Here is a 57,671-nt window from a genome sequence, read left to right as displayed (position 1 = left end):
GAGGTTGAACGGGGTTTCGGTGGCGCGGCGGAAAGAGCCGAATCCGGCTTCGGCGGCGATCTCCGCGAGCCGCCGCTCCCCGGCCTGCGCGCCGAGCCCGAGTGCGCCCGGCTGATCGAGCGACGACGGGGTGCACAGCACCGTCGATGCGGCGTAGTACATCCGGCCGACCGGGTTGAGGTTCTCGGGCAGGCTGTCGCGGGCGAACGGTTCGACGAGCATCACCGTGCCGTGGTCGGCGAGTGCGCCGCGGGCGTACCGCAGTGCGCCGACGGGATCGCCCATGTCGTGCAGACAGTCGAAATAACAGATCAGGTCGTAGTCCCGCCCGGGAAAGTCCGTCGCCGAGGCGACCTCGAAGGTGACATTGTCGACGCCCTGTTCGGCGGCCAGTTCCGTCGCCCGGGCGACGGACGCGTCGTGATAGTCGAATCCGCGGATGGTGGACTGTGGGAACGCCTGCGCGAGCAGGGTCGTGGAGACACCGTGGCCGCAGCCGATGTCGGCGACGGTGGCGCCGCTGCGCAGGGTGTCGACGACCCCGTCGAGGGCGGGTAGCCACACGTCGACGAGGTTGGCGCGGTAACCGGGCCGGAAGAACTGCTCGGTGCCGATGAACAGGTCCGGATCGTGCTCGTGCCACCCGAATCCCTCGCCGGCGCGGATCCGTTCGGCGATGCGCCGACAGTCCTTGTACACGGAGCCGATCAGGTGGAAGCCGCCGGCCATGTAGACGGGGCTGTCCTCGCGGGCGAGGGCCATGGCGTGTTCCGGTGCCAGGGTGAACGTTCCGGCGTCGGGGTCGTAGGTGAGATAGCCGCTGGCGGTTTCGGCGGAGAGCCATTCGCGTAGATAGCGTTCGCGGATGCCGGTGCGGGCGGCGAGTTGTTCGCTGGTGACCGGGCCGGCGGCGTCGAGCGCGCCCCACAGTCCGAGTTCGGTGCCGATCAGCACCAGTGCGCCGTTCATGGCCGCGCCCATGTCGACGACGAGTTGTCCGAGGGTCTGTTCGAGGCGTCCTTGATCGAGATCGTGTGTGTCGGTGGTCATCACACACCTCCGTGCGGTGGGGTACGGACATTACGGTAGGTCGCGCAGGGGTTCGTCCGGCGACGCGGCGGGTTCGATCGGGTGTCGATCCGGGTGGCGATGCGGCGGACGAGGTCACGAACCGGTGGTGCTGCACGGACGGACTGCACAGTCGAGGTTGCACCTCGCTACACTGGTAGCAATCTGCTACAACGGGAGGTCGTCATGACGTCGTCCACCGACAAGGTCACCCGCTTCGACGCCGAACTCGTCGACAGCGCCATCGCCGAGGGCGGCCGCCAGAACCGCACCGGACGCCAGCAACTCGAATACTGGGCCCGCATCGGCCGCGCGATGACCGCCCACGAGACCGCCTCCCTGCACCGGGTGCACGAGGCGCTGGCCGGGACGCGGGAACCGGAGGATCTCACCGCCGCCGAGGGACGCCTGTTCGACGCGGAGATCGACGCGCGCCTGGCGGACGGTCTGGCCCGCACCGACTACGCCGAGGTGCTCGCCGCGCGCGGGGTCACCACGGTGGTGCTCGACGACGCGGGCCGGTTGGTCGAGCAGGGTCCCGACGGTAGTCGCCGGGTGCTCGGCGACGCATGAGGCGTCTGGATCTGATCGTCGGTCCCAACGGGTCCGGTAAGTCGACGTTCGTCGAGTTGTCCCTCGCTCCCCTGCTGCCGCGCAGTGTGTTCGTCAACGCGGATGTGATCGCGCGGCAGCGCTGGCCGGAGCGGGCCGAGGAGATGTCGTACGAGGCGGCGCAACTCGCCGCCGCCGCGCGGGACCGGCTGATGCGCCAGGGCCGGTCGTTCATCGCGGAGACGGTGTTCTCGCATCCGTCGAAGCTGGAGTTGGTCGACCGGGCGCACGAGGCGGGATATGTGGTGGTGCTGCACGTGATGCTGGTGCCCGAGACGATGTCGGTGCTGCGGGTGCAGCATCGGGTGGCCGCCGGGGGCCATGCGGTGCCCGAGGACAAGATCCGGGCGCGTTATCGGCGGTTGTGGCCGCTGGTGGTGGAGGCGATCGGTCGCGCCGATCAGGCGTCGGTGTACGACACGGCGTCCGGGACCCCGGTGGTGGTGGCGCGCTTCGCCGGCGGGGTGCCGGTGGGTGCGGTGAGCTGGCCGGTGTGGGCGCCGGCGGTGCTCACCGGCCTCGGTTGAGATCCCGGCCCGGTGGGCGGATGTGCCACGGTCAGTTCCGGCGGTTCCCGTTGCGGGCGGCGACCGGCACCTCGGCGCGTGCCCAGCGGCGCAGCGTGACGTCGCTCTCGGTCAGCCGCGCCGACAGCACCGCGATGATCGTCTCGACCGCCCGGGCGCTCACCATCTCGTGGTGAGCGCAGTCGAGGCGGTATTGGTGGATCTCCCCCGCGATCACGTTGTGCCAGGCCGCCACCGCCGGGATCGGGGCGTCCGAGCGGGCCGCGGTGAAGAACAATGCGTCCCCGTCGAAGGTGTCCGGTTCGTGCCGGCGCGCGGCACGCGCGGTGTCGGTGGACCCGGCGTGCAGGCGTTCGAGGTGTGCGGCGGTCAGGCCGGTGCCGCCACCGAACGCCTCGTCGAGGACTGCGGCGGCGTGCTCGAAGCTCGGCTCGTCGTCGTCGACGGGAAGCCCGAGATCGCGCAGCATGTCGCGGGTGCCGACGGCCGGGGACGCCCCGACGACCAGGTGGCTGTCGAGCAGCGCGAGGGTGTCGACGATCTCCCCGGCGCGGCGCAGTTCGACGGCCACGGCGTGCGCGACCACCCCGCCGAGGGACCAGCCGAGCAGATGGTACGGCCCGTGCGGCTGCACCCGCCGGATCTCCCGCACGTAGTGGCGGGCGAGCGCGGTGATGGTGTCGTGCCGTGGGCCGCCGGACAGGGCCGGCAATTGCAGTCCGTAGACGGGCCGGTCGTCGAGGCGGTGCGCGAGGGTGCTGTACGGCCAGGCCAGCCCCGCGGCGGGATGGATGCAGAACAGTGCCGTGCCGGTGCCGGGGCGCAGCGGGACGAGCACCCGGAACGCCTCGTCGATTCCGTTGCTCGTCTCGGGGTCGCCGCTGCTCAGGTGCGCGGCGAGCTCCGCCGGGGTGGGGTGGGTGAAGATCGAGGCGATCGGCACCCGGCGGCCGAGTCGTTCCCCGAGAGCGGGCAGCAACCGGGTCGCCAGTAGCGAGGTGCCGCCGCGCTCGAAGAAGTCGTCGTCGACCCCGGCCCGGTCGAGACCGAGATGTTCGGCGAACAGGTCGGTGAGGAGCTTTTCGAGGTCGGTGCGCGGGGCCCGGTAGTCCCCGGCCGGGGCGGTGAACTCCGGGGCGGGCAGCACGGCCCGGTCGAGTTTGCCGGCCGGGGTGAGCGGGATGTCGTCGAGCACGGTGATCACCGCCGGCACCATGTGCGGCGGAAGATGCTGCGCGACGAACGTTCTCACTTCGGCGGCGGTGACCTCGGCATTCGGGGTGAGGCGGATGTAGGACACCGGCAGGGTCTGCCCGGACGGGGCGGTGTGGCCGAGAGTGTGGGCGAAGACCACCTGGGGGTGCGCGGTCAGCGCCGTGTCGATCTCGCCGAGTTCGACACGGAACCCGCGGATCTTGACCTGGAAGTCGGTGCGGCCGACGTAGTCGAGGCGATGATCGGTGGTCCACCGCACCAGATCGCCGGTGCGGTACATCCGCTCCCCCGCGGCGGTGGGGTCGGGCACGAACCGGGCCGCGGTCAGCGCGGGCCGCGCGTGGTAGCCGCGGGCCAGACCCGGCCCGGCGACATACAGTTCCCCGGCCACCCCGACGGGCACGGGCTGGAGCCGTCCGTCGAGCACCAGGGCGCGGAAGCCGCGGCTGGGGGTGCCGATGGTGACCGGTTCCCCGGCCGTCAGGGGGTCGCCGAGGGAGGTCATGATGGTCGCCTCGGTGGGGCCGTAGGCGTCGATCATGCGACGCGAGTGGGCCCAGCGCGCCACCAGCTCCGGGGGCAGTGCCTCGCCGGCGACGAGCAGGGTGTGCAGCTCGGGGACGGTGTCCGGATCCAGCGAGGCCAACGCGGTGGGGGTGATGAAGGCGTGGCTGACCCGCTGCGCACGCAGCACCGCGGCGAGCTCGTCGCCGCCGTAGACGTGCGGCGGCACGACCACCAGCGTCGCCGCCGCGCACAGCGCCATCATCTGCTCGAAGATCGACGCGTCGAAGCTCGGCGACGCCAGATGCGACACCCGGGCCGCGGCGGTGACCTGCAGCCGCTCCCGTTCCTCCCGGGCCAGGGAGGCCAGGCCGCGGTGGGTGACCGCCACGCCCTTGGGGCGGCCGGTGGAGCCGGAGGTGTAGATCAGGTAGGCCGGATGATCCGGGCGCAGCACCGTCGGCCGGTCCGCGGCGTCGATCGGTGCGACCGGCCCGTCGGTGAGGTCGATCTCGTCGAGGACGAGCCAGTCCACCTCGTCGGGCAGTGCGTCGCGGTGCGCGGCGACGGTGATGCCGATGCGGGCGGCGCTGTCGTCGAGCATGAAGGCGATGCGGTCGGCCGGATAGGTGGGGTCGACCGGCACGAACGCCGCGCCGCTGCGCACCGTCGCCCACACCGCGGTGACCGACTCGAGCGAGCGCGGGATCGCCAGGGCGACGACCTGTTCGGGTCCGGCGCCGCGGTCGAGCAGGTGCCGCGCGAGCCGGTGCGCGCGGGCGTCGAGCTCGCGGTAGGTGACCTTTCGGTCGCCGTCGACGACCGCGACGGCATCCGGGGCGGCGGCAACGGCGGTGTCGAGCAGGTGCGGCCACAGCACCGCCGGTTCGGCCTGCGGTCCGATCGCGGGCACCAGCGCGGTGTGTTCGGCGGCGGTGAGCAGGTCGAGATCGCCGACGGGGCGGTGCGGGGCGGCGGCGATCGCGTGCAGCAGCCGGCCGAACCGGTCGGCGAAGCCGCGCACCGTCTCGGCGTCGAACAGGTCGGTGGCGTAGACGAAGGCGGCGTCGAGGCCACCCTCGGTGTTCTCCCCGACGAGCAGTTCGAGGTCGAAGTTGCACACCGTCGGGTCGAGGGCGACGCCCTGCACGCTCAGGTGCGGCAGCTCCACCGCGGGCAGCTCGGCGGTGTGGAATTCGATCGAGACCTGGAACAGCGGCGAATGCGCGGTCGAGCGGGTCGGGGCGAGGGCGTCGACGACACGGTCGAAGGGCAGATCGGCGTGCGCGAAGGCGTCGAGGTCGCTGTCGGTGACGGCGGTGAGCAGGTCGGTGAAGGACCGTTCGGCGGGTACCGGGGTGCGCAGCACCACGGTGTTGACGAACATGCCCACCACCTCGTCGAGGGCGCGGTGGCCCCGGCCGGCGACCGGGGAGCCGACGGCGATGTCGTCGCTGCCGGACAGGCGGGCCAGTAGCACCGCGAAGGCGGCGTGCACGGTCATGAACAGGGTGCTGTGCCGGTCGGCGGCGAGCTGTTGCAGCCGGGCGAGCAGGTCGGCGTCGACGGTGAAACGGGTGATGTCGCCGCGGAAGGACTGCTGCGGGGGTCGGGGCCGGTCGGTGGGCAGCGCCAGCACCTCGGGCAGCCCCGCGAGGCGGTCCTGCCAGTAGGCGGTCTGGTCGGCGGCGAGACTGCCGGGGGCGGCGGGGTCGCCGAGCCGGTCGAGCTGCCACAGGGTGTAGTCGGCGTACTGCACCGGCAGCGGCCCGAAGGTCGGGGTCTCGCCGCGGCTGCGGGCGGCGTAGGCGATCATCAGGTCGCGGGCGAGCGGGCCGGTGGAGCCGCCGTCGGCGGCGATGTGGTGCACGACGAGCACGGCGAGATGGTCGTCGCGGTCGAAGGCGAACACCCGTGCCCGCACCGGGATGTCGACGGTGACGTCGAAACCGGCGCCGAGGAAGTCGGCGACGGCGGTGGGCGCGGTGTCCTCGGTGGCCGGCACCACGTCCAGCGGCAGCGGTGCGTCGGCGGCGGCGAGGATGCGCTGGTGTGGTCCGGTGGCCGAGGCCGGGTAGACGGTGCGCAGGCTCTCGTGCCGGGTCAGCAGGTCGTGCAGGGCGGCGCCGAGCGCGGCCGGGGACAGATGTCCGGACAGCCGGATGGCCAGGGGGATGTTGTAGGCCGCGGAGGTCGGGTCGAACTGGTTGATGAACCACAGTCGTTGCTGTGCCGGGGACAACGGAATGTGGTGGGGGCGCGGCCCGGCGACCGGGCCCAGTGTGGTTCCGGCGGCGGGTTCGGCGGTGTCGGTGGTGGCGGGCCGCTCGTCGAGGTGCGCGGCGAGCGCGGTGACGGTCGGTGCTTCGAACAACGCCCGCACCGGTACGGGCCGGCCGAGCCGGTCGCCGAGGCGGGCGACGGCGCGGGTGGCGAGCAGCGAGTTGCCGCCGAGGTCGAAGAAGTTGTCGTCGGCGGCGAGCCGGTCGAGGCCGAGCACCTCGGCGAGTTCGTCGGCGACGAGCGACTCGAGTGGGTCGGTGGGCGCCGGGCGGTCGTCGGTGGCGGCGCGCAGTTCCGGGGCCGGCAGCGCGGCGCGGTCGAGTTTGCCGACCGGGGTCAGCGGGATCTCGTCGAGCACGCTGATGACGGTGGGCACCATGTGCGCCGGAAGATGCTCGGCGACATGGGATTTCACCGCGGTGGGGTCGATGTCGGCGCCGGGCGCGGGATGCAGGTGGGCGACGAGGACCGTCTCCCCGCTGGGGGCGCGGTGGGCGACGGTGGCGGCGAAGCCGACACTCGGGTGCGCGGCGAGCACGGCGTCGATCTCGCCGAGTTCGACGCGGAAACCGCGGATCTTGATCTGGAAGTCGCTGCGCCCGATGTAGTCGAGGCGCAGATCCTGCGCGTCGAGGTCGCCGACCCAGCGCACCAGGTCCCCGGTGCGGTACATGCGTTCGCCGGGGGCACCGTAGGGGTCGGCGACGAACCGGGCGGCGGTCAGCGCGGGCCGGGCGTGATAGCCGCGGGCCAGGCCCCAGCCGGCCAGATACAGTTCGCCGACGGCACCGAACGGCACCGGCCGCAGCGCGGGGTCGAGGACGACGGCGTGCACCCCGCGCAGCGGACCGCCGAGGGTCAGTGGCTCGTCGACGCCCAGGGGGTCGCTGATCGCGGCCATGATGGTCGTCTCGGTGGGCCCGTAGGCGTCGACGAGGCGCCGGCCGGGCGCCCAGGTGACCTGCAGGTCCGCCGGCCACGCCTCCCCACCGACCGCGAGATCGGTGAGGTCGGTCAGATCCGCCGGATCGAGGGAGGCGAGCGCGGCGGGGGTGATGAACCCGTGGGTGACCCGCCGCTCGCGCAGCAGCGCGCCGAGTTCGGCGCCGCCGACGATGCGCGGGGGCACGATCACCAGTTCGGCGCCGGACCCGAACGCCAGGAGGTATTCGAAGATCGACGCGTCGAAGCTCGGTGAGGAGACGTGCATGACCCGCGCGCCGGGTCCGGCACCGAAGCGACTGCGCTGGTCGCGGGCGAAGTTCTCCAGGCTGCGGTGGGTGGTGAGCACCCCCTTGGGGCGGCCGGTCGAGCCGGAGGTGTAGATCAGGTAGGCGGGATGATCCAGCCGCAGCGCGACGGGGCGGTCGGTGTCGTCGAGCGTCGTGGGGTCCTCCCCCGCCGCGTCGCGGTCGAGGTCGTCGAGCAGCAGCCACGGCACCGTGTCGGGGAGTTGCGCGCGGTGCGCGGCGGTGGTGAGGCCGACGGTGGCGCCGCAGTCGTCGAGCATGAACGCGACCCGCTCGGCCGGGTAGCGCGGGTCGACGGGCACGAACGCCGCCCCGGTCTTGGTGATCGCCCACATCGCGGTCACCGACTCGATCGAGCGGGCGATGCCGAGGGCGACGAAGATCTCCGGGCCGGTGCCGTGGCGCAGCAGCACCCGGGCCAGCCGGGTGGAGCGTTCGTCGAGCTCGCGGTAGGTGAGGACCCGCTGCCCGTCGCGCAGCGCCGGTGCGTCCGGGTGGGCGGCGGCGGTGGCGGCCAGCAGCTGCGGCAGGGTCGCGTCGCTGCCGCCGGCCGGGCCGTGTACGGGCAGCAACGCGGCCTGTTCGGCGGCGGTGAGCGCGGGCAGCGCCGTGATCGGGGTGGCCGGGTCGGCGGTGAGCGCGTCGAGGACGGCGGTGATGCGCGCGGCGATCGCGGCGACGGCGGCGCGGTCGAAGACCTCCGGCAGGTATTTCATGCGCAGGTGCACGGCGGTGTCGGTGTGCACGACCACCGACAGCGGGTAGTGCGCCGCGTCGCGGCCGACGATGTCGGCGACCCGCATGCCGGCGAGGTCGGTGTCGCGGTCGAGACCGGCGCGTTCGACCGGATACGACTCGAAGACGGTGAGGGTGTCGAAGCGCACGGCGGCGCCGAGGTGCCGGTCGAGGGTGCCCAGGTCGAGGTGGTGGTGGTCGAGCAGGGCGACCTGTTCGGCCTGGATGCGGTCGACGAGGGCGCCGACGGTGTCGCCGGGCCGCACGGTGATGCGCACCGGGACGGTGTTGATGAACAACCCGACCATCGCCTCGATGCTGGGGATCTGCGGTGGCCGGCCGGAGACGGTCGCGCCGAACACCACGTCGGTGCGGCCGGTGAGCGCGCCGAGCACCAGCCCCCAGGCGGTCTGCACGAGGGTGTTGACGGTGATGCCGCGGGCGGTGGCGGTGTCGTGCAGCCGCACCGACAGGGCGGTGTCCAGGTCGACGTCGAGGTCCTCGGAGATCCCGGCGGTGGTGCCGGGCCGGTGCTGGGGGGCGAGCAGGGTCGGCTCGTCCACCCCGGCCAGGGCGCGGCGGTAGGCGTCGAGGGAGGCGTGCGGATCGCGGTCGGCGAGCCAGCTCAGGTAGCTGCCGTAGTGCGGTGCCGGCGGCAGGGCCCGCAGGTCGCCGTCGGTGGTGTAGAGCACGAGCAGTTCCCGGATCAGCACCGGGGTGGACCAGCCGTCGAGCAGCAGATGGTGGTTCGTCACTGCGAGCAGGTGCCGGCCCGGGCCGGTGTGCACCACGGTCGCGCGCAGCAGCGGCGCGGTCTCGGTGTCGAAGCGGGTGCGCCGATCGAGCGCGAGCAGTTGGGCGGCGGCGTCGTCGGGGTCGGGGTCGTCGCTGGTGTCGGCGACGGTGAACGGCACCTCCACGTGGGTGGGGACGACCTGCACGTGCCCGTCCCCGGCGGCGGGGAACGCCGCGCGCAGCGCCGGATGCCGGTCGAGCAGCAGTTGCAGGGCGCGCCGCAGCCGGTTCGCGTCGACCTCGCCGCGCAGGTCGAGCACCAGTTGCACGATGTACGCATCGGGGCGGTCCCCGGCGAGCAGGGCGTGGAAGAGCAACCCGGTCTGCAGCGGGGCGGTCGGCCACACCGTGTCGAGGCGCCCGTAACGCTGCTCGAGGCGTTCGATGACGTCCTGGTGCAGACGCACCAGCGGCAGATCCGAGGGGGTCAGTCCCCCGGCGTGCGGGCTGCGGGTGTGCCGGGTCAGGGCGGTCGCGGCGGTGGCGAACCGGTCGGCGAGGGCGGTGACGTCGGCGGCGTCGAGCAACCCGGCCGGATACGACCAGTGCACCTCGAGCACCGGCCCGTTCGGGGTGTCGGTGGTGACGGCGTTGATGTCGAGCACCGCCGCGGCGGGCATGTCCGGGCTCTGCGCCCCACCGTGGGGGAAGCCGTCGATGGGCAGCCACGCGGTGTCGGTGTCGGTGATCCCGGCGGTGGGGCGACCGAGATAGTTGAAGCTGACCTGCGGTACCGGGGCGTCGGCGAGCCGCGCGGCGGTGTCGGCGTCGAGATGGCGCAGCAGCCCGAAGCCGGTGCCGTGGTCGGGGACGGCGGCGAGGTGTTCCTTGACGGTCTTGACGGCGCGCCCGGCGGCCGGGCCGGCGGCGAACGCGTCGTCGAGGTCGATGCCGGTCAGGTCCAGGCGCAGCGGGTGGATGGTGGTGAACCAGCCGACGGTGCCGGACAGGTCGGCGCCGGCGGCGGCGGTGCTGTCGCGGCCGTGGCCTTCGAGGTTGAGCAGCAGCGAGGCGGGGTCGTGGCCGCGGTCGCGGCGCCAGGCCGCCACCGCCAGGGCGAGCGCGGTGAGCAGCCCGTGGTCGACGGCGCCGTGGAAGGCGGTGGGCACGGCGGTGAGCAGCGCCTCGGTGACGGCGGTGGGCAGTGCGGTGGTGAGGGTGGTGACGGTGGCGTTGGTGTCGCGCACCGGATCGAAGGCCCGGTGTCCCAGCGGCGGGTTCGGTCCGTCGAGCACCCGGCGCCAGAAATCGAGTTCGGTGCGGCGGGTGGGGGCGGCGTCGCGCAGGGCGTGCGCCCAGCGGCGCACGCTGGTGCCGGTGGGTGGGGGCAGCAGCGCACCGGCACCGGTCGCGGTGGCCGCCCACGCGGCGGCCAGGTCGGGCACCAGGATGCGCCAGGACACCCCGTCGACGGCGAGATGGTGGATGACGACGAGCAACCGGCCGGCGCCGCTGGCGGTGTCGAACCACACCAGCTGCACCACCCGCCCGCGATACGGGTCCAGCCGGTCGGCGGCGGCGTCGAGTTCGGTGGCGGCCAGGGCGAAGAACTCGTCGCTGTCGGCGGCGCTGGTGACCGGCACCCGGTGGATGACCGTACCGGCGTCGACGCTGCCCGGCGCGGGGACGTGCAGCAGGTGCCCGCCGGGGGTGTCCGGCGCCGGCCGCAGCTGCACCCGCAGCATGTCGTGCCGGTCGAGGACGGCGGTGACGATCGCGCGCAGCGTCGCCGCGTCCAGGCCGGTGGGCAGACGCAGCAGCAATGCCTGCGAATAGCGGCCGATGCTGCCGCCGCGGTCGAGCATCCAGTGCGCGATCGGCGGCAGCGGCAGGTCGCCGACCCCGCCGCCGGGTAGCTCCGCAAGGGTCTCGGTGGGGGCGGCGGTGCCGACGACGGCGGCGAGCGCGGCGGGGGTCTTGTGTTCGAACACCGCGCGGGGGGTCAGGTCCAGGCCGGCGGCCTTGGCGCGGGACACCAGTTGGATGGACATGATCGAGTCGCCGCCGAGAGCGAAGAACGAATCGTCCACCCCCACCGTGGGCAGACCCAGGACCTGCGCGAACAGTTCGACGAGGACGGTTTCGGGGCCGCGCGCCGGGGCGCGGGAGACGGTGGTGCGGGCGGCGAAGTCGGGGGCGGGCAGCGCGCGCCGGTCGAGTTTGCCGGTGGCGGTGACCGGCAGGGTGTCCAGCACCACCAGGGTGGACGGCAGCATGTACGCGGCGAGCTGCCCGGCGGCGTGGTTCAGCACCACGTCGACGTCGAGATCGTGGCCGGTCTCGGGCACCACGTACCCGACCAGACGTTCGGTGGTGGTGCCCGGGGCGGTGTGTACGACGACCACGGCGCGGGCGACGCCGGGGGCGCGCAGCAGTGCCGCTTCGATCTCGCCGAGTTCGATGCGGAAGCCGCGCAGCTGCACCTGGAAGTCGGCGCGGCCGAGATATTCGATCTCGCCGTCGCGGGTACGCCGCGCCAGGTCACCGGTGCGGTAGAGCCGCTGCCCGGAGGTGCCGTGCGGGTCGGCGACGAACCGGGTGGCGGTCAGATCGGGACGGCGCAGATAGCCGCGCGAGAGCTGGGCGCCGGAGACGTACAGTTCGCCGATCACCCCGGTGGGCACCGGATGCAGCCGGCTGTCGAGGATGTGCAGGCGCAGCGACGGCAGCGGCGCTCCGATCAGGCTGGCCGCGGCGGTGGCGGCGAGGTCGCGGGTGATGGTGCGGGCGGTGACGTGCACGGTGGTCTCGGTGATGCCGTACATGTTCACCAGCGTCGGGGCGGTGTCGTCGTGGCGCCGGTACCAGCGGTCGAGCTGCGCGAAGTCGAGGGCTTCCCCACCGAAGACGACCCGGCGCAGCGCCGGCAGGTCGGCGGCGGCGGCGCGGTCGGCGTCGATGAGCTGGTAGAAGGCCGTCGGGGTCTGGTTGAGCACGGTGACCCGTTCGCGGCGCAGCAGTGCCAGGAACTCCTGCGGGTTGCGGGCGGTGTGGTAGTCGACGACGACGAGCCGGGCGCCGTGGGCGAGCGCCCCCCACAGTTCCCACACCGAGAAGTCGAAGGCGTAGGAGTGGAACAGCGTCCACACATCGGCGGCGTCGAAGCCGAACATCTCGGTGGTGTCGGTGAGCAGGGTGACGACGGTGCGGTGTGGCACCACCACGCCCTTGGGGCGGCCGGTGGAGCCGGAGGTGTAGATGACGTACGCCGCGGCATCCGGATGCACCTGCGGCAGTCCGTCTGCGCCGGTGGGCATCTCGGTGAGGCGGGTGCGCACGGCCGGGTCGTGCAGGTCCACGATCGGCGGGGTGTGCGGCGGGAGACCGGCGGCGTGCTCGGCGGTGGTGAGCAGGCACACCGGGGCCGCGTCGTCGAACATGTACGCCAGCCGATCCGGGGGGAACGCCACGTCGACGGGCAGATAGGCGGCGCCGCTGTGCAGCACGGCGAGCAACGCGACGATCAGGTCGGTGCCGCGCGGCAATGCGACCGCGACGAGCCGGTCCGGGCCGGCGCCGTGCTCGGTGAGCAGCTGGGCCAGGCGCTGCACCCGGTCGGTGAGTTCGGCGTAACGCAGCGCTCCGTCGGGGGCGGTGACCGCGGTGGCGGCCGGATCGCGTCCGGCGCCGCGGGCGTAGACGTCGAGCAAACTGTCCGGGACCCGGTGGGGCGGGACGGGTGCGGCGGGGCGTTCGTCGGCGGTGAGCAGATCGACGTCGCCGATCGGGCGGTGCGGGTCGGCGGTGACCGCGTCGAGCAGCCGCACCAGCCGCTGCGCGAAGGAGGCGACGGTGGTGGGATCGAACAGGTCGGTGGCGTAGGTGAACGCCGCCGGTATCCCGCCCGTCTCCCCCGCAGCGCCGGGGTCGGTGTTCTGCAGGGTCAGTTGCAGGTCGAACTTGGCGACCGGCAGCTCCGGGTCGAGGGCGTCGACTTCCAGCTCGGGCAACACCAGCCGGGCGGGTTCGGTGTTGCCGTATTCGAGGACCACCTGGAACAGCGGGGACCGGTCGGTCTCGCGGGCCGGGGCGAGCACGTCGACGAGGGTCTCGAAGGGCAGCTCGGTGTGGCCGAAGGCCGCCAGGTCGATCTCGCGGGTGCGGTGCAGATGATCGGTGAACGACAGGGCGCCGTCGACGGGGGTGCGCAGCACCACGGTGTTGACGAACATGCCGACCAGGTCGTCGAGGGCGCGGTGCCCGCGGCCGGCGACCGGGGAGCCGATGACGATGTCGGATGTGCCGGTCAGGCGGGCCAGCAGCGCCGCGAACCCGGCGTGTACGGCCATGAACACGGTGGTGTCGTGCTCGGCGGCCAGCGCCTCGAGGCGTCGCTGCACGGCGGTGGGCACGGTGAAGTGGTGCAGGGCGCCGCGGAAGCTGCGCTGGGTGGGGCGGGGCCGGTCGGTGGGCAGCGGCAGCAGTTCGGGGGCGTCGGCGAGGGTGTCGCGCCAGAATTGCAGCTGGGTGGCGGCGAGGGAGGCCGGGTCGTCCGGGTCGCCGAGCAGGCGGCGTTGCCACAGCGCGTAGTCGGCGTACTGCACCGGCAGCGGCGCCCGGTCCGGGGCGGTGCCGGTGGTGCGGGCGGTGTAGGCGAGCATCAGGTCGCGGGCCAGCGGCGCCATCGACGAGCCGTCGGCGGCGATGTGGTGCACCACCACCGCGAGCACATGGGTGTGCTCGTCGAGGCGCCACAGCCGCAGCCGCACCGGCACCGCCGCGGCCACGTCGAAACCGGCGCCGACGAACTCGCCGAGTGCGGGGGGCAACTCCTCGGCGGTGACCGGCCGGGCGGTCAGGACCGGCAGGACCCGGTCGGTGTCCACGATCACCTGCCGCGGGCCGTGTTCGTCGCCGGGATACCAGGTGCGCAGGCTCTCGTGCCGGTCGAGCACGTCGCGCACCGCCGCGGTGAGCGCCGCGACGTCGAGGCGGCCGGACAGGCGGATGGCCAGGGGGATGTTGTAGGCGGCGGAGGTGGTGTCGAACTGGTTGACGAACCACATGCGTTGCTGCGCCGGGGACAGCGGCAGCCGCTCCGGGCGTTCGGCGGCGACCAGCGGCACCCGGCCGTGCCCGCCGTGGTCGTCGAGGAACCGCGCGGCCAGCGCCCGCACCGTGGGGGCCTCGAACACCGCGCGCACCCCGGCGTCGGTTCCGAGCGCGGCGTTGAGGCGGGCGACGACGCGGGTGGCGATCAGCGAGTTGCCGCCGAGATCGAAGAAGTTGTCGTCGACGGAGACCTGGGGGTGGCCGAGGATCTCGGCGACGATCTCGGCGACGGTGGCTTCGAGGTCGGTGCTCGGGGCGCGGTAGTCGCCGCCGAGACGGGTCAGATCCGGCACGGGCAGGGCGCGGCGGTCGAGTTTGCCGACCGGGGTCAGTGGCAGCTCGTCGAGCAGCACCACGGCGGCGGGCACCATGTGGCCGGGTAGCCGGGCCGCGGCCCAGGCGCGCAGCGCCCGCGGATCGATCTGCCCGGCAGTGGTGTCGGTGAGATCGGGCAGCACATAGGACACGAGCACGGTGTCGCCGCTGGGGGCGGTGTGCCCGATGGTGTGGGCGAAGGCGATCGCGTCGTGGGCGGTGAGGGCGGCGTCGATCTCACCGAGTTCGATGCGGAAGCCGCGGACCTTGACCTGGAAGTCGGAGCGGCCGAGATACTCGACGGTGCCGTCGTGCCGCCACCGCACCACATCACCGGTGCGGTACATGCGTTCGCCGGGGTCGCCGTAGGGGTCGGCGACGAACCGGGTGGCGGTCAGGTCGGGGCGGCGGTGGTAGCCGCGGGCCACACCCGCTCCGGCGATGTACAGCTCCCCGGCCACCCCGACCGGGACGGGCCGCAGCCGGTCGTCGAGGACGGCCTGGTGGAAGCCGACGGCGGGAGCGCCGATGGTGACGGTGTGCCCGGGCCGCAGGGGCGGGCTGACGCTGGTTTCGATGGTGGCCTCGGACGGGCCGTAGCCGTTGAACATGCGGCGCCCCGGCGCCCAGCGCGCCACCAGCTCCGGGGGGCAGGCCTCGCCGGCGACGACGAGCACCTCGAGGTCGTCGAGTCCGGTGGGGTCGAGGGAGGCCAGCGCGGTGGGGGTGACGAAGGCGTGGGTGACCTTCTCCTCGCGCAGCAGCCGGGCGAGTTCGTCGCCGCCGTAGACGTCCGGCGGCACGATCACCAGGGTCGCGCCGGCGCAGAACGCCTTGGTGAACTCGAAGATCGACGCGTCGAAGCTCGGCGACGCCAGATGCGAGACGCGGGCGTGGTGGGTAATGGTGAAGTGGCTGCGCACCTCGGCGTTGAGGTTGGTCATGCCGCGGTGGGTGACGACCACGCCCTTGGGGCGGCCGGTGGAGCCGGAGGTGTAGATCAGGTAGGCCGGGTGGTCGAAGTGCAGCGGGGCGGTGCGGTCGGCGTCGGTGATCGGGGCGGTGTCCGCTGCGGCGATCCGGTCGGTGACGGCCGGGTCGTCGAGCACCAGCCACGGCACCTGCACCGGCAGCGCGGCGCGGTGCGCGGCGGTGGTGATGCCGAGGGCGGCGGCGCTGTCGGTGAGCATGTAGCTCACCCGTTCCGGGGGGTAGGCGGGGTCGACGGGCACGAAGGCCGCACCGGTCTTGGTCACCGCCCAGACCACCGCCACCGATTCGAGCGAGCGGGTCAGGGCGAGGGCGACGATGGTTTCCGGTCCGAGTCGGTACTCCTCGACGAGCAGCCGCGCCAGGCGGGTGGACCAGGCGTCGAGCTCGGCGTAGGTGATCTGCCGGTCGGCGAAACGCAGGGCGACCGCGTCGGGCAGGATCGCGGCGACCGAGGTGAGCAGTTCCGGCCACAGCTGCGGCGAGACCGGCGGCAGACCCCGCGCCGGGGTCAGATCGGCCAGTTCCCGGTCGGTGACGATGTCGATGCTGCCGACCGCGAGGTCGGGGGCAGCGGTGATGGCCTCGACGATCCGCACGAAGCGGTCGGCGAACGAGGCGACGGTGTCGGCGTCGAACAGGTCGGTGGCGTAGGTGAAGGCGCCGCGGATCCCGGCGGGGCCGGCGGCGTCGGTGGTCTCGGCGATCGACAGTTGCAGGTCGAACAGGGCCAGCATCGGCTCGAGGTCGAGGGCGCGCACCGTCAGGTCGGGCAGTTCGATCTCGGGGCGTTCGGTGTCCTGGAATTCGAGCAGCACCTGGAACAGCGGGGTGTAGGCGGTCGAGCGGGGCGGGTCGAGGACCTCGACGAGCCGCTCGAACGGCACCTCGGTGTGCCCGAAGGCGGTCAGGTCGCCGGTGCGGATGCGGTCGAGCAGCGTGCTGAACGGTTCGTCGTCGTCGACCCGGGTGCGCAGCACCACGGTGTTGACGAACATGCCCACCAGGTCGTCGAGGGCGCGGTGCCCGCGCCCGGCGACGGGGGTGCCGACGACGATGTCGTCGCTGCCGGACAGCCGGGCGAGCAGCACCGTCAGCGCGGCGTGCACCAGCATGAACACCGACGCGTCGTGGGCGCGGGCGATGTCGAGCAGTCGCCGGTGGGCGGCGGCGTCGAGGGTGAACGGGATGCGGGCCCCGCGCCGCGACGGCTGCACCGGGCGGGGCCGGTCCAGCGGCAGTTCGAGCAGGTCGGGGGCGCCGTCGAGGGCGTCGCGCCAGAACCGGAGCTGTGCGGCGGCGAGGGAGGCCGGGTCGGTGTCGTCGCCGAGCACCCGATGCTGCCAGAGGGTGTAGTCGACGTACTGCGCCGGCAGCGGTGGCCACTGCGGGGTCTGCCCGTCGTGGCGGGCGCTGTAGGCGGCGATGACGTCGCGGGCCAGCGGCCCCATGGAGAAGCCGTCGGCGGCGATGTGGTGGGCGACGAGCACGAGCACGTGCTCGTCCTCGGACAGCGCGAGCACCCGGATGCGGATGGGGATCTCGGTGGCCACGTCGAAACCGGCGGCGAGGATCGGGGTGAGCCGGCTGTCGAGGTCGGTGTCGTCGACCTCGGTGCCGTCGTCGACGGTGAGCACGACCAGGTCGGGGACGGCGGCCGCGGCGGGCACCACCACCTGCACGGGTCCGTCGTCGGCGAGCGGATAGCGGGTGCGCAGCGATTCGTGCCGGGCGACGACATCGCCGATGGCGTGGTGCAGCGCCGCCTGGTCGAGCCGGCCGGACAGCCGCAGGGCGACGGCGATGTTGTAGGCCGGGGAGGTGGTGTCGAACTGGTTGACGAACCACATGCGCTGCTGCGCCGGGGACAGCGGGATCGGGTCGGGGCGCGGCCCGGCCACGGGTGCGCCGCGCCCGGCGTCGGCGCGGTCCGGCCGGTCGAGGTGGGCGGCGAGATCGGCGACCACCGGATGATCGAAGATCTCCCGGATGCCGAGGTCGCTGCCGGTGTCCGCGGCCAGGCGCGCCGCGGCGCGCATGGCGAGCAGGGAGGTGCCGCCGAGGTCGAGGAAGTGGTCGTCGGCGCCGACCGGGCCGACGTCGAGCAGATCGGCGAAGACGGTGGCGACGAGCTGTTCGGTGGGGGTGCGCGGCGCCCGGTAGCCACCCGCGGCGGTGGCGGCCGGCGGGGCGGGCAGCGCGGCCCGGTCGAGTTTGCCGTTGGGGCCGACGGGCAGCGCGTCGAGGACGACGAGGGCGGCGGGCACCATGTAGTCCGGTAGCCGCGCGGCGAGGTCGGCGGTGACCGCGGTGGTGTCGATGCTGCGGCCCGGGGTGGGCACGAGATAGCCGGTGAGCCGGTCGTCGGCGCCGTGGTGGACGAGCACCACCGCCTGCCCGATCTCGGCGCGGGCGCGCAGCACCTGCTCGATCTCCCCGAGTTCGATGCGCAGACCGCGGATCTTGACCTGGAAGTCGGTGCGCCCCAGATACATCAGGGTGCCGTCGGCGCGGCGGGTGGCCAGATCCCCGGTGCGGTACATCCGTTCCCCCGGCGCGCCGTAGGGGTCGGCGACGAACCGGTCGGCGCTCAGGCCGGGACGGTGGAGATAGCCGCGGGCAAGCTGGATCCCCGCGAGATACAGTTCGCCGGCGGCGCCGGCGGGCACCGGATGCAGCCGCGCGTCGAGCACATGGGTGCGGGTGTTCCACACCGGCCGGCCGATCGGCACCGCCCCGTGGTCGGTGTCGGTGCTGGTCCACGCGGTGACGTCCACCGCGGCTTCGGTGGGCCCGTACAGATTGTGCAGGGCGGTGGGCGGCAACGCCTCCCGCAGCGCGGCGGCGGTCTCGGCGGGCAGCGCCTCCCCCGACGCGAACACGTGCCGCAACGTGATCGGCTTCCGGTCGTGGCGGTGCAGGGCGTCGACGAACACCGCGAGCATCGACGGCACGAAATGCGCCACGGTGACCCGCTCCTCGGCGAACAGCCGCAGCAGATAACCGGGATCGCGGTGCCCGCCGGGGGCGGCGACGACCAGCCGCGCCCCGACCTGCAGCGGCCAGAAGAACTCCCACACCGACACGTCGAAGGTGGCGGGGGTCTTCTGCACCACCGTGTCGGTGGCCGTCAGCGGATAGCTGTGCTGCATCCACCGCAGCCGGTTGACGATCGCCGCGTGCGGCACCGCCACCCCCTTGGGGCGGCCGGTGGACCCGGACGTGAAGATCACGTACGCCAGGTGCGCGCCGGCCGGCTCCGGCCGGTCCGCCGGGGTCAGGGCGGCCGGGGATTCGTCGTCGAGGTCGAGTCGGTCGAGCCGCAGCATCTCCGCGCCGGTGTCCGGCACGACGGCGGCGACGTCGCCGGTGGTGAGCACCGCGACGGGGGCGGCGGTGTCCAGGACGTACCGCAGTCGTTCGGTGGGATGCTCGGGGTCGAGCGGCAGATAGGCGGCGCCGCTCTTGACGATCGCGTACATGCCGACGAGCAGCTCGAGGGAGCGTGGGACGGCCAGCGCGATCACCCGGTCGGGGCCGGCGCCGGCGCGCAGCAGCCGCCGGGCGAGCCGGTTGGTGACCGCGTCGAAGTCGGCGTAGCCGAGGGTGCGGCCGTCGACGGTGACGGCCGGGGCGTGCGGGGTCGCGGCGACCTGCGCGGCGAACACCGCCCCCAGGGTGGTGATCGGCCCGGTGTCGGCGGTGGTGGCGTTCCACATCTCGAGGACGGTGCGGCGTTCGTCGGCGGTGAGCAGGTCCACGTCCCCGACGGGCACGGCCGGGTCGGCGGTGACCGTCTCGAGCAGCCGCACGAGTCGCTCGGCGATCGCGGTGGCGGTGCGCGGGTCGAACAGGTCGGTGGCGTAGGACAGGGCCCCGCGCAGCCCGGTGGTGCGGCCGGTGTCGTCGGCGACCGCGCCGAGCTGCAGGTGCAGATCGAATTTGGTGGTGTGCGTGTCGATCTCGGTGATATCGACGTCGAGGCCGGGCAGGGTCAGGTGGGCGCCGGTGGTGTCGGCGAAGGCGAGCATGACCTGGAACAGCGGCGAGTACGCCGCCGAGCGGGCCGGCACCACCGCGTCGACGAGCCGGTCGAACGGCAGGTCGGTGTGCGCGAAGGCCGTCAGGTCGGTGTCGCGCACGGTGGTGAGGAACTCGGCGAACGGCAGCTCGGCGGGCACCGCGGTGCGCAGCGCGACGGTGTTGACGAACATGCCGACCAGATCGTCGAGGTGGCGGTGGCTGCGCCCGGCGACGGGACTGCCGACGACGATGTCGTCGCCACCGGACAGGCGGGCGAGCAGCACCGCCAGGGCGGCGTGCACGACCATGAACTCGGTGGCGGTGTGGGCGTGGGCGAGCTGCCGGATCCGCCCGAACAGGCCGGGGTCGATCTCGACGTCGACGGCGGCGCCGCGGAAGGACTGCTGCGGCGGGCGGGGCCGGTCGGTGGGCAGCGCCAGCAGCTCGGGGGCGCCGGCGAGGATCTCCCGCCAGTACTCGAGTTGCCGGGCGGCGCGGGAGGCGGGGTCGTCGACGTCGCCGAGCAGCTGCGCGAACCACAGGGTGTAGTCGGCGTACTGCAGCGGCAGCGGCGCCCAGTCGGGGGCGGTGCCGGCGGCGCGGGCAGCGTAGGCGGTGACCAGATCCCGGGACAGCGGGGCCAGCGACGCCCCGTCGGCGGCGATGTGGTGCACCACCACGGCGAGCACGTGCTCGTCGTCGGCGATGCGGAACAGCCGCATCCGCAGCGGCGGGTCGACGGTGACGTCGAAACCGGCCGCGACCACCGCGGCGACGTCGCCGTCGAGATCGGTGGTGGGGGTCGGGGTGAGATCCACGGCGAGCGCGTCGACGGGCAGCACCTGCTGGATCGGTCCGGCGGGGGTGGCCGGGTAGACGGTGCGCAGCGCCTCGTGCCGGGCGAGCACATCGGTGGTCGCCGCGAGCAGCGCCGCCGGGTCGAGGTGACCACGCAACCGCAGCGCGACCGGGATGTTGTAGGCGGCGGACGTCGGATCGAGCTGGTCGACGAACCACAGGCGCTGCTGGGCGGCGGAGACCGGGACGGGATGCGGGCGCGGAAGCACCGGTGTCGGGGCGGGCCGGTCGACGTCGTCACCGGCGGGCAGGTTCGCGGCCAGCGCCCGCACCGTGGGGGCCTCGAACAGCGCCCGCACCCCCAGATCGGTGCCGAAGGCGTCGTTGATGCGGGAAATCACCCGGGTGGCGACCAGCGAGTTGCCGCCGAGCTCGAAGAAACTGTCGTCGGCGCCGACCTCGGCGACACCGAGCCGATCGGCGAAGATCGCGGCGAGGACGGTCTCGGTGGGCGACATCGCCGCCGCGGCACCGCCGCCGGTGCCGCCGAAGACCGGTTCGGGCAACGCCGTGCGGTCGAGTTTGCCGACGGCGGTCAGCGGGATCTCGTCGAGCACGACGACCGCGGCCGGCACCATGTGGGCGGGCAGCCGCTGCCCGAGCGCGGCGAGCACCGCCTCGGAGTCGAGTTCGCAACCGGGTTCGGGCAGCAGATAGGACACCAACATCGGTTCGCCGGAGGGGGCGGTGCGGCCGAGGGTGACCGCGAACGCGATACCGTCCTGGTCGCTCAGCGCCGCGTCGATCTCGCCGAGTTCGATGCGGAAGCCGCGGATCTTGACCTGGAAGTCGGAGCGGCCGAGATACTCCACGGTCGGTGGACGGTCCCTACCGCTGCGGGCGACCCGGTCGCCGCCGGACAGATGCCAGCGGCTGACGTCGCCGGTGCGGTACATGCGGCTGCCGGGCGGGCCGAAAGGGTCGGCGACGAACCGGGTCGCGGTCAGGCCGGGCCGGTGGAGATAGCCGCGGGTCACACCCGGTCCGGCGATGTACAGCTCCCCCGCCACCCCGACCGGCACCGGATGCAGCCGGCCGTCGAGGATCAGTTCGTCGATCCCGCACACCGGGCTGCCGATGGTGATGCGTTCACCCGGCTTCAGGGTGTCGGTGATATTGCAGACGATGGTGGTCTCGGTGGGCCCGTACGCGTTGAACATGCGCCGGCCGGGCGCCCAGCGCGTCACCAGCTCCGGCGGACACGTCTCCCCCGCCACCGTGACCACCTCGCAGCCGAGTTCGGTGGGATCGACCGACGCGAGCGCGGCCGGGGTGGAGAACAGGTGGGTGACGTGCTCGTCGCGGAGCACGGCGCCGAGTTCGGCGCCGCCGTAGACGTGGGCGGGCACCACCACGAGGGTCGCGCCGATGCCGAAGGCGGTCATGTACTCGAAGATCGACGCGTCGAAGCTCGGCGAGGAGAAGTGCGACACCCGCGCCGCCGGGGGTGGGGCCAGGCGGGTGTGCAGGGTCGCCGACAGGTTCGCCAGGCCGCGGTGCGGCACCACCACCCCCTTGGGGCGTCCGGTGGAGCCGGAGGTGTAGATCAGATAGGCGGGATGGTCGAACAGCAGCGTGGCCGGGCGGTCGTCGTCGGTGATCGGGTCGGCGCTCGCCTGCCCGATCCGCGCATCGAGGTCCGGATCGTCGAGGACCAGCCAGGGCACCGTGTCGGGCAGCTCGTCGCGGTGCGCGGCGGTGGTCAGACCCAGCAGCGCCCCGCAGTCGGTGAGCATGTACTCGATGCGTTCGGCCGGATAGTTCGGGTCGACGGGCACGAAGGCGGCCCCGGACTTGGCGACCGCCCAGATCACGGCCACCGACTCGACGGACCGGACGATGCCGACGGCGACGAAGGTCTCCGGCCCGGCGCCGGCGGCGACGAGGACGCGGGCGAGCCGGTTGGACCATTCGTCGAGTTCACGGTAGGTCAGGCGGCGATCCTCGCACACCACCGCGTCGGTGTCCGGCACGACCGCGGCGACCGCCCCGAGGATCTCCGGCAGGGTCTGCGCGGAGCGGGCCGGGTCACCGTGCGCGGGGACCAGCCCGGCCACCTCGTCGCCGCCGACGAACGGCAGGTCCCCGGTGGGCAGCCACGGATCGGTGAGCACCGCGGTCAGGGCGCGGCCGAGCCGCCGGCCGGTGGTGAGGGCGATGCCCGCGTCCACCTGGTCGGGCCGGTAGCCGGTGCGTACCCGCAGGACGGTGTCGCTGGTGTCGATCGCCAGGTGCACCGCCGCGGCCATCGCCTCGGTGTGCGGGGTGGGGTCGTCGAGGGACAGCACCATCGGGACCGACGGGGCGAGGCGGGTGAGCACGGCCGGGTCGACGTCGGCGTGGGCGGTGAGTTGCTCGCCGAGGGTGCGGACGCGGCGTACCAGCTCGGCGAAGGGTTCGGCCGGGTCGATATCGATCCGCAGCGGCAGCACCACGCCGTCGCGGGCGACGCCGAGGAGGACGTCGTCGTGACCGGTCAACCGGGCGGTGAGCACGGCGGTCGCGGCGTGCAGCACCGCGGCGACCGTGGCGTCCGGGGCGTCGTCGTCGGCGGGGGCGAACCGCGCGGCGAGTGCCGCGGCGGTCACCGCCAACCGGTCTTCGACGTCGGCGGGGGTGTCGGTGGCGGGTGCGGTGACCGGGCGGGGCAGCTCCGACCGGTCGGGGGCGCCGGCGAGCTGCTTCCGCCAGTAGTCGGCGGTGGCCGCGGCCCGGCGACGCTGCTCCGCCAGTGCCACGCTGGCCGGATGGATCGCGGTGACCGCCCGGCCGGGTGCGCTGCGCAGGAACTCGCCGAGCAGGTCGACGAACCGGTCGTGGTGGGTGTGCAGTTCGTCCTCGTCGTAGCGGTGCGGGTTGCCGCGGAAGTCGAGATAGGTCCGTGCCGGGTCGCCGCTCTGATAGATGTTGACCAGCAGGTCCTCGACGGGACCGGAGGTCATGATGTGGAATTCGCCGCGGATGTCGCCGAGCACGATCTCCTGCCGGAACAGCATGACGTTGACCATCGGCCCGGCATAGCGGTGCGGGTCGCCGGCCGCGCCGGTCTCGCGGCGGATGTCCTCGAGGCTGAACCGCTGGTGCCGCAGCGCCCCGGTGAGCTCGAGTTGCACCCGCCGCACCAGATCGGTGCGGGTGTCGCCCGGGTCGAGGAAGATGCGCAGCGGTGCGGTGTTGACGAGCATGCCGCCGGAGCGGCGGGCCACGGCGGTGGTGCGGGCGAAGACCGGCAGGTTGATCATCACGTCGTCGCGGCCGGTCAGGCGGGCCAGATAGCACGCGAACGCCGCGACCACCGCGGCCGTCGACGACAGGCCCGGTTCGTCGTCCACGGCGGTCAGGGCGTCGACGAGTGCGTCCGGCAGGGTGCGGCTCGACAGCAGCGACACCGCGGCGGTGGGGGCGTCGCGCCGGGCCAGGGTGGAGCCGTCCTCGAGTCCGGCGACCCGTTCGATCCAGTAGTCGCGGTCGGTGCGGTAGCGCTCGGAGGTGCGGTACTCGCGGTCCCAGTCGTAGAGGGCGCGCAGGTCGGCGGCGCGGGACGGTGCGGGTTCGCGGCCCTGCACCTGCGCGGTGTACAGCGCGGCGATCCGGTTGACCATCGTCATCGCCGCGAACCCGTCGAGGGCCACGTGGTGGATGCGGGCGTACCAGAGGAACCGGTCGTCGGCGACCTGCAGGAGCGTCATGTTCACCAGCAGGTCGGTGGCCAGATCGACCGGGGTGGCGTAGTCGGCGGTCATCCAGGCGTGCGCCGCCGCCATCGGGTCGGGGTGACCGCGGAAGTCGAGCAGTGGGATCTCGGTGCGCTCCTCGACGGCGGGGTCGACGTACTGGACGGGCTCACCGTCGACGTCGACGACCCGCAGATAGGCCGACTGGAACTCGGCGCCGGCGCGGTATCCGCAGCGGCGCAGCAGATCCAGGTCCGGGGCGCCGCGCAGATCGACGTACTGCGCGATACACACCGGCACCTCGGGTGCGAGCTGCTGCGCGAACCAGATGGCTCGTTGCGCGGACGACAGTGGAAAAGCTCCGGCCGGTATCTGCGGACGACGGTGTCGCAGCGACATGTCCCCTCCGAAAGCGATGTTGTTGGCCGTGATCGGCGTGTGTCCCCCGACATCGCGTGCGAGGGGCGACCCCGGTGCCGCCGGGCGTGCGGCGCCGCGATCGGACCCCCGTTCGATCGTATACTCCCGTGTGACCGGGACCACACAACAAGCTAGACCACCCGTCCGGGTGGTACGACCGGATTGCAGCGACGGCCGCGCCGGCACCCGCCGCGGCGCCTCCGGCGTCTCCGCCCCACCACCGCCACGGCCCCCCGGAAGCGGGGGTGACCTCGGAAATCGGTGGCTCTCCACGGCTTTCGTCGCGTTTCGATAACGTTTTCCCGGTGTGCGGGAGGATTGTCCTGTTCGTGACGGGCGTGACGATCGGGAACGTGTGCGAACCCGGATCGGGCTCGGCGGAAACGCCCCGAAACCGGACAGTGCTCCTTATTCTCGAAGCCGGCCGTCATCTTCGTGGCCCCGCGCCGCGACCCGTGCGTGACCGGATCGCGACCGGATCGTCTCGCCCGCCCGCTCGCCCCCACTCGAAGGAGCCCGAGATGTTGCGTCGCCGATCCGCACCGCTCGCCGCCGCCCTGCTCGCCGCCGCCCTGCTGACGGTCCCGGCCCGGGCCGCCGCCGACCCGGCCCCGCCGGGGGTGCCGCTCGACCGGCTCCGCGCGGAGGTCGCCGACTCCCCCGAGACCCTCGCCGCGCTCGAACGACTCGTCGCGGAGTCCGGCTCGGCGGATCCGTTCGCGCCGCCGCCGAAGAACATCCCGCAGCCGTTCACCGCGCCCGCCCCGACCGTCGGTCCCGGTTGCGGCGGCGGCCTCGTGCCGTTCGCGATGACCAACGCCTGGGTGCATCCCGGCCCGCACGGTCAGGTGCCGTCCGGGGCGATCGAGGTGTTCGTCGAACCCACCGCCGGGGCGCCGGTCGCCGGCTCGGACCTGACGTTCGTGTGGATGAACATGGAGAACTTCCGCGCCGGGGTCGCCACCCTCGCCAACCCGGGGGGCGGACTGCAATCGACGGTCGTCGACACCGGTCCCGGCGCGGTGATGGGCGCCCTGTTCGGCTCCCTGCAGTACACGAACGGGGCGTTCTGCCAGGTCGTCTACACCATGGGTGGTTTCTTCGTCTGAGCCCGTGTCAGCGCAGGCGTTCGGCGTCGCGGGCCAGGTCGAGCAGCTCCGCGCACAGCGCGGTCAGTTCGCCGGCGGCCGCGCCCTCGGCGACCGCGGTGGCCACGTCCTCGGCGGCGCAGCGCACCCGGAACGCGCGGTCGGCGAGCGCCTCGACCTCGGCGGCGGTGAGCACCACCGCGTCCGCGGGCAGCCCGGCACGGCGGGTGCTGCTGCGCTGCTCGTAGGCGCGTTGCCGGCACGACTGGCGGCAATAGCGCCGCCGCCGCCCGGTGCCGATCTCCGGTACCGGGCGCCCGCACCACAGGCACGTGCTCGCTCGCGTGTCACGTCCGGTCACGAGCGTCACTGTACTGCCCGGCCCCACCGCCGCCCGGGCGGTGCGGACACCGTGGCGGACACCGTGCGCGCGGCGGGGCGGCGGGTCGGTAGACTGGCACCTCGGCTCCTCGGTGGGCCGCGGGAACGGAATCGGCTCCGTCGACGTTGAGCACAGTGGACGTCGGGCTCGGCGTCGATGCCGCACGGCATCGTCACCCGGGCGGAGCACACAAGGAAGGACACCACCATGGCAGATCGTGTACTGCGAGGCAGCCGACTCGGGGCGGTGAGCTACGAGACCGACCGCGACCACGATCTGGCGCCGCGGCGAATCGCGCGCTACCGCTGCGACAACGGCGAAGAATACGACGTGCCGTTCGCGGACGACGCGGAGATCCCCGGCACCTGGATCTGCAAGAACGGGCTCGAAGGCACCCTGGTCGAGGGCGCCGCACCGGAGCCGAAGAAGGTCAAGCCGCCGCGCACCCACTGGGACATGCTGCTCGAGCGCCGCTCCGTCGAGGAACTCGAGGACCTGCTCAAGGAGCGCCTGGACCTGCTCAAGGCCAAGCGCCGCGGCGCCTGACAGCCGCCCCGCCCACTCGCACGTGTGCCGCCCCGGACGATCGTCCGGGGCGGCACACGCCGTTTCCGGGCCCGGAACCACACGCCGGACGGGCGGGTGGTCCCGCGAATTCGGTTGCGGCCCCGCCACGAATCGATCAATCGTCGATATCGCCCTCGCGGTGCGTGCAATCATGATCGCACGCCGACCGACCATGATCGGCACGCCTGATCCTCGACCCCGCGCCGGTGTTCCGGCGGGTCGTCTGCAAGGGGGTGAGTGTCCGTGACCGACCGTCACCACACCGCGGCGGAGGCGCCGCCGGAACAGGCCGCCGCCGACGAATTGGCCGATCTGCGAGCCGAACTCGACGACATCGACCGGGCTCTGCTCGACGGGGTCCGCGCCCGCCTCGAGGTGTGCGGACGCGTCGCCGAACTCAAGCAACGCCACGGCCTCGACGTGATGCAACCCGGTCGCATGGAGGTGGTGCACCGCCGCGCCCAGGACTACGCGCACCGGCACGGCCTGTCCGGCGACTTCGTGCGGTCGCTGTACACCCTGCTCATCGACGAGGCCTGCCGGGTCGAGGACCACATCGTCTCCGGTGGTGACATCGCGGACCGGATCCCCTCCGGTCGTCGCCGCGGCGTCGACGGCACGAACTGAGGTCGTCGTGTCCGCGCCCCGCCCGATCCGCACGGTGTTGATCGACAACTACGATTCGTTCACCTACAACCTCTACGACCTGATCACCCGCGTCAACGGCGTCCCGCCGCGGGTGATCACCAACGACCGCGGCTGGGACGAGCTCGTCGCCGAACCGTTCGACAACATCGTGATCTCCCCCGGCCCGGGCCGACCCGACCGGGCGCGGGACTTCGGGATCAGCGCCCGCGCCCTCACCGACGCGGGGGTGCCACTGCTCGGGGTGTGCCTCGGCCATCAGGGACTGTGCCAGTTGTTCGGCAGCGCCGTGGTCACCGCCCCCGAACCGGTGCACGGCCGCACCAGCCCGATCCTGCACGACGGCACCGGTCTGTTCGCCGGCCTGCCCTCCCCGTTCGAGGCGGTGCGCTACCACTCGCTGATCGCCGACCCGGTCCCCGCCGACCTCGCCGCCACCGCCCGGACCCCGGACGGTCTGCTCATGGCCGTCGCGCACCGGCACCGCCCGTTGTGGGGGGTGCAGTTCCATCCCGAATCGATCGGCACCGCCCACGGCGCGCAACTGCTCGCCAACTTCCGCGACGCCACCCCACCGCGCAGCCCGATCACCGTCACCGCCCCCACCGCCCCGGAACCGGCACCCGAACCGGTCCCGCGGTATGTGCTCGCCAGCCGCCGCCTGCCGCTGCACCCCGACCCGTCCGCCGTCTACGAGGCGGTCTTCGCCCCCGGGCCGCACGGTTTCTGGCTCGACGGCAGCGCCGCCCTCGACCCGCAGTCGCGGTTCACCGTCCTCGGCAACGGCGCCGGACCTCGCGCCGACTATCTGACCTACCGGGTCGGTGAGGGCCTCGTGCGCGAACACCGCCCCGACGGCACCGTCGAGGAACACCACCGCACCGTCTTCGACCACCTGGCCGCCCGGCTCGCGCAGCGCCGCGTCGCCCCCCGCGACGACCTGCCGTTCGGGTTCGCGCTCGGCTACGTCGGCTATCTCGGCTACGAACTCAAGGCCGACACCGGGGGCCAACTCGTGCACACCTCCCCCTACGCCGACGCCGCGCTGGTGTTCGCCGACCGGGCGGTGGTCGTCGACCACGACGGGCGCTGCTGCTATCTGCTGGCCCTGACCGACGACGCCGACGATCCCGCGACCGGCGCCTGGTTCGACGCGACCGCCGCGATCCTGGCGGCCCTGCCCGAACCCGCCGCCGAGCAGACCCCGGTGCCGCTGGTCGGCGCGGACGGCGGCCCGCAGCTGCGGCTGCGGCACTCCCCGCAGCGGTATCTCGATCTGATCGCCCAGTGCCAGAACGAGATCCGCAGCGGCGAGACCTACGAGGTGTGTCTGACGAACACCGTCACCGTCGACGGTGGCATCGACCCGCTCGGCACCTACCGGGTGCTGCGGCGGATCAGCCCCACCCCCTACAGCGCGCTGCTCGACTTCCCCGAGGTGGCGGTGCTCAGCGCCTCCCCGGAACGCTTCCTGCGGATCGACGCCGACGGCACCGTCGAATCGAAACCGATCAAGGGCACCCGCCCGCGCGGCCGCACCCCCGGTGAGGACGCGGCGCTGCGGGAGGGCCTGCAGGCCAGCGAGAAGGACCGCTCCGAGAACCTGATGATCGTCGATCTGGTGCGCAACGACCTGTCGCGGGTGTGCGTGCCCGGCTCGGTGCACGTGCCGGCGCTGTTCGCGGTGGAAACCTATGCGGCGGTGCACCAGCTGGTGTCCACGGTGCGCGGCACCCTGCGACCGGACGTCTCCGCGGTGGACTGTGTGCGCGCCGCCTTCCCCGGCGGCTCGATGACCGGCGCCCCGAAGCTGCGCACCATGGAGATCATCGACAAGCTCGAGGACGGCCCGCGCGGGGTGTACTCCGGGGCCATCGGCTATCTGTCGCCGACCGGCGCCGCCGACCTGTCGGTGGTCATCCGCACCCTCGTCGCCACCGCCCACGAGGTCACCTTCGGGATCGGCGGGGCGATCGTGGCGCTGTCCGATCCGGACGACGAACTCGACGAGACCCTCGTCAAGTCCGTGGTGATGCGCCGCTGCCTCGCCGCGGCCCGCGACACCGCCCCGACCGACGGGGCCGGTGCGACCGGCTCCACGGACACGGCCGGTCTCGTCGACGGGCCGCCGGTGCTGCCGGGGCGGGCCGGGCCGTGACCACCACCACCGGCCGGGTGGTCGTCGCCGGCGGATGCGGCGCCGTCGGCGCCCTGCTCACCGCCGTGCTGCGCGCGGCCGGCCGGGAGGTGCTCGTCGTCGACCCGGCCGCCGACCCGACCACCCCGGGGATGCTGCGCGCCGACCTGACCGCCCCCGACACCGCCCTCGCCGGCGCCCTCGGCGACGCCGCCCTCGTGGTCCTGGCCGTCCCCGACGTGATCGCCGGTGCCGCCCTGCCGGTGCTGGCGCGGCTGCTGCCCCCGCACACCCTGCTGGTGGAGACCCTGTCGGTGAAGACCCCGATCGCCGCGGCGCTGCACACCTACCGGCCGGGCGCACCCGCGCTGGGCATCAACCCGATGTTCGCCCCGGATCTCGGTCTGCCGGGCCGGCCGGTGCTGACGGTGCGCCACCACGACGCCCCGGCCGCGGACGAGTTCGTGACGGCGCTGCGCGCCCGGGGCGCCACCGTGGTGGAGACCACCGCGGACGAGCACGACCGCATCACCGCCGCCGTGCAGGTGCTCACCCACGCCGCGATCCTCGCCTTCGGGATCGCCCTCGACCGGCTCGACGTGCCGGGCGTCGCCGCGCGGGTCGCCGCACCCCCGCACACCGTGCTGCGGGCGCTGCTCGCGCGCATCACCGGCGGCACCGCCGAGGTCTACCACGACATCCAGCGCACCAACCCGTATGCCGACACCGCCCGTCGCGCGCTCGCCGAGGCGGTCGCCGACCTCGACGCCGCCACCGACGCGCTGCCCGACTTCGCGGCGCTGCTCGACCGGGCCCACACCGCGCTGGGCGACGGGCACCCCGCCGCCGCGGAGTTGTGCGCGCAGCTGTTCGCGACGCTGCCGCGGGATCCGGGGGCGGTGTCCTCCCGCGAGGAAAGGAGCCGGACGTGACCGAGTCCGACACCCCGGGCGGGCAGCTGCGCGCGCCGGAACTTCCGCCGCACGATCCGTCCGATCCGGCCGAGAGCGCGGTGATCACCGGACTGGTCCGGTCCTGGCCGCGCCGCGCCGCGGTGAAGAAAACCGAGGTGGACCTCGACGCGCTGTTCGACCCGCACCGCGCCGACTTCCCCGAACAGATGCTGCCCTTCGCCGAGCATCGGCGCTATCTGGCGCTGGACGAGGCGCAGCGGGCGCGGCTGCGGGCGTGGGCGTGGATCGCCTACAACAAGAGCGTCGTCGACATCGAGCAGCACGTCGTCAATCCGGGCTTCGGGTTGATCACCGACGACGTGTTCGGCTTCGGCCCGTCCGACAGGGTGGTCACCGGGGTGCTGCAGGCGATGGTCGACGAGCAGTACCACACCCTCATGCATCAGCAGGCCAACGCGCTGACCCGCCGCCGTCGCGGCTGGGCGTTACCGGAATCGGTGCTGCCGCTGTGCCCCACGGTGCGGGAGCACCGGGCCGCGGTCGCCCGGGCGGAGGATCCGCGGGCGGCGGCGCTGGTGCAGCTGGCGTTCACCACCGTCGCGGAAACCTCGATCAGCGCCTATCTGGCGTTGCTCACCACCGACCCGCAGGTGCAGCCGGTGAACCGTGCGACGGTGGCGGTGCACCGCCGCGACGAGCTGTGCCACGCCTCCCTCGCCGGGGGCCTGCTCACCGCGGTGCTCACCGAACTCGACGACGCCGATCGGGTGCGGTTGCTCGACGCGCTCGGCGCGGCGGTCGCGGCGTTCACCGGCGCCGACACCTCCACCTGGGCGGCGATCATCGCGCACGAGAACATCCCCGGCGGCGAGGAACTCGTCGCCGACACCATCGCGGTGAGCGAGGGCCGGCCGGTGGTGCAGGACTGCACCGCCATCCGCCGGTTGTGCGCGGCCCTGGGGCTCGGGGAGGAACTCGACGCCCGCTGGCCGTGGCCGCGCAGCGCCTGACGCATCAGCCGCGCAGCGCAGAGAGCATCACCGGCCGAGCAGTGCCCGCAGCCGCGCGAGGCGGCTGCGCAATCCCCACACGGTGACCCGCACGAGGGCCTCCTGCACGATGTTGCCGTTCATCTTCGACTCGCCGATCTCCCGTTCGGTGAACGTGATGGGCACCTCGGCGACGGTGAACCCGGCCTGCAGGGTGCGCCACGCCAGATCGACCTGGAAGCAGTAGCCGTGCGAGGCGATCGCGTCGAGGTCGAGCTTCTCGAGCACCTCCCGGCGGTAGGCGCGGTAGCCGCCGGTGATGTCCTGGATCGACACCCCGAGCGCGAGCCGCGAGTAGATGTTGCCGCCGCGGGAGAGCACCTCGCGGTGCCACGGCCAGTTCACCACCGTGCCGCCGGGCACGTACCGGGAGCCGAGCACCAGATCGGCGCCGGCGTCGACCTGCTCGAGCAGCAGGTGCAGCTGTTCGGGGGCGTGGCTGCCGTCGGCGTCCATCTCCACGAGCACCGTGTAGTCGTGCTCGAGCCCCCACCGGAAACCGGCGATGTAGGCGGCGCCGAGCCCGTTCTTCTCGGTGCGGTGCAGCACCGCGATGCGCTCGTCGGCGGCGGCGAGGTCGTCGGCGAGGTCACCGGTGCCGTCGGGGCTGCCGTCGTCGACGACCAGGACGTGGGTGTGCGGCAGCGCGGCGTGCAGCCGGGTGATGATCCGACCGAGGTTCTCCCGCTCGTTGTAGGTCGGAATGATCACCAGGGTGCGGGCGCTGGGTGCGCTGTCGTTCCCGGCCGGCGTCGCCGCTGCCATCAGAGGTCCTCCTTGTCGAACCGGCCACCGGCCGGTGCTCCTGCTGCGCCGGTGCTGGTGCGAGCTGCCGCACCGGCCTTCTCCCGCCGCCCCCGCACCACGGCGAGACCGGCGGCGACCACGGCCGCGGCGCAGAGCACGAGCTCCGGCGCCACTCCGAGCCGACTAGCCAGCGTAACGTCTGCCCGCACGGGCACCTGCGCCACCAGGGCATCGGGCACGAACAGGGATGTGCTCTGCTGCACCCGGCCGTCCGGGTCGACGATCGCGCTGACCCCGCTGGTCGCCGCGACCACCACGGCCCGGCCGTGCTCGACGGCCCGCAGCCGCGACATCGCCAGCTGCTGGTAGGTCATCTCGGTGTCGCCGAAGGTGGCGTTGTTCGTCGGCACCGCCAACAGTTGTGCCCCGGCGGTGATCGAGTCGCGGAACGCCCGGTCGAAGGCCACCTCGTAGCAGGTCGCCACCCCGATATCGAGGCCCGCCGCGGTGACGGTGCCGTCCCCGTGGCCGGGCACGAAGTGGCCGGCGCGGTCGGCGTACTCGGAGAACAACCGGAAGAACGAACGCCACGGCAGATATTCCCCGAACGGTTGGATGATCTTCTTGTCGTGCTGCTCCCCCGGCCCGGTCTGCGCGTCCCACACGATCACCGAATTGGTGGTGGTGCCGTCCCCGTTGACCAGCACCGCCCCGACAAGGATCGGCGCGTCGATCGCCGCGGCCGCGGCGGTGATGTCGCGGGCGGCGTCCGCGTTGCGCAGCGGGTCGATGTCCGAGGCGTTCTCCGGCCAGATCACCACGTCCGGGGCCGGGGCCCGCCCGGCGGCGACATCGGCGGCGAGTTCGAGGGTGCGGGCGACGTGATTGTCGAGCACCGCCTTGCGTTGGGCGTTGAAATCCAGACCGAGGCGCGGCACGCTGCCCTGGATCGCCGCGACCGTCACCGTCGACGATTCCTCGGTGGTGGTGCGCACCAGCGGCCACGCCGCCGCGGCGAGCACCGGACCGAGCAGGGTCACCGCGACCGGCACCGTCCAGACCCGCCCGGAGCGGGGTCGGCGGTAGGCGGTGAGGACGAGGGCGGCGAGCCCGGCGCCGGTCGTGGCCACCGCGAACGACACCAGCGGGGCGCCGCCGACGACGGCGAGGGAGACGAACCCGCCGTCGGGTTGCCCGAACGCCAGCCGCCCCCACGGGAAGCCGCCGAACGGGACGCTCGACCGCAACCATTCGGTCAGGCTCCACGCCGCCGCGATCCACAACGGCGCGACCGGCAGCGACCGCAGGTGCACCACCAGCGCGCCGAACAGGCCGACGAAGACTGCCTCGGCGGCGGCGAGCGCCAACCACGGCAACGGGCCGACATACACCCCGATCCAGGGCAGCAGCGGCACCAGGAAACCGAGGCCGGCGAGATAGCCGTAGCCGAACCCCGCGCGCCGCCGCATCGGCACTGCAGTCAACACACCGACCAGGAGCGCGATCCCTGCGGGGGCGAGGAACCACAGCGGACGCGGCGGGAACGACGCGAACAGCAACAGTCCCGCGACGACGGCGAGCAGCGCGCGCAGCGCCACCATCGCGAAGGGCCGGCCGGTCACCGCGCGTACACGATCCGGCCGCGGTGCACACTGCGCACCAGCACCGGATCGGCGGTGCCCGGGCCGAGATCCGGCAGCGGCGCCACCCGCGACCGCGGATCCGTCGACCAGCGCTGCACCGAATCCTTCGGGGCGGCGACCACCAACTCGCCCACCTCCCAGATCGCATACGACGCCGGCGCACCCGGCTCGAGGGTGCCGGCCAGACCGTCGCGCACACCCCCGGCCCGCCACGCCCCGCGGGTCGCGGCGGCGAACGCCGCCCGCGGCGAGATGCCGCTGCCGGCGGTGCGATGGTGCACCGCCGCCCGCAGCATCGGCCACGGCCGCGGCGCCGTCACCGGCGCATCGGAGCCGAACGCCAACGACAGTCCGGTCGCGGCCAGCGGCGCGAACGCGTTCAGCGCCGCCGCACGTTCGGCGCCGAGCCGGGCCGCGTACATCCCGTCCGGTCCGCCCCACAGCGCGTCGAAGCCCGGCTGCATGCTCGCGATCACCCCGTACCGCGCCAACACCTCCGCCTGCGCGACCGTCAGCGACTCGACGTGCTCGAGCCGATGGCCACGCGCGGCGAGCGCCGGTCCGCCGACCTCCGCGGCGACCGCCTCGAATGCCGCCACCGCGGCGGTGGTCGCGGCATCACCGATGACGTGGAAACCGGCCTGGATGCCCGCCGACGTGCACGCGCGCACATGCGCGGTCAGCTCGTCCTCGGTCAGATAGGTGGTGCCGCAGCAGCCCGGCAGGTCGTCGTAGGGGCGGGCCAGCGCGGCGGTGTGCGAGCCGATCGACCCGTCGACGAACAGGTCCCCGCCGAGCGCGTCGGCGCCGGTGGCGGCGAGCAGCTCCGCGGCCTCCTCGCCGGTGCGCACCGCGTGCCCCCAGTAGCCGCGCACCTGCACCGGATGGTCGGTGCCGAGCAGTTCGGTGAAGTCGTCGAGCCCGGAGATGTCGGGGCCGGCGCATTCGTGCACCGCGACGTAGCCGTGCGCGGCGAAATCGTCGAGGGCCGCCAGCCGGGCGCGGGCGCGTTGCGCTGCGGTCAGTCCGCGGCGGGCGGCGCCGCGCACCGCGTGGTGCGCCGCGGCGGTCAGCGGTTGCTGCGGATCGAACCCGGCCAGCTCGTCGAGGGGTTCGGCGGCGGCCCGCAACGCGCTCGACGCCGCCGCCGAATGCGCATCGATGCGGCCGAGGTAGACGAGCCGGGCGGGGGCGGCGGCATCGAGGTCGGCGGTGGTCGGCGGGGTGGGGTCGGGCCAGCGGGTCTCGTCCCAGCCGTGCCCCCAGATCACCGCGTCGTCGTGCGCGTCGGCGTGCGCGCGGACCCGGCGCAACGCGTCGGCGCGGTCGGTGGCGTCGGTCAGGTCCAGACCGGTCAGGGCCAGGCCGTGGCTGGTGGTGTGCACGTGGGTGTCGACGAAACCGGGGGCGACGAACGCGCCGTGCAGGTCGACGATCTCGGCGTCCGGGTGCAGGGCGCGGCCGGGCCGGTCCTGCCCGACCCACACGATGGTGCCGTCGGTGACGGCCATCGCGGTGGCATCGGGGGCACCGGCGCTGTAGATGCGGCCGCCGACGAGAAGCTGGGTGTGCGGTGCAGGGCTCACGGGTGCCCAGTCTGCCCGTTACCGCTCCTCGCGGCGGCGCGGGGTCTCCACGATCTCCCCGTCGAGCACGGTGCCGCGGTCGTCGACCTGCTCGGGCGCGGCCGTGCCACCGGTCAGGCGCGGGGCGGCGCCGACGACGCTGTGATCGACGACCTGCCCGTCGACCACCACCAGCCGCTGCGCGGTGAACCCGGTGGTGCGGGCCCGCCGCGCGACCAGCGTGCGCACCAGCGGGCGCAGCGCGGCGCGGGTGGGCAGCAACAGCACGATCCCGAGCACGGTGCCGACGATGCCGGGGATCAGCACCAGCGCGGCGCCGGCGCCGATGAGCACACCGTCGGTGAGCACCCGTTCCGGGGAACTCGCGTGCGGCACCCGGCCTGCGCGCAGCTCGCCGAGGCTGCGCAGCGCCCGGCGACCCAGCGCGGCGAGCACGAGATAACCGGCGGCGCTGACACCGAGGAAGATCAGCACGGTGGCCAGCGCCCCGAGGGTGGAGCCGAGCCAGGCCAGCACCGCGATCTCCGCCACGACGTAGAGCACGAACAACAACGGGTACACGGCGGGGCTTCCTTCCGTCGGCGACTTCTGTCCGGTCAACGAACGACCGGCCCGTTTTGCTCCCGGCACCCGGCGACCGGATGCGGACCGTGATCGAATGGCGGCCATGACGGCAGGTGACTGGGCGGTGCTGATGACCGCCGCGACGGCCGCCGGCTGGGTGGACGCGGTGGTCGGCGGCGGCGGGCTGATCCTGCTGCCCGCCCTGTTCCTCGTCGCCCCGCAGTTGACGCCGCAGGCGGCGCTGGCGACGAACAAGCTCACCGCGATCTGCGGGACCGGCGCCGCGGTGCTGACCTTCGCGCGGCGCATCCCGCTGCGCTGGTCGCTGCTCGGCCCGGCCGCGCTCGTCGCGGCGCTGGCCGCGGCGGCCGGGGCGGCGGCGGTCTCGCTCATCGACCGGGAGGTGTTCATCCCGATCGTGATGGTGGTGCTCGTCGCGGTGGCGGTGTTCGTCACCACCCGCCCGAAACTCGGGGCCGGCGGCACCCGCCGCCCGTCCACGCTGCGGCTGGTCACCGTGGTGGTGACGGCCGCGGCGGTGATCGGCTTCTACGACGGCATCCTCGGGCCGGGCACCGGCACCTTCTTCATCATCGTGTTCGCGGCGATGCTCGGCAGCGAGTTCGTCACCTCGGCGGCGATGGCGAAGGTGCTCAATTTCGGCTCGAATCTGGGGGCGCTGGTGCTGTTCGCTCTCGGCGGGCATGTGTGGTGGACGCTCGGGTTGGCGATGGCGGTGTGCAATGTGGCCGGCTCGGTGCTCGGTTCCCGGATGGCGCTCGCGCGCGGCGCCGGCTTCGTGCGGGTGGTGCTGCTGGTCGTGGTGGTGGCCATGGTGATCCGGCTCGGCATCGAACAGTTCGGCTGAGCCGCCCCGCGGGGTGATCGGTGCGGCACCCCCGGCGCGGTGCGTACCGGCGATAGGGTGGGCGGGTGAGCGCGGTGGACGACGATTTCCTGGCCCTTCCGTTGCAGGCGGCCGCCGACGCGGCGCTGACGGTGGCGCGGGCGGCGGGCGCGAGTCACGCCGATGTGCGGGTACATCGACTGCGGACCTGGACGAGCACCCTGCGCGACGGCGCCCTGCAGGCCGCGGTGGACGACACCGACTGCGGGGTGGCGGTGCGGGTGCTGCTCGACGGCACCTGGGGGTTCGCGTCGCATCCGGTGCCCGGCCCGGACGGCGCCGCCGACGCCGCGGCCCGCGCGGTGGCCGTGGCCCGCACCCTGCGCGCGTTGAATCGTGATCCGGTGCGGTGGGCCGACGAACCGGTGCACCGCGACGCGGTGTGGGTCTCGCCGTACGAGATCGATCCGTTCACCGTCCCCGCCGCCGAGCGCATCGCGGTGCTCGAGGACTATTCGCGGCGACTGCAGGACGCTACCGGGGTCGACCACGTCGGCGCCCATGTGACGCTGGTCAAGGAACAGAGTTTCTACGCCGATCTCGCCGGGTCGACGATCACCCAGCAGCGGGTGCGGATCCACCCCGACCTCGAGGCGACCCGCGTCGACCGCGCGGCCGGCACCTTCGAGTCGCTGCGTACCCTGGCCCCGCCGACCGGCCGCGGCTGGGAGTACCTCGCCTCCGACCGGTGGTGGGACTGGAGCAGTGAGCTCGCCGAGCTGCCCGAGCAACTCGCCGAGAAGGCGCAGGCCCCGTCGGTGACCGCCGGCCGCACCGATCTGGTGATCGACCCGACGAATCTGTGGTTGACCATCCACGAATCGGTCGGGCACGCCACCGAATACGACCGGGCCATCGGCTACGAGGCCGCCTACGCCGGCACCTCCTTCGCCACCCCCGACCTGCTCGGCAGCCTGCGCTACGGCAGCGCCGCCATGCACGTCACCGCCGACCGCACCGAACCGCACGGGCTGGCCACCGTCGGCTACGACGACGACGGGGTCGCCGCCCAGTCCTGGGATCTGGTGCGCGACGGAGTGCTCGTCGGCTACCAGCTCGACCGGGCGTTCGCGCCCAAGCTCGGGGTGGCCCGCTCGAACGGCTGCGCCTACGCCGACTCGGCGCATCACGTGCCGATCCAGCGGATGGCGAACGTATCGCTGCAACCCGATCCGACGGTCGACCGCAGCACCGCCGATCTGATCGCCGGGGTCGACGACGGGCTGTACGTCGTCGGCGATCGCAGCTGGTCGATCGACATGCAGCGGCACAACTTCCAGTTCACCGGGCAACGTTTCTACCGGATCCGCGGCGGGCGGCTCGCCGGGCAGGTCCGCGATGTGGCCTATCAGGCGTCGACCACCGAGTTCTGGGGTGCGCTCGAGGCGGTCGGCGGTGCGTCGACCTGGCGGCTCGGCGGAGCGATGAACTGCGGCAAGGCGCAACCCGGGCAGGTCGCCGCGGTCTCGCACGGCTGCCCGTCGGTGCTGGTGCGCGGCGTGAACGTGCTCAACACGGTGCAGGAAGGTGGCCGATGATCCCCGGAGACCGACTCGTCGAGACCGCCCTGGCGGCCTCCCCCGCCGACGAGACCCTCGTGATCGTCACCGACGGCGCCGAGGCGTCGCTGCGGTGGGCGGGCAACTCGATGACCACCAACGGGTCCGCGCGCGCCCGCAGCGCCACCATCGTCGCGATCCGCCGCACCCCCGGCGGGGCGCACTGCGGGGTGGTCACCGCCGCGATCGTCGACGCCGACGACATCGCGCCGGTGGTCGCCGCGGCATGGGCCGCGGCGCAGCAGGCCCCGGCCGCGCCCGATGCGATGCCGCTGCTCGACGGCGACGACACCGACTCGCACTGGGACGATCCGGCCGTCGGCACCGACGTCGAGGTCTTCGCCCCGCTCCTCGACGGGCTCACCGCCGGCTTCGACGACACCGACGCCCTGTACGGGTTCGCGCACCACCAGTCCACGACCCTGTGGCTGGGCACCTCCACCGGGGTGCGGCGCCGCTGGGTGCAGCGCGACGGGTCGCTCGAGATCAACGGCAAACGCGGCGGCCCGACCGGGGCGAGCGCGTGGGTCGGGGCGGGCACCGTCGACTTCACCGACATCGCCATGGATCCGCTGCGCGCCGAACTGGCGCGGCGGCTGGACTGGGCCGGCACCCGCGTCGACCTGCCCGCCGGCCGGTACGAGACGGTGCTGCCGCCGTCGGTGGTCGCCGATCTGCTGATCCCGCTGCTGTGGTCGCTCGACGGGCGCGGCGCCGCGGAGGGCCGCTCGGTGTGGGCGGGGCCCGGCGGCACCCGCCTCGGCGAGCAGATCGCGGCGCTGCCGGTGACGTTGACCTCCGATCCGGCCGCGCCCGGACTCGGCTGTCCGCCGTTCGTGGTGGCCACCGCCTCCACCGACAGCGTCTCGGTGTTCGACACCGGCATGAGCGCCGGGCGGGTCGACTGGCTCCGCGACGGCGCCCTGCACGCCCTTGCGTATCCGCGGGCCACCGCCGCCGAATTCGGGGCCGTCCCTACCGCGCCGGGGGAGAATCTGCTGCTCACCGGTGGTGGCACCGCCGATGTGGACGACATGATCGCCCGCACCGAACGCGGCCTGCTGCTGACCACCGTGTGGTACCTGCGGGAGGTGGATCCGGCGGTGCTGCTGCTGACCGGCCTGACCCGCGACGGGGTGTATCTGATCGAGGACGGGCAGGTGCGGGCGGCGGTGAACAACTTCCGGTTCAACGAGTCTCCGGTGGATCTGCTCGGCCGCGCCACCGAGATCGGCGCCACCGAACGCACCCTGCCCCGGGAATGGAAGGACTGGTTCACCCGCACCGCGATGCCGCCGATGCGCATCCCCGACTTCCACATGTCCTCGGTCAGCGCCGCCCACTGACCTCCGGTCCGGTCGGTGACGTCCATCGACCGGACCGGTAGGGGCTCAGAGCAGGTCGGTGAGTTCCTTGCCGATCTCCTCGGGGGTGACCGTCGGCTCGAAGCGGCGCACCACCGCGCCCTGCGGGTCGACGAGGAACTTGGTGAAGTTCCACTTCACCTCGTCGGTGCCGATCGCCTCGGGGCGGGTCTTGCTCACGTGCTCGAACAGGAAACCGTGCTGCGGCCCGAAATCACCGGGAGCCTCGGCGCGCAGGTGCCGGTAGAGCGGGTGCGCATCGTCGCCATTGACATCGCCCTTCGCGAACACCGGGAAGGTGACGTCGAAGTTCACGCGGCAGAACTCCTGGATCTCGCTGTCACTACCCGGTTCCTGACCACCGAACTGGTTGCACGGGAACGCGAGGATCTGCAGGCCGCGCTCGCCCAGCTCGCGGTGCAGCGCCTCGAGGGCCTCGTACTGCGGGGTCAGGCCGCACTTGCTGGCGACGTTGACGATCAGCAGATGCCGGCCGGCGAAGCGGGCGAGATCCTCGCTGCCGCCGTCGGCGGTGGCCACGGTGTACTCGTGCACGGACATGCGCTCTCCTGAACTGGGTTCGATCGGCTCGGCCCCGCAGGTGAGGCCGAGATCACCACGGACCCTACGGGATCGGACGACCCGGGCGGGGCTGCCGGTGCGGGGTCAGTCCAAGTCGCGGACGTGCCGGGCGGGGCTGCCCAGATGCAGCGTGTGTGGGGCACAGTCCTTCGTCACCAGCGAGTTCGCGCCGATCACCACACCGGTGCCGATGCTCACGCCCGGCATGATCACCGCACCGGAGCCGATCCACGCGCCGTCGCCGATGGTCACCGGCTCCCCCGTCAGCGTCGACGCGCGCTGTTCGGCGGTGCCCATGCGGTGGCTGCTGGTGAGCACCCGCACGTGGTCGCCGAGGAACACCCGCTGCCCGAGGGTGATGTCGGCGACCGTGTCGAAATAGCAGCCGTGGTTGACGAACGAGCCCGCGCCGAGGGTGAGCCGGCCGAGGCCCTGCACCACCACGCCGGTGTGGATCAGGCTCGGCGGTGCGGCGTCGACACCGGCGCGGCGCAACCACTTCCAGCGACTCGAACCGGAGATCAGCGGGTTGCTCGCGAGCGCCACCGCGATCGCCTGGGACCGGTAGGTGTGAGAGCGCGCCACGACGTCTACCGGCCTGCCGTGTCGTCGGCGGGATCGAGCGCACACGCCAACCCGACGGTGCCGGTGCGGCCACGACGCACCACGCTCGCGCCGACGATGATCCGGCCGAGCAGCCCGTACTTGCGGGCGATCACCGACCGGGCGTGCGCCGAGCCGTCGGCGTCGAGCACCTCCCCGGTGCCGGGTACGGCCGCCGACTTCGGGTTGCCGCGCGCGTCGCAGATCGCCAGGGACACCCGCGGATCGCGGCGCAGTCGCCGCACCTTGTAGGCGTCGGCGACCGTCCACACCAGCAGCCGGTTCCCGTCGGGCGCCGCCCACACCGGGGTGCCCACGGCGCTGCCGTCCTTGCGGTAGGTCGTCAGCAGCACGAACGTGGCGGCGGCGAGGTCCGCGAATGTCGGGGTCGTCGAATCGGGCATGGATCCCACCCTACAAACCGCACGGTCCACCGGCACCGCGCGTCCCGCGTCCGGCGCGTTCTACCCTGGCGGGCATGGCCGATACCGCTGTGGACGTGCACCTGCCCGCCGGGCACCTGACCTCTCCGCAGATACAGGTGCTCGCCGAGCTCGCCCACACCCACGGCGGCGGCGAACTGCATCTGACCGCCCACGCCCAGCTGCAGGTGCGCGGCGACCCTGCCGCCATCGCCGCAGCTCTCGCTTCCGCCGGTCTGACCGTCGACGTGCCCACCCGCGCACGGCTTCTCGTCTCCCCGCTCAGCGGCCGTATCGGCGGGCACCGCGACCTGCGCGAGCTCACCGCCACCGTGGGGGCACGGGTCGTCGAGCAGCCGGTGCCGGCCGGCACGGTGGTCGGGCTCGACGACGGCACCGGCGACATCGTCGCCCTCGCCCCCACCGTCGCGGTCCTCGCCCGCCCCGACGGCCGGTTCGCGGTGATCCGCGACGGCGCCGACACCGGGGTGCGCGTCGACCCCGCCGACGCCGCCGACGCGCTGCTCGGCCCACCGACCGGCCCCACCGGTGATCCGGAGCCGGTCCCGGCGGGGCCGCGGCCACCGATCGGCTGGCTCGACCAGCCCGACGGGGCCGTCACCCTCGCCGGCGGCCTGCCCGGTGGGATCCTCCCCGCCCGTCTCGCGGAGTTCCTTGCCGCCGTCGACCGTCCGGTGATCGTCACCCCGTGGCGGTCGGTGCTGCTGTGCGATCTGGACGAGTGGACCGCCGAGCAGGTGGTGCGGGTGCTCGCCCCCATGGGATTGGTGTTCGACGCCGACTCCCCGCACCTGCGCTGACCAGCCCCGCACGGCGGACTTCGCGAACCGGACCGGTGCCACCGAACCCCCGCGCAGCGGCCGCATCCCCACCTACCGTGAAGCCATGACCGGTGCGACGGGGGAAACCGACACCTACGACGTGATCGTGCTCGGCGCCGGCCCGGCCGGGGAGAACGCCGCCCGGTACGCCATCGCCGGCAGCGACCGCACCGCGGTGCTCGTCGAACACGAACTCGTCGGCGGTGAATGCTCCTACTGGGCGTGCATGCCCAGCAAAGCGCTGCTGCGCCCCACCCAGGTGCTCGCCACCGCCCGCAACATGCCCGGCGTCGCCGACAAGATCAGCGCCCACGGCGTCGAGGTACCGGCCGTGCTGGCCCGCCGCGACAGCTTCACCCACCATCGCGACGACAGCTCGCAAGTGCACTGGGCGGAGAGCGCCGGCATCGCCGTCGTGCGCGGCCACGGCCGCCTCGACGGCGAACGCACCGTCACCGTCTCCGGTGCCGACGGGGAGCGGCGCCTGCAGGCCCGGCACGCCGTCGTCCTCGCCACCGGCACCGTCCCGTCGATCCCGGACCTGCCCGGCCTGCGCGATGCGCTGCCGTGGACCTCCCGGGACGCGACGAACCTGCTCGAGGTCCCCCGCCGGGTGCTGGTCGTCGGCGGCGGGGTCGTTGCCTGTGAAACCGCCACTTGGCTGCGGCAACTCGGCGCCGAGGAACTCACCGTCGCGGTGCGCGGCGACCGGCTGCTGCCGCGCGTCGAGCCGTTCGCCGCCGAACGCGTCGCCGACCGCATGGCCCACAAGGGCCTGAATGTGCGGTACCGCACCGAGATCCGCTCGGTGCAGCGCTCCGACGTCAAGGACACCGGCGTCGGCCGCATCCACGGCGGCCCCGCCACCGTCGAACTGTCCGACGCCAGCACCGTCGAGGTCGACGAGATCGTCGTCGCCGCCGGCCGCCGGCCCACCCTCGACGGGCTCGGTCTCGACACTGTGGGTCTGTCCGACGGGAAGGTGAGCGTCGCCGACGATCTGACCGTCGACGGGGTGGGCGGGCAGTGGCTCTACGCGGTCGGGGACATCGCCGGTCGCGCCGCGCTGACCCACATGGGCAAATACCAGGCGCGGGTGTGCGGGGACGTCATCGCCGCCCGCGCCGAGAACCGCCCCACCGACGGACCCCGGTTCCGGGCGAGCGCCGACCACGGGCAGATCCCGCAGGTGATCTTCACCGTCCCGGAGATCGCCGCGGTCGGCCGCACCGCCGACCAGGCCCGCGCCGACGGATTCGACGTCGAGGTCCTCGAGGCCGACCTCGATGTCGCCGGCGCCGCGCTGGCCCGCGACGACTACGCCGGGCACGCCGCGCTCGTCGTCGACCGGGCCACCGACACGCTCGTCGGCGCGACCTTCGTCGGCCAGGAGGTCGCCGAACTCGTCCACGCCGCCACCATCGCCCTGGTCGGGCAGGTGTCGCTGGACATCCTGTGGCATGCGGTGCCGTCCTACCCCACCATCAGCGAAATCTGGCTGCGGCTGCTCGAATCCCGCCGCAGCTGAGCGGGCAGGTTGGGTCGATCGAGCACCTCGCCGGGTGTGGGGGCCGTAGCCGACGGCAAAGCGTGCAGGTTCGTCCTCGAGACCGACCCGGTCCACCAGGATGCGTTGCACCGCCGTGCCGTCTCAGAACCTCGGTTCGCCCTCCGCAGTGGATCAACGCACCAGTTCAGGGTGTTCACAAGGTGGTCTCGGAACAACACGGTCGCGGGCGTGCATCGTGATCTTCAGCGGCGCAACGCTGCGGCGGAGATCGGTAGGCCCGCTGCGGCGAGGCGGTCGCATACGTCGGCCGGTGTACCGGGCGGGTTGCGCCACGCCGCGGCAAGCACATGCCGGTCGTCCTCATCGGGCAGCCTCAACGCCGGAATGAGCACCTCGTACCCGGTGACCACACAGTCCGGCACCGCTCGGTTCATCAGCTCCCGCAGCCTGGCCAGGGTGTCGGTGGGGATGTCCGGTCGGTCGGCAGCGAGATTGCGGAACGTCTCGTCGAGAATCCGCTCGCTCCACCGTGCATGCACCAAACCGGTCTGGGCCAGGCGGATAAGGACGTCCCGCAGCACATTCGGGTACAGCACGTTCGCGTCGTAGAGGACGATGAAGGTCACGTCAGTAGAGTCCGAGGTCCTCGGACAGCGCGGCCAGCTCGTCCGCCGCCCCGCGCGCATCCCGCTGCTGGGTACGCCGGTACTCGAGAAGTGACGATGCCAGGAGCCGGCGGTGCCGGCCCACGAGCCGGTAGCGGATGAGACCTCGGTCGAGGAGTTTGATCACGTGCGGGCGCGAGACGTTGAGCAGCTCGGCTGCCTGTTGGGTAGTCAGCTCGGCATGGGCGGGAACGACAGTCACTCCCTGGCCGGCAGCCATGTTGGCCAAGACGTCTTTGATCAGTTCCAGGGCCGCGCTCGGCAGATGCACGGACTCGGTTGTCCCCGCGACGGTGACGTCGACCGTGTCGGGACCGGGTTTGACGTCCCGCAGAGCGTTCAGTGCCTGTCGTGCCTGCTCCTGCTCCATGGCACTGGGACGTTCGATCGCGGACATCGCCCACCTCCTCCGAATGAAATATAGGCAGCAAACGAAACAAACGCAAAATCGGTCGGTTTCGAACCGTGAGTTTGTCGCGGCGGAAGTAGGCACTCGACCATGTCCTGGGGTAGACGGCCGTCCGACCGTCCTGCATGTCGGTCTCGTACAGCTGATCCGACCAGCACTTCGGTCGCCTCATGGATGGAATCCTGATCGGGCCCGGCTCGATGCAGCGCCGCGGGCCAAGATCTACCAGCGCAACGCTCGGGCCCGGGTCCCCGACGACCGGATCTGTGCCGACAAGGGCTGTACCGCCCGGCAATCGACAACAGCCCGTCTGCGCGAAGGCGACTCGGTCGACTCCGAATCGCGATCAGTCGGGCATGACCTACATTCCGGGATCAAGCCCCGGGTCGGCCACAGTTCATCGAACTCGTCTTCGAGCCACTCATTTCATGTCCCGAGCTCTCTACGCTACTGCTGGGCACGGAGCCGTCCTTGTCCGACGGCGCCGTGGCGAGTTACGGCAGGTGTCATCGCGGCATCCGCCGCCAGATCGCGCGCGGCAACAGTCGCATCCCGAAAAACACCGGCCGCAGCACCGCCGGCACCCACACCTCCCCGCGCCCGCGGTGCAGCGCCCGCACCGTCGCCTCCGCGACCTGCGGTGGCGTGCTCGACAGCGGTGCCGGGCTCATCCCCTCCGTCATCCGGCCGATCACGAAACCGGGGCGCACCAGCAGCAGCGACACCCCGCTGCCGTGCAGGGCATCCGCCAGACCGGACGCGAAGCCGTCGAGGCCGGCCTTCGCGGAGCCGTAGACGTAGTTGGCGCGACGCACCCGCCATCCGGCGACGGAGGAGAACACCACCAGCCGCCCCGAGCCCCGGGCGCGCAGCCGCTGCGCCAGTTCGGTGAGCAACGCGACCTGCGCCAGATAGTCGGTGTGCACGATCGACACGGCATGGGCCGCATCGGTTTCCGCGCGGGCCTGCTCGCCGAGGATGCCGAAGGCCAGCACCGCCACATCGATCGGTCCGAAGGCGGCGATGCGGTCGAGCACCGCCGGATGGGTGTCGAGGGCGTCGGCGTCGAACTCGACCGTCTGCACCGCCGTCGCGCCCGCCGCCCGCACGGCGGCGCACTCGTCGGCCAGGTCGTCGGCGCGACGCGCGGCCAGGATCACGGTGCGGCCCGGGGCGAGCCGGGTGGCGACCTCGACGCCGATCTCGCTGCGACCCCCGAAGATGACGACGGTTCCCTGCGCGGTGTGGTTCATGCGGCCAGTGTCCCGGGTCGCCCTGCGGGGCGCGGTGGCGGGTCTCAGCCCGGCAGCACCGTCAATCCGTGCGGGCGCAGATTCATCGACTCGCAGCCGTCCTCGGTGACGACGACGATGTCCTCGATCCGCGCACCCCACTCGCCGCGGAAGTAGATGCCCGGCTCGATGCTGAACGCCATGCCGGGCTGCAGGATGTCGTCGTTGCCGGAGACGATGTACGGCTCCTCGTGCACCGACAGGCCGATGCCGTGCCCGGTGCGGTGCACGAACACCTCCCCGTAGCCGGCGGCGGCGAGCAGGTTTCGGGCGGCGGCGTCGACGTCCTCGGCCCGCACCCCGGGACGCACCGCGTCGACGGCGGTCTGCTGCGCCTTCTCGAGCACCGCGATCTTCGTCGCGATCTCCGGGGCGGGCTCGCCGATGCTGTAGGTGCGGGTCGAATCCGAGTAGTAGCCCGGTTCGACGGGACCACCGATGTCGACGACGACGATGTCGCCGGAGTCGATGACCCGGTCGGACACCTCGTGGTGCGGGTCGGCGCCGTGCGGGCCGGAACCGACGATGACGAACGCCGCCGCGGTATGCCCCTCCTCGACGATCGCCGCGGTGATGTCCGCGGCCACCTCGGCTTCGGTGCGCCCGGCACGCAACCATTCACCCATGCGGGCGTGCACCCGGTCGATGGCGGCACCGGCGCGGCGCAACGCCTCGACCTCGTCGGCGTCCTTGACCATCCGCAGCTGCCGGATCACCGACGTCGCGAGCGCCGGCGTGGTGCCGAACCGGGCGGTCAGCGGCACCAGATGCAGCGCCGGCATCGCCTCGGCCACCGCGAACCCCCCGGCGGCCGCGACGAGTTCGCGCACCAGCGCGTAGGGGTCCTGACCGTCCACCCAGTCCCGCACCGGCAGCTCCAGCTCCCCGATGGCGGAGTCGTGCAGCGACGCCAGTTCCAGGCGCGGCACCACCACGGTGGCGCCGGAGCCGTCGGTGGGGATCACCAGGCAGGTCAGGCGTTCGAACGACTCGGCGCGCGAACCGGTGAGATACCGCAGGTCCGGTCCGGGGGTGATGAGCAGCGCGTCGAAACCGGCGGCGGCACCGAGTTCGGCGGCGCGGGCCAGGCGGGCCGCGTAACGGTCGGCGGGGAATCGGGTGGCGGCAGTGGTCATGCATCCGAGCCTAGTGGCCGCAGCCGGATGGCTGGCAGGATGTGGTCCGTGACCGCACCGGAGAACCCCACGCCCGCACCGGACCCCACGTTGATGCTGCTCGACGGCGCGAGCCTGTGGTTCCGGGCCTTCCACGCCATCCCGGAGAAGGTCACCGCCCCCGACGGCAGCCCGGTCAACGCGGTGCGCGGCTTCGTGGACATGGTGGCCTCGCTGATCCGCACCCACCGCCCCACCCGGCTGGTGGTGTGCCTGGATCTGGACTGGCGCCCGGCCTTCCGGGTCGCGGCGATCCCGAGCTACAAGGCGCACCGGGTCGCTGCCGGGTCCGACGGCACCGTCGAGGAGGTCCCGCCGGCGCTGCTGCCGCAGGTGCCGGTGATCCTCGAGGTGCTCGCCGCCGCCGGCATCGCCACCGGCGGGGCGGCCGGATTCGAGGCCGACGACGTGCTCGGCACCCTCGCCGCCCGCGAAACCACCGACCGGGTGATCGTGGTCAGCGGCGACCGCGACCTGCTGCAGGTGGTCACCGACAGCCCGGTGCCGGTGCGGGTGCTCTACGCCGGGCGCGGCCTGGCCAAGGCCGAACTGTTCGATCCGGCGCTGGTCGCCGAACGCTACGGGGTGCCCGCCGAGCGGGCCGGCGCCGCCTACGCCGAACTCGCGGCGCTGCGCGGCGACCCCTCGGACGGGTTGCCCGGCGTCAAGGGGGTCGGCGAGAAGACCGCCGCGTCGCTGCTGCAACAGTACGGCTCGCTCGAGGCGGTGCGGGCCGCGGCACTCGACGAGTCGACGTCGCTGGCGAAGGGCATGCGGGTGAAACTCGCCGCGGCCGCCGACTATCTGGATGCGGCGCTGCCGGTGGTGCGGGTGGCCACCGACGCCGACGTGGACCTGTCCCGCTCGGACGTGTTGCCGGCGGCACCGGCCGATCCGGAGCAGCTCACCGCGCTGGCGCAGCGGTGGGGTCTGGAGCGGCCGGTGTCCGCGCTGGTCGCGGCGCTGGCCGACCGCTGACCGGTCTCGGTCAGTTGGGGCGGCCGACCTCGTAGGTGCCGTTGTCGTCGGTGACGGTGACGGTGACCTCCCGGAACTGGCCGTCCACGGTGACCGCGCAGGTGAAGCTGTGCCCGGCCTCGACCTTCTGATCGCTCGGGCACTGCACGTCGCCGACCTGCCCGGCCCCGTACGACTCGGTGAGCACCTTCGCGATGCCGGCCTGGGTGGATTCGGTGTCGAGGACCTTGCCGCCGAACATGGTGGCGGCGAGGATCCCGACGATGGCGAGCACCACCACGAGCCCGACGCCGCCGAGGATCCACGGCAGCTTCGACTTCCCGTTCGGCGGGGGTGCGCCGCCGGGCTGCTGCCAGGCGTTCGCCGGCGCACCCCAGGGCTGCGCGCCGCCGGGCTGCTGCCCACCCCAGCCGGGTGCGGGCTGCACCGGTTGACCGGGTGCTCCCCATGGTCGTGCTCCCGGCTGCTGCCCCCACCCCGGTGCCTGCTGGCCCGGCGCCTGTCGATCCCAGCCGGGGGTGGGTTGTTGCGGGGCCGGACCCCAACCCTGCTGCGGCGCCCCGGCCGGGGCACCCCACGGGTTCTGGTGCCCGGGAGTCTGCTGCCCGGTGGGTGGCGCCCACCCGGGCTGCGGGGCAGTCCCGCCCGCACCGGCTCCGGCATCGGGTTGCCACGGCGACTGCCCGCCGGGCGCCTGCCCCCACCCGGCGCCGCTGCCCTGCCCCCACTGCTGTCGGCCGGCGGGCGGCGCCCACGGCGACCCGGGCTGCTCACCGCCCCCGGACGTCGGGTTCGGTGCCCACGGATCCGTCGATTCCGGTGGCCTCTGCCCCGGCGAGTCCTGCGGTTCGTTCGGCCCGGTCATCGTCGTCTCCACTCACCCTTCCGTTGTGTGCCCATACGGTAGCGTCCACCCGCCGCCCGAGCATCCACGCCCGCCGGGCGAGCTACTCGGCGGTGGGATCGACGGCGACGACACCGCGGCGCACCGCCCCGACCGCCTTGCCCGCGGTGCGGGCGAGCTCCGGATCGTCCGCGCAGGTGCGGATCTGGTCGAGCAGATCGATCAGCTGCCGGCACCACCGCACGAAATCCCCGGGCGAGAGTTCCTTGCCGGCCGCCTCCGCGGCGACGAGCGCCTCGGTCAGCGACGCGGTGGACGCCCACGTGTAGGCGGCGGTGACGAATCCCAGATCCGGTTCCCGGGTGGGGGGCAGCCGGTGCCGGATCTCGTCGGCCCGCAACCCGTCGCAGATCCGGGTGGTCTCGGCCAGCGCGTGCCGGATCGGCCCCGTGGGTCCGACGACGGTGACCGGCTCGTCGGTGCGCGACTCGTAGATCACCGCCGAGGCGACCGCCGCCAGCTCGGCGGCGGACAGTCCCGCCCAGGCGCGGCGGCGCACGCATTCGGCGACCAGCAGATCCGACTCGGTGTAGATGCGGGCGAGCCGCTCCCCCGCCTCGGTGGTCGCCGGATCGGCACCCTCGGTGAGATAGCCACGTTCGGTGAGCAGCGCGACGATCTTCTCGAAGGTGCGCGCCAGCGAATCCGTCGCCGCGGCGGCCTTGCGACGCTGCTGCTGCGTCTCGCGCAGCAACCGGTGGTAGCGCTCCCCGACACGCGCGAGCGCATCGAGATCGGGATGCTTGCGAGCCGGATGGTGCTTGAGCTCGCGGCGCAACGCGTCGATCTCGCGGGTGTCGCCCTTGGCCTTGCTGCGCTTGGGACGGCGCGGCGGCACCAGGCCCTTCGATCGCAGCGCCGACGCGATGTCGCGGCGCCCGCGGCCGGTGCGGTGATCGACGTGCCGCGGCAGCCGCAACGAGCCCAGCACCGTCGCCGGCGTCGGGAAATCCCCGGCCGAGAGGCGACCGGACCAGCCGTCGGCGGTGACCACCTGCGGCCGCGGATCGCCGGCGTCGGTGTCCGGCAGAACCACCACCGCCAGCCCGGTGTGTTTGCCGGCGGGTACCGCGATGATGTCGCCGCGGCGCAGAGGCACCAGCGACGCCACCGCCGCGGTCCGCCGATCCTGCTTTCCGCGCCGCTCGTGGGCGCGTTCGGCGTCGGTCAGTTCGGCGCGCATCCGCAGATAGTCGAGGATCTCGCTGTCCTCACCGCCGAGCTGGTCGCGCAGCTGCGCCAGGGTGGTCTCGTTGCGGTCGATGCCGCGTTTGAGCCCGACCACCGACTTGTCGGCCTGGAACTGGGCGAAGGACATCTCGAGCAGCGCCCGCGACCGGTCCACGCCGACGGCGTCGATGAGGTTGACCGCCATGTTGTAGGACGGGCGGAACGAGCTGCGCAGCGGGAAGGTGCGGGTGGAGGCGAGCCCGGCGACCGCGGCCGGCTCGACGCCCGGTTGCCACAGCACCACCGCGTGGCCTTCGACGTCGATGCCGCGACGCCCGGCGCGGCCGGTCAGCTGCGTGTACTCGCCGGGGGTCAGTTCGGCGTGGGTGTCGCCGTTGAACTTGACGAGTTTTTCGAGCACCACGGTGCGCGCCGGCATGTTGATGCCCAGCGCGAGGGTTTCGGTGGCGAACACCGCCCGCACCAGCCCACGCACGAACAGTTCCTCGACGGTGTGCCGGAAGGCCGGCAGCATCCCCGCGTGGTGGGCGGCGATGCCGCGTTCGAGGGCGGTGCGCCACGACGCGTAGCCGAGCACCTCGAGGTCGCCGCGCGGCAGGTCCCGGGTGTGTTCGTCGACGATCCGGCGGATCTCGGCGGCTTCGGTCTCGTCGGTCAGATGCAACCCCGAGCGCAGGCACTGCTGCACCGCGGCGTCGCAGCCGGCGCGGCTGAACACGAAGGTGATGGCGGGCAGCAGACCGTCGCGGTCGAGGCGGGCGATGACCTCCGGGCGCGGCGGCGGCCGGAAGCGGGGGCCGCGTTCGCCCCAGCGGTCCATCCCGGACAGGCTCTGCCGTTGCCGCACCGCCGACGCCAGTTCGGGGTTGACGACGATGTCGCGGCGCCGCCGGGTCGGGGCGGTCTCGGTGTCGGCGCGGCGGTCGAACAGGTCGTAGATGCGGGAGCCGAGCATCATGTGCTGGTGCAGCGGGATGGGCCGCACCTCGTCGACGACGACGGTGGTGTCGCCGCGCACCGTGGTCATCCAGTCGCCGAACTCCTCGGCGTTGGACACCGTCGCGGACAGCGACGCCAGCCGCACGTCCTCCGGCAGGTGCAGGATCACCTCTTCCCACACCGCGCCGCGGAACCGGTCGGCGAGGAAATGCACCTCGTCCATCACCACGTGGGTGAGCCCGATCAGGGCGGTGGACGACGCGTAGATCATGTTGCGCAGCACCTCGGTGGTCATCACCACCACCGGCGCATCGGAATTGACGGATTGGTCGCCGGTGAGCAGACCGACCGAGTGGCGGCCGTGCCGGGCACACAGGTCGGCGTACTTCTGGTTGCTCAACGCCTTGATCGGGGTGGTGTAGAAGCACTTGGAGCCGGCCTGCAGCGCCAGGTACACCGCGAACTCGCCGACGACGGTCTTGCCGGCGCCGGTGGGGGCGCACACCAGCACCGAATGGCCGCCCTCGAGGGCGCGGCACGCCTCGATCTGGAACGGGTCGAGGGGGAACCCGAGTTCCGCGGCGAAGTCCGCGAGCTGCGGGGTGACGGCGAGCGGAGCGGCGCCCGAAGCGTCGTCACCGCCCGCACCGGGCACGAGGTCGCCGATCACAGGGTGTCGGAGTAGTCGGTGCGGGCCGGGTCGGTCCGGACGGTGTCGGTGGGCGCTGCCGGCTCCACCGGGCTCGGCGCGGCGATCGTCGAGCCCTCGTCGTCGTCGAGATCGGCCCAGCCCTCGGATCGGGCCTTGCGGGCGCGACGCCGGTCGGTCACCCGGGCGATCTGGATGGCGAACTCCACGAGCAGCGTCAGCGCCAACGCCAACGCCAGCATCGAGAACGGATCCTGGCCGGGGGTGGCGATGGCGGCGAAGACGAACACCGCCATGATCAGCCCCCGCCGCCACGCCGCGAGTTTCTCGTAGGACAGCACCCCCACCCCGTTGAGCGCGACGATCACCAGCGGGATCTCGAAGGACACCCCGAAGATCACCAGCAGATTGAGGAGGAACCCGAAGTATTCGGCGCCCGACAGCGCGGTGACCTGCACGTCGTTGCCGACGGACAGCAGGAACGACAACGCGTGGGAGATCACCAGATAGGCCAGCACCGCGCCGGTGACGAACAGCGCCGCCCCGCAGGTGACGAAGCCGATCGCGTAGCGGCGTTCCTTGCGGTACAGGCCGGGGGTGACGAACGCCCACAGCTGGTACAGCCACACCGGGCACGCCATCACGATGCCGGCGGTGGCGGCGACCTTCAGGCGCAGCATGAACTGTTCGAACGGGCCGGTGGCGAGCAGCCGGCACGAGCCGTCGCTGCTCAGATCGGCGCGGGCCGAGGCCGGCAGGTCGCAGTAGGGGCCGCGCAGGATCTCCCCGAGACTGTCGAGGCCGAACAGGCTGCGGCTGTACCAGACGAATCCGAGGATGGTGGTGAGCACGACCGCGGCGAGAGCGATCAGCAGACGCGTGCGCAATTCGTAGAGGTGCTCGACCAGCGACATGGTGCCGTCGGGGTTGGTCTTGCGCCGGCTTCGGCGCGGATCGAACGGGATGCGCACGGTGCGGTTCTCAGCTCCTGTCGAGACCACCGGCGCTACGGCGTGCCGGGGTCAGCGGAACGCCGGGACACCCGCGGTGGGCGCCCCGGCAGGATGAACGTCGGTCAGGCAGACCGCGGTTCGGTGTGCGTGTGCGGCGCGGCGGGATCGGTCGTCGGCTGCGCGGCCGGCAACGGATTCGGCGCCGGCTGCTGCGGCGTGGCCGCCCGGGCATCGTCGTTCTGCATCTCCTTGACCTCGCTCTTGAAGATCCGGAGCGAACGACCGAGACCGCGTGCGGCGTCGGGCAACTTCTTCGAACCGAAGAGAATCACGACCACCAGCGCCACGATGGCCCAGTGCCAGGGGCTCATTGCACCCATTTACAACAACCTCCACTGATCGGCTCCGATCGATGCTACCGGACCTCGAGCACACCCCGAGGGCCCGAGCAGGTGTATCCACCCACAATTTGCGGAGGATTCACAGAGATGTTCCCCCACCCCGGCGTCACGAGGACGGGCCCGTGCCGCGGGCCGCGTCCTCCCGGTCGAGATCGGCGTAGGCCGCCAGCGCCGACTCGGCCCGCGCCCGCACCGCCGCCCGCAACGGTGGCGGGTCGAGCACCCGCACGCCGGCGCCGAGCCCGACGAGCAACCGCGCCATCCACGCCGGCGAGGCATACCGCATCGACGCCTCACAGCTGCCGTCGGAGCGCACCTGCACCTCGGTGAGCGGGTAGTAGTCGAGCAGCCACGTGTAGGCCGGGGCGATGCGCAACCGGGCGGCGGGCAGCGACGGGTCGCCCTCGAACAGTTCGAGGTGCTCGTCGTCGGTGATCGCCCGGTGCGGGGGCCGGGCCGGCTCGTCCAGCACGGTGGCGGCGTCGATGCGGTCGACACGGAACAGTCGCACCCCCTCCGCGCTGCGGCACCAGGCCTGCAGATAGGCGTGCTCGTCGATGATCACGATGCGGATCGGGTCGACGTCCCGTTCGGAGACGGTGTCGCGGGACGCCGAATAATAGGTCACATGCACGGCACGGCCGTCCCGCACCGCGGCCCGCACCTGCCCGGCCGCATCGGAATCCCCGGCCGTCCCCGGCTCCGGATCGGCGACGATGTCGGCGGGGGTGGCGGCGGTCCCGGCCGCCGCCTCGATCTTCGCGATCGCCGCCTGCGCCGCCGACGGATCGACCACCCCCGGCATCTCCTGCAGCGACCGCAACGCCACGAGCAGCGCGGTGGCCTCGGTGGAGGTCAACCGCAGCGGCCGGTCGATACCGGCGGTGAAGGTCACCACGATGCTGTCCTCGGAGAACGACAGGTCGATCAGGTCGCCGGGGCCGTAGCCGGGCAGCCCGCACACCCACAGCTGGTTCAGGTCGTCCATCACCTGCTTCGGGGTCACCCCCAGATCGCGGGCCGCCTCCGCCGCGCTGATCCCCGGGTGCGCCAGGAAATACGGCACCAGATTGAGCAGTCGTCCCAGCCGCGCCGACAGTCGTGTGCTCATCGACCCTCCTCCCCCGCATCCGTTGCCGCCCGCTCGAGGATGCGCTGCACCTCGGCCCGCAACTCCGGCGGGTCGAGCACCAACGCGTCGGCGCCCTGCCCGGCGACGATCCGCGCGATCCACTCCCACGAGCGCACCGGCACCTCGAGTTCCGCCCCGTCCCGGTCGCCGACCGCCCGCGCCGCGCCGGGCCGTCCGAGCCGGCGCAACTCCCAGGCGCGTCCGTCCGCCACCCACAGCCGAGCCGAACCGGTCACCTCCGCCGGGGAGGTCGCCGCCAGCACCCGGGCCCGCAGATCCACCCCCTCCGGGATCTGCACCGCCCCCTCCGGGCCGATGGCGGTGACCTCGTCGCCGATGCGGGACAGGCGGAAGGTGCGCACCGCATCGCGGTCACGGTCGTGGCCGACGAGATACCAGCGGCCGTGCACGGTGACCACACCCCACGGTTCGACGGTGCGCGTCGACCACGGCTCGGTGGGGGAACTGCGGTGGGTGAAGCGCACCGCCCGCCCCGCGTCGATCGCGGCGAGCAGCGCCGTCAGCGCCGGCTCGGAGCCGCGGGCGCGCGGCGGCAGCGGCGCCACCACCTCCCCGCCGTCGGTGTCGACACGGATCCCGGCGGCCCGCAGCTTGAACACCGCGCCCTGCGCGGCGGCGGTCAGCTCCGGCGATTCCCACAGCGCAGCGGCGACGGCCACGGCGGCGGTCTCCTCCCGCGTCAGATCGATCTCCGGCAGCTCGTAGGCGTCGCGGTTGATGCGGTAGCCCTCCACCGTCGACGACCGCGACGGCCGGCCGGTCTCGAGCGGCACCCCGAGATCGCGCAGTTCGTTCTTGTCCCGCTCGAACATGCGGCTGAACGCCTCGTCGCTCGCGCATTCGGAGTAGCCGGCCACCGAGGCCCGGATCTTCTCCGCGGTCACGAACTGTCGGGTGGACAGCAGCGCGATGACCAGATTCACCAGCCGTTCGACTTTCGAGATCGCCACGGGCCAACCCTAGTGCCCGCGCGCCGCCGGCACCGCATCACCGCCCATCGGATCGGACCGCACGGTCCGATCCGATGGGCACCGGTGCTCACATGGAGGCGATGAGCCGTTCGACGCGTTCGTCCACCGACCGGAAGGGGTCCTTGCACAACACGGTGCGCTGCGCCTGATCGTTGAGCTTCAGATGCACCCAGTCGACGGTGAAATCGCGGCCGGCGGCCTGCGCGGCGGCGATGAAATCACCGCGCAGCTTCGCCCGGGTGGTCTGCGGCGGGGTGTCCACCGCCGCATCGACGGACTCGTCGTCGGTCGCCCGCGCCGCCAACCCCTTGCGTTGCAGCAGGTCGAACACGCCGCGGCCGCGTTTGATGTCGTGATACGCCAGGTCGAGCTGGGCGATCTTCGGATCCGACAGTTCCATGCTGTAACGGTCCTGATAGCGCTGGAACAGCTTGCGCTTGATCACCCAGTCGATCTCGGTGTCGACCTTCGCGAAGTCCTGCGACTCGACGGCGTCGAGGACACGGCCCCACAGGTCCACCACCTGCGCGACATGCGGATCGGGTTCGCGCTGGTGCAGATACTCCACCGCCCGCGCATGATATTCACGCTGGATGTCCAGGGCGCTGGCCTGCCGGCCCCCGGCCAGGCGCACCGGGCGCCGACCGGTCAGATCGTGGGAGACCTCGCGGATCGCGCGGATCGGGTTGTCGAGCGCGAAGTCCCGGAACGGCACCCCGGCCTCGATCATCTCGAGCACCAGCGCCGCCGACCCCACCTTGAGCATGGTGGTGGTCTCGGACATGTTCGAATCCCCCACGATCACATGCAGCCGCCGGTACTTCTCGGCGTCGGCGTGCGGTTCGTCGCGGGTGTTGATGATCGGCCGCGACCGGGTGGTCGCCGACGAGACACCCTCCCAGATGTGCTCGGCGCGCTGCGACAGGCAGAAGGTCGCGGCCTTCGGGGTCTGCAGCACCTTCCCGGCGCCGCAGATCAGCTGCCGGGTCACCAGGAACGGCAGCAGCACATCGGAGATGCGGGAGAACTCGCCGACGCGGGCGACGAGATAATTCTCGTGGCAGCCGTAGGAGTTGCCCGCCGAGTCGGTGTTGTTCTTGAACAGGAAGATGTCGCCGCCGATGCCCTCTTCGGCCAGACGCTGCTCGGCGTCGATGAGCAGTTCCTCGAGGACCCGCTCACCGGCATGATCGTGTTCGACGAGCTGGAGCAGGTCGTCGCACTCGGCGGTGGCGTACTCGGGGTGCGAGCCGACATCGAGATACAGTCGCGCCCCGTTCCGCAGGAAGACGTTCGAACTGCGCCCCCAGGACACCACCCGGCGGAACAGATAGCGGGCCACCTCGTCGGGGCTCAACCGGCGATGCCCGTGGAAGGTACACGTGACGCCGAACTCCGTCTCGATACCCATGATTCGTCGCTGCACACTTCGACAGTACCGCGCAAACCCGACCCCCATGGGTGGCAACGACATCTACGGTTCGAGGTGTGATTCTTCGCGAGCACTACCGCACCGCCGACCGGGCCCTGTTCGACCGTTCCGGGGCGCTGCGCCCGTCCCCCGCCGACCCGCTGTTGCGTGATCTCGGGCGCGCCGCCAACCACAGTGTGCTGTGGATGGCGTGCGCCGCGGTGTGCGCGGCCGCCGGGGGACACGCGCGGCGCGGCGCGGTGCGCGGCCTGCTGTCCGTGGCCGGGGCCAGCGCCCTGACCAACGGGCTGCTCAAACCGCTGTTGCCGCGGCGCCGCCCCCCGGCGCGCACCGACCCGAAGTTCCTGCGCCGCAGCGTGCCGATCCCCCGCTCGTCGTCGTTCCCGTCCGGGCACTCCGCCTCGGCGGCGGCGTTCGTGACCGGGACCGCCCTCGAATCCCCTGTGGCCGGGGCGGTCCTGGCACCGCTGGCCGCGGCGGTGGCCTATTCCCGGGTGCACACCGGGGTGCACTGGCCCGGCGACGTCGTCATCGGCGCCGCGGTCGGGGCGGGCGTGGCGTGGTCCACCCGCCGCTGGTGGGCGGTGCGCAGCCGCGAACCGGCCGCCGTGCAGGTCGCGGTCGCCGCGCCCGCGCTGCCCGGTGGGGAAGGGATGCTGCTGATCGTCAACCGCGATGCCGGCACCGCCGAGGAGATCGCCGCGGTCGTCACCGCCGCCCTGCCCGGGGTGCATCGCGTCGACCTCGACGCCGACCACGACCCGCAGGACGAACTGGCGCGGCTGCTGGCCGAGCACCGGCCGACGGCGTTGGGGGTGTGCGGCGGCGACGGCACCGTCGCGGCGGTGCTCGACGCGGCCGTCGACGCCCGGTTGCCGGTGGCGGTCTTCCCCGGCGGCACCCTCAACCACTTCGCGCACGATCTCGGGGTGAGCGACCTGGACGAGACGGTACGGGCGATCACCGGTGGGCAGGCCGTCGCGGTGGGACTCGGACAGGTGACGGTGACCGGACCGGCCGGTCGCACGGTGCGGCGGTTCGTCAACACCGCCAGCCTCGGCGGCTATCCGGACGCGGTGCGGTTACGGCAGCACTGGGAACCGCGGATCGGCAAGTGGCCGGCGGCG

36 protein-coding genes (2 of these 36 only partly in view) are annotated in these 57,671 nt (G+C 72.8%); 15 read left to right on the top strand and 21 right to left on the bottom strand.

All coding sequences use genetic code 11. The features are described 5' to 3' along the window. Nucleotides 1–1,050: the 5' portion of a class I SAM-dependent methyltransferase gene (locus tag PV766_RS13450; RefSeq protein ID WP_421097207.1), read on the bottom strand. It extends 21 nt beyond the left edge of the window; 1,050 of the gene's 1,071 nt are visible here — the first part of the coding sequence; its start codon is at nt 1,048–1,050; the stop codon falls past the left edge of the window. Nucleotides 1,051–1,254: 204 nt separating this feature from the next. Between PV766_RS13450 and PV766_RS13445 the strand changes: the two genes are divergently transcribed. Beyond that, nucleotides 1,255–1,641: a TA system antitoxin ParD family protein gene (locus PV766_RS13445; RefSeq protein ID WP_421097206.1), complete on the top strand. Its 387-nt coding sequence runs from the start codon at nt 1,255–1,257 to the stop codon at nt 1,639–1,641. After that, on the top strand, nt 1,638–2,207 hold the full coding sequence (locus PV766_RS13440) for a zeta toxin family protein (RefSeq protein ID WP_421097205.1): 570 nt from the start codon (nt 1,638–1,640) through the stop codon (nt 2,205–2,207). The genes PV766_RS13445 and PV766_RS13440 overlap by 4 nt, the downstream gene beginning before the upstream one ends. 31 nt (nt 2,208–2,238) lie before the next feature. On the opposite strand, the gene PV766_RS13435 is transcribed toward PV766_RS13440, so the two are convergent. Continuing rightward, nucleotides 2,239–24,300 (bottom strand): non-ribosomal peptide synthase/polyketide synthase, encoded by a 22,062-nt coding sequence (locus PV766_RS13435; protein WP_421097204.1) that lies wholly within the window; start codon nt 24,298–24,300, stop codon nt 2,239–2,241. 542 nt (nt 24,301–24,842) lie between these two features. Here PV766_RS13435 and PV766_RS13430 point away from each other — a divergent pair. Further along, nucleotides 24,843–25,430: a hypothetical protein gene (locus PV766_RS13430; protein WP_129976874.1), complete on the top strand. Its 588-nt coding sequence runs from the start codon at nt 24,843–24,845 to the stop codon at nt 25,428–25,430. Between the two features lie 7 nt (nt 25,431–25,437). Here PV766_RS13430 and PV766_RS13425 read toward each other — a convergent pair whose 3' ends face one another. Continuing rightward, entirely contained in the window at nt 25,438–25,779 is a 342-nt protein-coding gene (locus PV766_RS13425) for a hypothetical protein (protein ID WP_016934708.1), read from the bottom strand. 219 nt (nt 25,780–25,998) lie between these two features. Here PV766_RS13425 and PV766_RS13420 point away from each other — a divergent pair, with 219 nt between their 5' ends. The 5 genes from PV766_RS13420 to PV766_RS13400 all read left to right on the top strand — a co-directional run bounded on the left by PV766_RS13420 (nt 25,999) and on the right by PV766_RS13400 (nt 31,064). Next, nucleotides 25,999–26,337: an RNA polymerase-binding protein RbpA gene (locus PV766_RS13420; RefSeq protein ID WP_006554802.1), complete on the top strand. Its 339-nt coding sequence runs from the start codon at nt 25,999–26,001 to the stop codon at nt 26,335–26,337. Between the two features lie 258 nt (nt 26,338–26,595). Beyond that, nucleotides 26,596–26,985, top strand: coding sequence for a chorismate mutase (locus PV766_RS13415; RefSeq protein ID WP_421097203.1), 390 nt, complete (start codon nt 26,596–26,598; stop codon nt 26,983–26,985). A 7-nt stretch (nt 26,986–26,992) separates the two neighbouring features. Beyond that, complete coding sequence (pabB, locus tag PV766_RS13410; protein WP_371053787.1) at nt 26,993–29,161, top strand: aminodeoxychorismate synthase component I; 2,169 nt, start codon at nt 26,993–26,995, stop codon at nt 29,159–29,161. Further along, nucleotides 29,158–30,072 carry a prephenate dehydrogenase dimerization domain-containing protein gene (locus PV766_RS13405; protein ID WP_421097202.1) on the top strand — a complete coding sequence of 305 codons (915 nt, stop codon included), beginning with the start codon at nt 29,158–29,160 and terminating at the stop codon, nt 30,070–30,072. Before pabB ends, PV766_RS13405 begins: the two co-directional genes overlap by 4 nt. Then, nucleotides 30,069–31,064, top strand: a complete 996-nt coding sequence (locus tag PV766_RS13400) for an AurF N-oxygenase family protein (protein ID WP_255161101.1) — start codon at nt 30,069–30,071, stop codon at nt 31,062–31,064. The genes PV766_RS13405 and PV766_RS13400 overlap by 4 nt, the downstream gene beginning before the upstream one ends. Before the next feature lie 27 nt (nt 31,065–31,091). On the opposite strand, the gene PV766_RS13395 is transcribed toward PV766_RS13400, so the two are convergent. From PV766_RS13395 to PV766_RS13380, 4 genes are read right to left on the bottom strand one after another with little or no spacing between them, the layout of a single operon-like run. Next, nucleotides 31,092–31,868: a polyprenol monophosphomannose synthase gene (locus PV766_RS13395; protein ID WP_064065494.1), complete on the bottom strand. Its 777-nt coding sequence runs from the start codon at nt 31,866–31,868 to the stop codon at nt 31,092–31,094. Continuing rightward, a complete protein-coding gene (gene lnt, locus PV766_RS13390) occupies nt 31,868–33,451 on the bottom strand; it encodes an apolipoprotein N-acyltransferase (RefSeq protein ID WP_255162905.1) in 1,584 nt (527 codons plus the stop codon). Before lnt ends, PV766_RS13395 begins: the two co-directional genes overlap by 1 nt. 17 nt (nt 33,452–33,468) lie before the next feature. Next, the gene (locus PV766_RS13385; RefSeq protein WP_242496732.1) at nt 33,469–35,079 is read right to left on the bottom strand and encodes an amidohydrolase; all 1,611 of its coding nucleotides are present in this window, start codon (nt 35,077–35,079) and stop codon (nt 33,469–33,471) included. An 18-nt stretch (nt 35,080–35,097) separates the two neighbouring features. Next, a complete protein-coding gene (locus PV766_RS13380) occupies nt 35,098–35,640 on the bottom strand; it encodes an FxsA family protein (RefSeq protein ID WP_255161100.1) in 543 nt (180 codons plus the stop codon). 106 nt (nt 35,641–35,746) lie between these two features. Here PV766_RS13380 and PV766_RS13375 point away from each other — a divergent pair, with 106 nt between their 5' ends. From PV766_RS13375 to PV766_RS13365, 3 genes are all read left to right on the top strand, one after another. Then, nucleotides 35,747–36,511 carry a TSUP family transporter gene (locus tag PV766_RS13375; RefSeq protein WP_064065500.1) on the top strand — a complete coding sequence of 255 codons (765 nt, stop codon included), beginning with the start codon at nt 35,747–35,749 and terminating at the stop codon, nt 36,509–36,511. Nucleotides 36,512–36,576: 65 nt separating this feature from the next. Further along, nucleotides 36,577–38,088 (top strand): TldD/PmbA family protein, encoded by a 1,512-nt coding sequence (locus tag PV766_RS13370; RefSeq protein WP_064065501.1) that lies wholly within the window; start codon nt 36,577–36,579, stop codon nt 38,086–38,088. After that, on the top strand, nt 38,085–39,455 hold the full coding sequence (locus PV766_RS13365; protein WP_255161098.1) for a metallopeptidase TldD-related protein: 1,371 nt from the start codon (nt 38,085–38,087) through the stop codon (nt 39,453–39,455). The genes PV766_RS13370 and PV766_RS13365 overlap by 4 nt, the downstream gene beginning before the upstream one ends. A 45-nt stretch (nt 39,456–39,500) precedes the next feature. Here PV766_RS13365 and PV766_RS13360 read toward each other — a convergent pair whose 3' ends face one another. From PV766_RS13360 to PV766_RS13350, 3 genes are all read right to left on the bottom strand, one after another. Further along, nucleotides 39,501–40,034, bottom strand: coding sequence for a glutathione peroxidase (locus PV766_RS13360; RefSeq protein ID WP_129976866.1), 534 nt, complete (start codon nt 40,032–40,034; stop codon nt 39,501–39,503). Nucleotides 40,035–40,139: 105 nt separating this feature from the next. Further along, complete coding sequence (locus PV766_RS13355; RefSeq protein WP_129976865.1) at nt 40,140–40,640, bottom strand: acyltransferase; 501 nt, start codon at nt 40,638–40,640, stop codon at nt 40,140–40,142. A gap of 5 nt (nt 40,641–40,645) precedes the next feature. Beyond that, entirely contained in the window at nt 40,646–41,062 is a 417-nt protein-coding gene (locus PV766_RS13350; protein ID WP_129976864.1) for a PPOX class F420-dependent oxidoreductase, read from the bottom strand. Nucleotides 41,063–41,136: 74 nt separating this feature from the next. Between PV766_RS13350 and PV766_RS13345 the strand changes: the two genes are divergently transcribed. After that, entirely contained in the window at nt 41,137–41,901 is a 765-nt protein-coding gene (locus tag PV766_RS13345) for a precorrin-3B synthase (RefSeq protein ID WP_129976863.1), read from the top strand. Between the two features lie 85 nt (nt 41,902–41,986). Continuing rightward, complete coding sequence (locus PV766_RS13340; protein WP_421097201.1) at nt 41,987–43,450, top strand: dihydrolipoyl dehydrogenase family protein; 1,464 nt, start codon at nt 41,987–41,989, stop codon at nt 43,448–43,450. 224 nt (nt 43,451–43,674) lie between these two features. On the opposite strand, the gene PV766_RS13335 is transcribed toward PV766_RS13340, so the two are convergent. The 4 genes from PV766_RS13335 to PV766_RS13320 form a co-directional block, all read right to left on the bottom strand. Further along, nucleotides 43,675–44,058, bottom strand: coding sequence for a PIN domain-containing protein (locus PV766_RS13335; RefSeq protein WP_421097200.1), 384 nt, complete (start codon nt 44,056–44,058; stop codon nt 43,675–43,677). A 1-nt stretch (nt 44,059) separates the two neighbouring features. Then, the gene (locus PV766_RS13330; protein WP_421097199.1) at nt 44,060–44,494 is read right to left on the bottom strand and encodes a helix-turn-helix domain-containing protein; all 435 of its coding nucleotides are present in this window, start codon (nt 44,492–44,494) and stop codon (nt 44,060–44,062) included. A gap of 518 nt (nt 44,495–45,012) precedes the next feature. Next, nucleotides 45,013–45,759: an SDR family NAD(P)-dependent oxidoreductase gene (locus PV766_RS13325; RefSeq protein ID WP_421097198.1), complete on the bottom strand. Its 747-nt coding sequence runs from the start codon at nt 45,757–45,759 to the stop codon at nt 45,013–45,015. A gap of 44 nt (nt 45,760–45,803) precedes the next feature. Further along, a complete protein-coding gene (locus tag PV766_RS13320) occupies nt 45,804–46,934 on the bottom strand; it encodes a M24 family metallopeptidase (protein WP_255161090.1) in 1,131 nt (376 codons plus the stop codon). Between the two features lie 39 nt (nt 46,935–46,973). Here PV766_RS13320 and PV766_RS13315 point away from each other — a divergent pair, with 39 nt between their 5' ends. After that, nucleotides 46,974–47,951 carry a 5'-3' exonuclease gene (locus tag PV766_RS13315; RefSeq protein ID WP_255161089.1) on the top strand — a complete coding sequence of 326 codons (978 nt, stop codon included), beginning with the start codon at nt 46,974–46,976 and terminating at the stop codon, nt 47,949–47,951. A gap of 10 nt (nt 47,952–47,961) precedes the next feature. On the opposite strand, the gene PV766_RS13310 is transcribed toward PV766_RS13315, so the two are convergent. From PV766_RS13310 to pafA, 7 genes are all read right to left on the bottom strand, one after another. After that, a complete protein-coding gene (locus PV766_RS13310; protein ID WP_242496731.1) occupies nt 47,962–48,816 on the bottom strand; it encodes a DUF4333 domain-containing protein in 855 nt (284 codons plus the stop codon). Between the two features lie 82 nt (nt 48,817–48,898). Beyond that, complete coding sequence (locus PV766_RS13305) at nt 48,899–51,640, bottom strand: DEAD/DEAH box helicase (protein ID WP_421097220.1); 2,742 nt, start codon at nt 51,638–51,640, stop codon at nt 48,899–48,901. An 11-nt stretch (nt 51,641–51,651) separates the two neighbouring features. Then, nucleotides 51,652–52,605 (bottom strand): twin-arginine translocase subunit TatC, encoded by a 954-nt coding sequence (gene tatC / locus PV766_RS13300; protein ID WP_064065511.1) that lies wholly within the window; start codon nt 52,603–52,605, stop codon nt 51,652–51,654. Between the two features lie 104 nt (nt 52,606–52,709). After that, nucleotides 52,710–52,967, bottom strand: coding sequence for a Sec-independent protein translocase subunit TatA (gene tatA / locus PV766_RS13295; RefSeq protein ID WP_016935046.1), 258 nt, complete (start codon nt 52,965–52,967; stop codon nt 52,710–52,712). A gap of 127 nt (nt 52,968–53,094) precedes the next feature. Next, complete coding sequence (locus PV766_RS13290; protein ID WP_129976854.1) at nt 53,095–54,099, bottom strand: helix-turn-helix transcriptional regulator; 1,005 nt, start codon at nt 54,097–54,099, stop codon at nt 53,095–53,097. Next, nucleotides 54,096–55,091, bottom strand: coding sequence for a helix-turn-helix transcriptional regulator (locus tag PV766_RS13285; RefSeq protein WP_129976853.1), 996 nt, complete (start codon nt 55,089–55,091; stop codon nt 54,096–54,098). The genes PV766_RS13290 and PV766_RS13285 overlap by 4 nt, the downstream gene beginning before the upstream one ends. A gap of 88 nt (nt 55,092–55,179) precedes the next feature. Further along, on the bottom strand, nt 55,180–56,538 hold the full coding sequence (pafA, locus tag PV766_RS13280) for a Pup--protein ligase (protein WP_026003483.1): 1,359 nt from the start codon (nt 56,536–56,538) through the stop codon (nt 55,180–55,182). A 62-nt stretch (nt 56,539–56,600) separates the two neighbouring features. Here pafA and PV766_RS13275 point away from each other — a divergent pair, with 62 nt between their 5' ends. After that, on the top strand, nt 56,601–57,671 hold the 5' portion of the coding sequence (locus tag PV766_RS13275) for a bifunctional phosphatase PAP2/diacylglycerol kinase family protein (protein ID WP_421097197.1). It continues 465 nt past the right edge of the window; 1,071 of the gene's 1,536 nt are visible here — the first part of the coding sequence; the start codon lies at nt 56,601–56,603; its stop codon lies off the right edge, out of view.

It is taken from the genome of Rhodococcus sp. As11 (assembly GCF_048957735.1).
In the GTDB taxonomy this organism is placed as follows: Bacteria; Actinomycetota; Actinomycetes; order Mycobacteriales; family Mycobacteriaceae; genus Rhodococcus; species Rhodococcus gordoniae.
This window is presented reverse-complemented; position numbering and strand designations above follow the sequence as displayed.

Excerpts from the sequence above, each read along its gene's own strand:
- PV766_RS13445 (WP_421097206.1), top strand. The coding sequence starts at position 1,255 with ATGACGTCGTCCACCGACAAGGTCACCCGCTTCGACGCCGAACTCGTC.
- PV766_RS13440 (WP_421097205.1), top strand. The coding sequence starts at position 1,638 with ATGAGGCGTCTGGATCTGATCGTCGGTCCCAACGGGTCCGGTAAGTCG.
- PV766_RS13435 (WP_421097204.1), bottom strand. The coding sequence starts at position 24,300 with ATGTCGCTGCGACACCGTCGTCCGCAGATACCGGCCGGAGCTTTTCCA.
- PV766_RS13430 (WP_129976874.1), top strand. The coding sequence starts at position 24,843 with ATGTTGCGTCGCCGATCCGCACCGCTCGCCGCCGCCCTGCTCGCCGCC.
- PV766_RS13420 (WP_006554802.1), top strand. The coding sequence starts at position 25,999 with ATGGCAGATCGTGTACTGCGAGGCAGCCGACTCGGGGCGGTGAGCTAC.
- PV766_RS13395 (WP_064065494.1), bottom strand. The coding sequence starts at position 31,868 with ATGGCAGCGGCGACGCCGGCCGGGAACGACAGCGCACCCAGCGCCCGC.
- lnt (WP_255162905.1), bottom strand. The coding sequence starts at position 33,451 with ATGGTGGCGCTGCGCGCGCTGCTCGCCGTCGTCGCGGGACTGTTGCTG.
- PV766_RS13375 (WP_064065500.1), top strand. The coding sequence starts at position 35,747 with ATGACGGCAGGTGACTGGGCGGTGCTGATGACCGCCGCGACGGCCGCC.
- PV766_RS13365 (WP_255161098.1), top strand. The coding sequence starts at position 38,085 with ATGATCCCCGGAGACCGACTCGTCGAGACCGCCCTGGCGGCCTCCCCC.
- PV766_RS13360 (WP_129976866.1), bottom strand. The coding sequence starts at position 40,034 with ATGTCCGTGCACGAGTACACCGTGGCCACCGCCGACGGCGGCAGCGAG.
- PV766_RS13350 (WP_129976864.1), bottom strand. The coding sequence starts at position 41,062 with ATGCCCGATTCGACGACCCCGACATTCGCGGACCTCGCCGCCGCCACG.
- PV766_RS13345 (WP_129976863.1), top strand. The coding sequence starts at position 41,137 with ATGGCCGATACCGCTGTGGACGTGCACCTGCCCGCCGGGCACCTGACC.
- PV766_RS13340 (WP_421097201.1), top strand. The coding sequence starts at position 41,987 with ATGACCGGTGCGACGGGGGAAACCGACACCTACGACGTGATCGTGCTC.
- PV766_RS13330 (WP_421097199.1), bottom strand. The coding sequence starts at position 44,494 with ATGTCCGCGATCGAACGTCCCAGTGCCATGGAGCAGGAGCAGGCACGA.
- PV766_RS13325 (WP_421097198.1), bottom strand. The coding sequence starts at position 45,759 with ATGAACCACACCGCGCAGGGAACCGTCGTCATCTTCGGGGGTCGCAGC.
- PV766_RS13320 (WP_255161090.1), bottom strand. The coding sequence starts at position 46,934 with ATGACCACTGCCGCCACCCGATTCCCCGCCGACCGTTACGCGGCCCGC.
- PV766_RS13315 (WP_255161089.1), top strand. The coding sequence starts at position 46,974 with ATGTGGTCCGTGACCGCACCGGAGAACCCCACGCCCGCACCGGACCCC.
- PV766_RS13310 (WP_242496731.1), bottom strand. The coding sequence starts at position 48,816 with ATGACCGGGCCGAACGAACCGCAGGACTCGCCGGGGCAGAGGCCACCG.
- tatA (WP_016935046.1), bottom strand. The coding sequence starts at position 52,967 with ATGGGTGCAATGAGCCCCTGGCACTGGGCCATCGTGGCGCTGGTGGTC.
- PV766_RS13290 (WP_129976854.1), bottom strand. The coding sequence starts at position 54,099 with ATGAGCACACGACTGTCGGCGCGGCTGGGACGACTGCTCAATCTGGTG.